Source organism: Streptomyces sp. NPDC000410, from assembly GCF_040300305.1.
Lineage (GTDB): Bacteria > Actinomycetota > Actinomycetes > Streptomycetales > Streptomycetaceae > Streptomyces.
This window is the reverse complement of the sequence record NZ_JBEPDM010000006.1, coordinates 1-54,779: the sequence shown is the minus strand read 5'-3', so window position 1 is coordinate 54,779 and position 54,779 is coordinate 1. Positions and strand designations below refer to the sequence as shown.

Annotated in this window: 58 protein-coding genes and 1 riboswitch (1 of these 59 running past the window's edge); of the genes, 36 read left to right on the top strand and 22 right to left on the bottom strand. The window is 71.1% G+C overall.

Annotated features, from left to right (window positions below):
- Both ABT342_RS10110 and ABT342_RS10105 read left to right on the top strand, forming a co-directional pair.
- On the top strand, window positions 1–1,496 hold the 3' portion of the coding sequence (locus tag ABT342_RS10110; RefSeq protein ID WP_351569814.1) for an ABC transporter transmembrane domain-containing protein. It extends 358 nt beyond the left edge of the window; only the last 1,496 of its 1,854 coding nucleotides appear in the window; its start codon lies off the left edge, out of view; the stop codon is at window positions 1,494–1,496.
- Window positions 1,493–3,274: an ABC transporter ATP-binding protein gene (locus ABT342_RS10105; protein ID WP_351569812.1), complete on the top strand. Its 1,782-nt coding sequence runs from the start codon at window positions 1,493–1,495 to the stop codon at window positions 3,272–3,274. The genes ABT342_RS10110 and ABT342_RS10105 overlap by 4 nt, the downstream gene beginning before the upstream one ends.
- A gap of 342 nt (window positions 3,275–3,616) precedes the next feature.
- Here ABT342_RS10105 and ABT342_RS10100 read toward each other — a convergent pair whose 3' ends face one another.
- Window positions 3,617–4,408, bottom strand: coding sequence for a metal-dependent hydrolase (locus ABT342_RS10100; protein ID WP_351569810.1), 792 nt, complete (start codon window positions 4,406–4,408; stop codon window positions 3,617–3,619).
- 142 nt (window positions 4,409–4,550) lie between these two features.
- Here ABT342_RS10100 and ABT342_RS10095 point away from each other — a divergent pair, with 142 nt between their 5' ends.
- From ABT342_RS10095 to ABT342_RS10085, 3 genes are all read left to right on the top strand, one after another.
- A complete protein-coding gene (locus ABT342_RS10095) occupies window positions 4,551–7,064 on the top strand; it encodes a DEAD/DEAH box helicase (protein ID WP_351569807.1) in 2,514 nt (837 codons plus the stop codon).
- 30 nt (window positions 7,065–7,094) lie between these two features.
- Window positions 7,095–7,964, top strand: coding sequence for an acyl-CoA thioesterase (locus ABT342_RS10090; protein WP_351569804.1), 870 nt, complete (start codon window positions 7,095–7,097; stop codon window positions 7,962–7,964).
- A 158-nt stretch (window positions 7,965–8,122) separates the two neighbouring features.
- Entirely contained in the window at window positions 8,123–8,608 is a 486-nt protein-coding gene (locus tag ABT342_RS10085; protein WP_351569801.1) for a glutathione peroxidase, read from the top strand.
- A gap of 31 nt (window positions 8,609–8,639) precedes the next feature.
- Here the strand turns inward: ABT342_RS10085 and ABT342_RS10080 are convergent, their stop codons facing one another.
- Both ABT342_RS10080 and ABT342_RS10075 read right to left on the bottom strand, forming a co-directional pair.
- Window positions 8,640–10,355 carry a pentapeptide repeat-containing protein gene (locus tag ABT342_RS10080; RefSeq protein WP_351569798.1) on the bottom strand — a complete coding sequence of 572 codons (1,716 nt, stop codon included), beginning with the start codon at window positions 10,353–10,355 and terminating at the stop codon, window positions 8,640–8,642.
- Between the two features lie 171 nt (window positions 10,356–10,526).
- Entirely contained in the window at window positions 10,527–11,783 is a 1,257-nt protein-coding gene (locus ABT342_RS10075; protein ID WP_351569795.1) for an acyl-CoA dehydrogenase family protein, read from the bottom strand.
- A 164-nt stretch (window positions 11,784–11,947) separates the two neighbouring features.
- Here ABT342_RS10075 and ABT342_RS10070 point away from each other — a divergent pair, with 164 nt between their 5' ends.
- On the top strand, window positions 11,948–12,601 hold the full coding sequence (locus ABT342_RS10070; protein ID WP_351569792.1) for a TetR/AcrR family transcriptional regulator: 654 nt from the start codon (window positions 11,948–11,950) through the stop codon (window positions 12,599–12,601).
- A 231-nt stretch (window positions 12,602–12,832) separates the two neighbouring features.
- On the opposite strand, the gene def is transcribed toward ABT342_RS10070, so the two are convergent.
- Window positions 12,833–13,414: a peptide deformylase gene (gene def, locus ABT342_RS10065; RefSeq protein WP_351569789.1), complete on the bottom strand. Its 582-nt coding sequence runs from the start codon at window positions 13,412–13,414 to the stop codon at window positions 12,833–12,835.
- An 82-nt stretch (window positions 13,415–13,496) separates the two neighbouring features.
- Here def and ABT342_RS10060 point away from each other — a divergent pair, with 82 nt between their 5' ends.
- From ABT342_RS10060 to ABT342_RS10030, 7 genes are all read left to right on the top strand, one after another.
- Window positions 13,497–14,735, top strand: coding sequence for a Mur ligase family protein (locus tag ABT342_RS10060; protein ID WP_351569786.1), 1,239 nt, complete (start codon window positions 13,497–13,499; stop codon window positions 14,733–14,735).
- An 18-nt stretch (window positions 14,736–14,753) separates the two neighbouring features.
- Window positions 14,754–15,482, top strand: a complete 729-nt coding sequence (locus ABT342_RS10055) for a type 1 glutamine amidotransferase (RefSeq protein ID WP_351569783.1) — start codon at window positions 14,754–14,756, stop codon at window positions 15,480–15,482.
- A 136-nt stretch (window positions 15,483–15,618) separates the two neighbouring features.
- Entirely contained in the window at window positions 15,619–16,644 is a 1,026-nt protein-coding gene (locus tag ABT342_RS10050) for a 6-phosphofructokinase (protein ID WP_351569780.1), read from the top strand.
- A 107-nt stretch (window positions 16,645–16,751) separates the two neighbouring features.
- The gene (locus ABT342_RS10045; protein ID WP_351569777.1) at window positions 16,752–17,702 is read left to right on the top strand and encodes a cytochrome c oxidase assembly protein; all 951 of its coding nucleotides are present in this window, start codon (window positions 16,752–16,754) and stop codon (window positions 17,700–17,702) included.
- Window positions 17,703–17,781: 79 nt separating this feature from the next.
- Complete coding sequence (locus ABT342_RS10040) at window positions 17,782–17,940, top strand: hypothetical protein (protein WP_351569774.1); 159 nt, start codon at window positions 17,782–17,784, stop codon at window positions 17,938–17,940.
- 141 nt (window positions 17,941–18,081) lie between these two features.
- Window positions 18,082–18,789, top strand: coding sequence for an SDR family NAD(P)-dependent oxidoreductase (locus ABT342_RS10035; RefSeq protein WP_351569772.1), 708 nt, complete (start codon window positions 18,082–18,084; stop codon window positions 18,787–18,789).
- Window positions 18,786–19,691 (top strand): NAD(P)-dependent oxidoreductase, encoded by a 906-nt coding sequence (locus ABT342_RS10030; protein WP_351569769.1) that lies wholly within the window; start codon window positions 18,786–18,788, stop codon window positions 19,689–19,691. Before ABT342_RS10035 ends, ABT342_RS10030 begins: the two co-directional genes overlap by 4 nt.
- Window positions 19,692–19,709: 18 nt before the next feature.
- Here the strand turns inward: ABT342_RS10030 and ABT342_RS10025 are convergent, their stop codons facing one another.
- Window positions 19,710–20,132, bottom strand: a complete 423-nt coding sequence (locus ABT342_RS10025) for a hypothetical protein (RefSeq protein WP_351569766.1) — start codon at window positions 20,130–20,132, stop codon at window positions 19,710–19,712.
- A 175-nt stretch (window positions 20,133–20,307) separates the two neighbouring features.
- Window positions 20,308–21,471, bottom strand: a complete 1,164-nt coding sequence (locus ABT342_RS10020) for an NAD-dependent formate dehydrogenase (RefSeq protein ID WP_351569763.1) — start codon at window positions 21,469–21,471, stop codon at window positions 20,308–20,310.
- Between the two features lie 178 nt (window positions 21,472–21,649).
- Between ABT342_RS10020 and ABT342_RS10015 the strand changes: the two genes are divergently transcribed.
- From ABT342_RS10015 to ABT342_RS10000, 4 genes are all read left to right on the top strand, one after another.
- On the top strand, window positions 21,650–21,928 hold the full coding sequence (locus ABT342_RS10015) for an FmdB family zinc ribbon protein (protein WP_351569760.1): 279 nt from the start codon (window positions 21,650–21,652) through the stop codon (window positions 21,926–21,928).
- Window positions 21,929–21,973: 45 nt separating this feature from the next.
- Entirely contained in the window at window positions 21,974–22,612 is a 639-nt protein-coding gene (locus ABT342_RS10010) for an AmiS/UreI family transporter (RefSeq protein ID WP_351569757.1), read from the top strand.
- A 24-nt stretch (window positions 22,613–22,636) separates the two neighbouring features.
- Window positions 22,637–23,887, top strand: a complete 1,251-nt coding sequence (gene fmdA / locus ABT342_RS10005) for a formamidase (protein WP_351569755.1) — start codon at window positions 22,637–22,639, stop codon at window positions 23,885–23,887.
- Window positions 23,888–24,111: 224 nt separating this feature from the next.
- On the top strand, window positions 24,112–24,831 hold the full coding sequence (locus tag ABT342_RS10000) for a lysophospholipid acyltransferase family protein (RefSeq protein WP_351569752.1): 720 nt from the start codon (window positions 24,112–24,114) through the stop codon (window positions 24,829–24,831).
- A 19-nt stretch (window positions 24,832–24,850) separates the two neighbouring features.
- Here the strand turns inward: ABT342_RS10000 and ABT342_RS09995 are convergent, their stop codons facing one another.
- The 7 genes from ABT342_RS09995 to ABT342_RS09965 form a co-directional block, all read right to left on the bottom strand.
- On the bottom strand, window positions 24,851–25,582 hold the full coding sequence (locus ABT342_RS09995) for an urease accessory protein UreD (RefSeq protein WP_351569750.1): 732 nt from the start codon (window positions 25,580–25,582) through the stop codon (window positions 24,851–24,853).
- Entirely contained in the window at window positions 25,579–26,265 is a 687-nt protein-coding gene (ureG, locus tag ABT342_RS09990; RefSeq protein WP_351569748.1) for an urease accessory protein UreG, read from the bottom strand. Before ureG ends, ABT342_RS09995 begins: the two co-directional genes overlap by 4 nt.
- A 103-nt stretch (window positions 26,266–26,368) precedes the next feature.
- Window positions 26,369–27,130, bottom strand: a complete 762-nt coding sequence (locus tag ABT342_RS09985) for an urease accessory protein UreF (protein ID WP_351569747.1) — start codon at window positions 27,128–27,130, stop codon at window positions 26,369–26,371.
- 2 nt (window positions 27,131–27,132) lie between these two features.
- The gene (locus ABT342_RS09980) at window positions 27,133–28,854 is read right to left on the bottom strand and encodes an urease subunit alpha (RefSeq protein WP_351569745.1); all 1,722 of its coding nucleotides are present in this window, start codon (window positions 28,852–28,854) and stop codon (window positions 27,133–27,135) included.
- Window positions 28,847–29,194, bottom strand: coding sequence for an urease subunit beta (locus ABT342_RS09975; protein WP_351569743.1), 348 nt, complete (start codon window positions 29,192–29,194; stop codon window positions 28,847–28,849). Before ABT342_RS09975 ends, ABT342_RS09980 begins: the two co-directional genes overlap by 8 nt.
- Window positions 29,195–29,207: 13 nt before the next feature.
- Window positions 29,208–29,510, bottom strand: coding sequence for an urease subunit gamma (locus ABT342_RS09970; protein ID WP_351569741.1), 303 nt, complete (start codon window positions 29,508–29,510; stop codon window positions 29,208–29,210).
- 199 nt (window positions 29,511–29,709) lie between these two features.
- Window positions 29,710–30,012 carry a type II toxin-antitoxin system Phd/YefM family antitoxin gene (locus ABT342_RS09965; protein WP_351569738.1) on the bottom strand — a complete coding sequence of 101 codons (303 nt, stop codon included), beginning with the start codon at window positions 30,010–30,012 and terminating at the stop codon, window positions 29,710–29,712.
- A 56-nt stretch (window positions 30,013–30,068) separates the two neighbouring features.
- Here ABT342_RS09965 and ABT342_RS09960 point away from each other — a divergent pair, with 56 nt between their 5' ends.
- The 4 genes from ABT342_RS09960 to ABT342_RS09945 all read left to right on the top strand — a co-directional run bounded on the left by ABT342_RS09960 (window position 30,069) and on the right by ABT342_RS09945 (window position 32,587).
- The gene (locus tag ABT342_RS09960) at window positions 30,069–30,704 is read left to right on the top strand and encodes an ATP-dependent Clp protease proteolytic subunit (protein WP_351569735.1); all 636 of its coding nucleotides are present in this window, start codon (window positions 30,069–30,071) and stop codon (window positions 30,702–30,704) included.
- A 7-nt stretch (window positions 30,705–30,711) separates the two neighbouring features.
- Window positions 30,712–31,020 (top strand): hypothetical protein, encoded by a 309-nt coding sequence (locus ABT342_RS09955; RefSeq protein ID WP_351569732.1) that lies wholly within the window; start codon window positions 30,712–30,714, stop codon window positions 31,018–31,020.
- Window positions 31,021–31,384: 364 nt separating this feature from the next.
- A riboswitch (cyclic di-AMP (ydaO/yuaA leader) is annotated at window positions 31,385–31,540 on the top strand.
- Between the two features lie 3 nt (window positions 31,541–31,543).
- Window positions 31,544–32,020, top strand: a complete 477-nt coding sequence (locus ABT342_RS09950) for a C40 family peptidase (RefSeq protein ID WP_351569729.1) — start codon at window positions 31,544–31,546, stop codon at window positions 32,018–32,020.
- A 63-nt stretch (window positions 32,021–32,083) separates the two neighbouring features.
- Window positions 32,084–32,587: a DUF6328 family protein gene (locus ABT342_RS09945; RefSeq protein WP_351569726.1), complete on the top strand. Its 504-nt coding sequence runs from the start codon at window positions 32,084–32,086 to the stop codon at window positions 32,585–32,587.
- A 15-nt stretch (window positions 32,588–32,602) separates the two neighbouring features.
- Here ABT342_RS09945 and ABT342_RS09940 read toward each other — a convergent pair whose 3' ends face one another.
- Entirely contained in the window at window positions 32,603–33,034 is a 432-nt protein-coding gene (locus ABT342_RS09940; RefSeq protein ID WP_351569723.1) for an ATP-binding protein, read from the bottom strand.
- A gap of 214 nt (window positions 33,035–33,248) precedes the next feature.
- Here ABT342_RS09940 and ABT342_RS09935 point away from each other — a divergent pair, with 214 nt between their 5' ends.
- A complete protein-coding gene (locus tag ABT342_RS09935; RefSeq protein ID WP_351569720.1) occupies window positions 33,249–34,106 on the top strand; it encodes a helix-turn-helix domain-containing protein in 858 nt (285 codons plus the stop codon).
- A 15-nt stretch (window positions 34,107–34,121) separates the two neighbouring features.
- The gene (locus ABT342_RS09930; RefSeq protein WP_351569717.1) at window positions 34,122–34,337 is read left to right on the top strand and encodes a DUF397 domain-containing protein; all 216 of its coding nucleotides are present in this window, start codon (window positions 34,122–34,124) and stop codon (window positions 34,335–34,337) included.
- Here ABT342_RS09930 and ABT342_RS09925 read toward each other — a convergent pair.
- Window positions 34,303–35,475 carry an 8-amino-7-oxononanoate synthase gene (locus ABT342_RS09925; RefSeq protein ID WP_351569715.1) on the bottom strand — a complete coding sequence of 391 codons (1,173 nt, stop codon included), beginning with the start codon at window positions 35,473–35,475 and terminating at the stop codon, window positions 34,303–34,305. The two genes, ABT342_RS09930 and ABT342_RS09925, sit on opposite strands and share 35 nt — an antisense overlap.
- Window positions 35,476–35,617: 142 nt before the next feature.
- On the opposite strand from ABT342_RS09925, the gene bioB reads away from it, so the two are divergent.
- From bioB to ABT342_RS09900, 5 genes are all read left to right on the top strand, one after another.
- Window positions 35,618–36,790, top strand: a complete 1,173-nt coding sequence (gene bioB, locus ABT342_RS09920) for a biotin synthase BioB (protein WP_351569714.1) — start codon at window positions 35,618–35,620, stop codon at window positions 36,788–36,790.
- A gap of 236 nt (window positions 36,791–37,026) precedes the next feature.
- Window positions 37,027–38,343, top strand: a complete 1,317-nt coding sequence (locus ABT342_RS09915; protein WP_351569712.1) for an adenosylmethionine--8-amino-7-oxononanoate transaminase — start codon at window positions 37,027–37,029, stop codon at window positions 38,341–38,343.
- A gap of 376 nt (window positions 38,344–38,719) precedes the next feature.
- Window positions 38,720–39,436 (top strand): dethiobiotin synthase, encoded by a 717-nt coding sequence (gene bioD, locus ABT342_RS09910; protein WP_351569709.1) that lies wholly within the window; start codon window positions 38,720–38,722, stop codon window positions 39,434–39,436.
- A gap of 5 nt (window positions 39,437–39,441) precedes the next feature.
- Window positions 39,442–39,780 carry a VOC family protein gene (locus ABT342_RS09905; RefSeq protein ID WP_351569707.1) on the top strand — a complete coding sequence of 113 codons (339 nt, stop codon included), beginning with the start codon at window positions 39,442–39,444 and terminating at the stop codon, window positions 39,778–39,780.
- A 73-nt stretch (window positions 39,781–39,853) separates the two neighbouring features.
- Entirely contained in the window at window positions 39,854–40,546 is a 693-nt protein-coding gene (locus ABT342_RS09900) for a class I SAM-dependent methyltransferase (protein WP_351569704.1), read from the top strand.
- Window positions 40,547–40,634: 88 nt separating this feature from the next.
- On the opposite strand, the gene ABT342_RS09895 is transcribed toward ABT342_RS09900, so the two are convergent.
- From ABT342_RS09895 to ABT342_RS09885, 3 genes are all read right to left on the bottom strand, one after another.
- The gene (locus tag ABT342_RS09895) at window positions 40,635–41,144 is read right to left on the bottom strand and encodes a hypothetical protein (protein ID WP_351569701.1); all 510 of its coding nucleotides are present in this window, start codon (window positions 41,142–41,144) and stop codon (window positions 40,635–40,637) included.
- Window positions 41,145–41,209: 65 nt separating this feature from the next.
- The gene (locus ABT342_RS09890) at window positions 41,210–41,581 is read right to left on the bottom strand and encodes a fic family toxin-antitoxin system, toxin component (protein ID WP_351569699.1); all 372 of its coding nucleotides are present in this window, start codon (window positions 41,579–41,581) and stop codon (window positions 41,210–41,212) included.
- Window positions 41,578–41,850, bottom strand: coding sequence for a toxin-antitoxin system HicB family antitoxin (locus ABT342_RS09885; protein ID WP_351569696.1), 273 nt, complete (start codon window positions 41,848–41,850; stop codon window positions 41,578–41,580). The genes ABT342_RS09890 and ABT342_RS09885 overlap by 4 nt, the downstream gene beginning before the upstream one ends.
- Before the next feature lie 107 nt (window positions 41,851–41,957).
- Between ABT342_RS09885 and ABT342_RS09880 the strand changes: the two genes are divergently transcribed.
- Complete coding sequence (locus ABT342_RS09880) at window positions 41,958–42,842, top strand: TIGR03621 family F420-dependent LLM class oxidoreductase (protein WP_351569693.1); 885 nt, start codon at window positions 41,958–41,960, stop codon at window positions 42,840–42,842.
- Window positions 42,843–43,079: 237 nt separating this feature from the next.
- On the top strand, window positions 43,080–44,546 hold the full coding sequence (locus tag ABT342_RS09875) for an amidohydrolase family protein (protein ID WP_351569690.1): 1,467 nt from the start codon (window positions 43,080–43,082) through the stop codon (window positions 44,544–44,546).
- A gap of 231 nt (window positions 44,547–44,777) precedes the next feature.
- On the opposite strand, the gene ABT342_RS09870 is transcribed toward ABT342_RS09875, so the two are convergent.
- Window positions 44,778–46,061, bottom strand: coding sequence for an outer membrane protein assembly factor BamB family protein (locus ABT342_RS09870; RefSeq protein WP_351569687.1), 1,284 nt, complete (start codon window positions 46,059–46,061; stop codon window positions 44,778–44,780).
- A gap of 167 nt (window positions 46,062–46,228) precedes the next feature.
- On the opposite strand from ABT342_RS09870, the gene ABT342_RS09865 reads away from it, so the two are divergent.
- The 6 genes from ABT342_RS09865 to mug all read left to right on the top strand — a co-directional run bounded on the left by ABT342_RS09865 (window position 46,229) and on the right by mug (window position 52,359).
- Window positions 46,229–46,654, top strand: coding sequence for a GNAT family N-acetyltransferase (locus tag ABT342_RS09865; RefSeq protein ID WP_351569684.1), 426 nt, complete (start codon window positions 46,229–46,231; stop codon window positions 46,652–46,654).
- A gap of 194 nt (window positions 46,655–46,848) precedes the next feature.
- Window positions 46,849–48,261: a hemolysin family protein gene (locus tag ABT342_RS09860; RefSeq protein ID WP_351569681.1), complete on the top strand. Its 1,413-nt coding sequence runs from the start codon at window positions 46,849–46,851 to the stop codon at window positions 48,259–48,261.
- Window positions 48,258–49,283: a hemolysin family protein gene (locus ABT342_RS09855; protein ID WP_351569678.1), complete on the top strand. Its 1,026-nt coding sequence runs from the start codon at window positions 48,258–48,260 to the stop codon at window positions 49,281–49,283. The genes ABT342_RS09860 and ABT342_RS09855 overlap by 4 nt, the downstream gene beginning before the upstream one ends.
- Window positions 49,284–49,408: 125 nt before the next feature.
- A complete protein-coding gene (locus tag ABT342_RS09850; protein WP_351569676.1) occupies window positions 49,409–50,212 on the top strand; it encodes an SGNH/GDSL hydrolase family protein in 804 nt (267 codons plus the stop codon).
- 59 nt (window positions 50,213–50,271) lie between these two features.
- Window positions 50,272–51,705, top strand: a complete 1,434-nt coding sequence (gene purB, locus ABT342_RS09845; RefSeq protein ID WP_351569673.1) for an adenylosuccinate lyase — start codon at window positions 50,272–50,274, stop codon at window positions 51,703–51,705.
- A 69-nt stretch (window positions 51,706–51,774) separates the two neighbouring features.
- Window positions 51,775–52,359, top strand: coding sequence for a G/U mismatch-specific DNA glycosylase (gene mug, locus ABT342_RS09840; protein WP_351569670.1), 585 nt, complete (start codon window positions 51,775–51,777; stop codon window positions 52,357–52,359).
- Between the two features lie 45 nt (window positions 52,360–52,404).
- Here the strand turns inward: mug and ABT342_RS09835 are convergent, their stop codons facing one another.
- From ABT342_RS09835 to ABT342_RS09825, 3 genes are read right to left on the bottom strand one after another with little or no spacing between them, the layout of a single operon-like run.
- Entirely contained in the window at window positions 52,405–52,839 is a 435-nt protein-coding gene (locus ABT342_RS09835) for a hypothetical protein (protein ID WP_351569667.1), read from the bottom strand.
- Between the two features lie 41 nt (window positions 52,840–52,880).
- Complete coding sequence (locus ABT342_RS09830) at window positions 52,881–53,618, bottom strand: ABC-2 transporter permease family protein (RefSeq protein WP_351569664.1); 738 nt, start codon at window positions 53,616–53,618, stop codon at window positions 52,881–52,883.
- A gap of 2 nt (window positions 53,619–53,620) precedes the next feature.
- Entirely contained in the window at window positions 53,621–54,568 is a 948-nt protein-coding gene (locus tag ABT342_RS09825) for an ATP-binding cassette domain-containing protein (protein WP_351570330.1), read from the bottom strand.
- Window positions 54,569–54,779 lie beyond the last annotated feature (211 nt).

Genomic DNA, 54,779 nt, shown 5'->3' with positions numbered 1-54,779 from the left:
CGCTCACGCGGCGGGTCGCCGCCGGTGAGGTCGTCGCGGTCTCCACCGCGGACGTCGAGAAGATCGGCTGGTTCGTCGAGGCCGTCTCGCGGTTCCTCGCGGCCGCCCTCACGGTCGTGCTGGTCTGTGTGGCGCTGCTGGTCTACCAGCCGGCCCTCGGCGTCGTCATCGCGATCGGCGTCCCGGTGCTGGCGCTCGGCGTACTGCCGCTGCTGCCCCGGGCCACCCGCCTCGCGGACGTCCAGCGCGAGAAGGCGGGCAAGGCCACGGAGCTCGCCTCCGACACGGTCGCCGGCCTTCGGGTGCTGCGCGGCATCGGCGGCGAGGAGCTGTTCCTCACCCGCTACCGCCGCGCCTCGCAGGAGGTCCGCGAGGCGGCCGTGCGCAGCGCCCGTATGTGGTCACTGATCACCGCGGTGCAGGTGCTGCTGCCCGGTCTGCTGCTGATCGCCGTGGTCTGGTACGGCCTCGGACTGGTCGCCGACGGACGGATCTCGGTCGGTGAACTGGTCACCGTGTACAGCGCGGTGATGCTGCTGACGTATCCGCTACGGCACTTCGAGGAGATCGCGATGGCGTACTCCTTCTCGCGGCCCTCCGCGCGCCGCGCGGCACGCGTGCTGTCCCTGGAGCGCGCCTCCGGTGTCTCCGGCGGCTCCGGCGTCTCTGGTGGCTCCGGCAGCTCCAGGGCCGCGACGGCCACCGCACCCACCACGCCCACCACGCCCACCGGCGACCTGTACGACCCGGCCAGCGGGCTGCTCGCCCCGGCCGGGACGCTGACCGCCGTCGTCTGCGGCGACCCGGACGCGGCGGGGCGGCTGGGGGAACGGCTCGGGGGGCATCCGGCCGAGCCGGATGGCCTGCCGTCCGTGCTGCTCGGCGGTGTCGCCCTGGACGACCTGCCGCGCGAGGCCGCCCGGACAGCGGTGCTGGTACAGGACAAGGACCCGGTGCTGCTGTCGGGAAGTCTCACCGAGCTGCTCGACGTGCCCGCTTCCGGCGCGGTGTCGCCACAGGCGGCGCTGGCCGCGGCCGAGTGCGGCGACGTCCTCGACGCACTGGCGCAGGCCGGTCTCGACGGCGACCCGATGGGCGCGCCGATCACCGAGCGCGGCCGTTCGCTGTCGGGCGGCCAGCGCCAGCGCCTGGCGCTGGCCCGGTCGCTGGTGACCGACCCCGAGGTGTTGGTGCTCGACGAGCCGACCTCGGCCGTCGACTCGCACACGGAGGCACGGATCGCCGAGGGAGTGCGGGCGCTGCGTGCGGGACGTACGACCGTCGTCCTCACGTCCTCGCCGCTGCTGCTCGACCGGGCCGACCGGGTCGTGCTCGTCCACGACGGCGAGGTCACGGCCGTCGGCGTCCACCGCGAGCTCCTGCACAAGGAGCCCCGCTACCGGGCGGTCGTGACCCGCGAGACGGACGAGGAACAGCTCACCGCAGCCGACCGCGTCGATGAGCACATCGCCGACCAGATCGAGGAGACGGCATGATCGGCGTCGCGCCACCGGCATACGATCCGGCGGCCCCGAGGACGGCGACCACCCTGCCGGTGGGCACACCCGCGACCGTCCGGTCGTACGTACGCGAGCTGCTGCGGCGCCACCGCCGCGCGTTCGTGCTGCTCGTGGCCGTCAACACGGTGGCCGTCGTGGCGTCGATGGCCGGTCCGTGGCTGCTCGGCGATCTGGTGGAGAAGGCGGCGGACGGGGCGCGCGAGCTCCATCTGGAGCGCACGGCCGCACTGTTCGCGGTGGCGCTGGTCGTCCAGGCGGTGTTCGTACGGCTGGTGCGGCTGCGCGGAGCGGTCCTCGGCGAGCGGATGCTGGCGGATCTGCGCGAGGACTTCCTCGTACGGTCCGTCGGGCTGCCCCCGGGGGTGCTGGAGCGGGCCGGTACGGGCGATCTGCTGTCCCGGATCACCACCGACATCGACCGGCTGGCGAACGCGATGCGCGAGGCGGTGCCGCAGCTGACGATCGGCGTGTTCTGGATCGTGCTGCTCGTGGGCGGGCTGACGGTGACCGCGCCGCCGCTGGTGCCAGCGGTGCTGGTGGCGGTGCCGGTGCTGGTGATCGGCTGCCGCTGGTACTTCAAGCGGGCGCCGTCGGCGTACCGTTCGGAGGCCGCCGGGTACGCGGCGGTGGCCGCCGTGCTCGCCGAGACCGTCGACGCGGGGCGGACCGTGGAGGCGCACCGGCTCGGGGCGCGCCGCGTGGCGCTCTCCGACCGCCGGATCAAGGAGTGGACCGCCTGGGAGCGGTACACACTGTGGCTGCGGTCGGTGCTCTTCCCGGTCATCAACGTGACGCACGCGACCGTGCTCGGATCGGTGCTGATGATCGGCGGCGTGTTCGTGCTGCGGGGCTGGATCGGGATCGGGCAGCTGACCACGGGCGCGCTGATCGCGCAGATGATGGTCGACCCGGTCAACCTGATCCTGCGCTGGTACGACGAGCTCCAGGTCGCCCAGGTGTCGCTGGCGCGGCTGGTCGGCGTGCGGGAGATCGAGCCGGCCGCGGGTGACGGGCAGGTGCGGCCCGAGGGGCGCGCGGTCCGCGCGGACGAGGTGCACTTCGGGTACCGCGAGGGCGTCGACGTGCTCCACCGGGTGTCGATGGACGTGCCGCCCGGCACCCGGCTGGCACTGGTCGGACCGTCCGGCGCGGGCAAGTCCACGCTCGGCCGGCTGCTCGCGGGCATCTACGCCCCGCGGACCGGCCGGGTCACGCTGGGCTCGGCCGAGCTGTCCCGGATGCCCGCCGAGCGGGTGCGCGAGCATGTGGCGCTGGTCAACCAGGAGCACCACGTCTTCGTGGGCTCGCTGCGCGACAACCTGCTGCTGGCCCGGGCGGGCGCGGAGGACGCGGAGCTGTGGGCCGCTCTCGGCGCGGTGGACGCGGACGGGTGGGCGCGGGCGCTGGACGAGGGCCTCGACACCGAGGTCGGCTCGGGTGGGCTGACCCTGACACCGGCCCAGGCCCAGCAGATCGCCCTGGCCCGGCTGGTCCTCGCGGATCCGCACACCCTGGTCCTCGACGAGGCGACATCCCTGCTGGACCCGCGCGCGGCGCGGCATCTGGAGCGCTCCCTCGCCCGGGTCCTCGACGGCCGCACGGTCGTGGCGATCGCGCACCGGCTGCACACCGCGCACGACGCGGACGTGATCGCGGTCGTGGAGAACGGCCGGATCAGCGAGCTGGGGAGCCACGGGGAACTGGTGGCGGCGGACGGGGCGTACGCGGCGCTGTGGCGCTCGTGGCACGGGTAGCTCCACGGGCGTCGCGGCACGGGTGGCTTCACGGGCGTCGTGGCACGGGTGGCTCCACGGGCGTCGTGGCATGGGTAGCTTCACGGAGGTCTCTGACCCGGCGGGAGCCGTGGCACGGGTAGCTGCGCAGAGGATTCCCGCCCCGGCGGGAGCGCACGCCCGCTGTGTTGCTCGCGGCACTCGCGGCACCGGATAGTGCCACGGGGCCCGGCCGGGGCGTACACGCCGCCGTGGCCCTCGTGGCACAGCGCCCTGCCGCCGGGGCCTCGGCGGGGGCGAAGTCCCGGCGGCCCCGGGCCCCGCCCCAGCAGCCCGGGGCCCTGCCGGTCCTGCGACCCCGCCCTATATGACGTTCAGCGCCGCGGCGCCGCCCACTCCCCCGAGCAGCATGAACGCCGGCATCAGCACCTTCAGCTCCACCCAGCTGCCCGCCCTGAAGCGCATCCCCTTCGGCGGACCGACCGGGTACCAGCGCTTGCCGCCGAGCGGGATCGGCCAGAGGATCGGGCAGCCCGAGACGGTGAGCGCGTCGCCGATGTCGTGGACGAGCGCGCCCAGCACGATCGGCAGGCCGAGCCACAGGTACTCCTGGCCGGGGCCGCTGAACAGCCAGTCCGCACCGCCGCCCGGCTTGTCCAGAACGCCCGCGAGGATCCACGCGCTGGTCGCGCCGAGCAGCCAGACCAGCACATCGCTGGAGACCCGCGCGGCCCGCCACAGCAGCCCTTCCACCGCCAGCACCAGGTGCACGAAGAGGATGAACAGGACCGCCCAGCGGCCCCCGGTCACCGCCAGCACCGAGGCGCCCGCGCCGATCAGCACGGCCCACAGCCACGTGTGCGTAAGGGTGCGGTGGCCTCCGGTCCTGCGCTTGTCGCCCTGCTTCTTCGTCGCCTTGTAGACCGCGTACGAGAGCTTGTCGACCACCTCGCACAGGCCCCGCGACACCGGCCCGAACGCCCGCGAGATCGTCGCCGCCTTGTGGTCGAGGTCCGGCGCGAGCGCCGCGCCCGCGCAGATCAGCGCCCCGACGACGAGGACGGGCCAGGGCATCGGATGGCCCGCGGCAGCCGTCGCCGCGCCCACCCCCAGCCAGGCCGCCGCCCCGGACAGGGAGTGCGCCGGTCCCATCATGGTCGTTCCCGCCCCATTTGTATGCCAGTTGTGTGCCAGAAGTCTTCTGGTGAAGCCCAGTTGACGGGACAGCGTATCGGGAGCGATCTTCGCAGCGGTGGCCGGTTCCCTCATCCGGCCCGATGCCAGGCAAGATGGGGGCGTGACCCTTATCGATCAGCTGCCGCCGGACGCCGACCCCGATGCCCTCTTCGAGGCCTTTTCCACCTGGGCCGAGGACCGGGGCATCACGCTCTATCCGGCTCAGGAGGAGGCCCTGATCGAGGTCGTCTCCGGGGCCAACGTGATCCTTTCCACCCCCACCGGCTCCGGCAAGAGCCTGGTCGCGGCGGGTGCGCACTTCGCGGCGCTGGCCCGTGACGAGGTCACCTTCTACACCGCGCCGATCAAGGCACTCGTCTCGGAGAAGTTCTTCGACCTGTGCAAGCTCTTCGGCACCGAGAACGTCGGCATGCTCACGGGCGACGCCTCCGTGAACGCCGACGCCCCCGTGATCTGCTGCACCGCCGAGGTGCTGGCCTCCATCGCGCTGCGCGACGGCAGGCACGCCGACATCGGCCAGGTCGTGATGGACGAGTTCCACTTCTACGCCGAGCCGGACCGGGGCTGGGCCTGGCAGATCCCCCTCCTCGAACTCCCCCAGGCCCAGTTCGTGCTGATGTCGGCGACGCTCGGCGACGTCTCGATGTTCGAGAAGGACCTGACCCGCCGCACCGGCCGGGACACCGCCGTCGTGCGCTCCGCGACCCGCCCGGTCCCGCTCTCGTACGAGTACGTCACGACGCCCATCACCGAGACGCTGACCGAGCTCCTGGAGACCAGGCAGGCGCCCGTCTACATCGTGCACTTCACGCAGGCCCAGGCCGTCGAGCGGGCGCAGTCGCTGATGAGCATCAACATGTGCTCGCGTGAGGAGAAGGACCAGATCGCCGAGCTGATCGGCAATTTCCGGTTCACCACCAAGTTCGGCCGCAATCTGTCCCGGTACGTACGGCACGGGATCGGCGTGCACCACGCGGGCATGCTGCCCAAGTACCGGCGCCTCGTCGAGAAGCTCGCCCAGGCCGGTCTGCTGAAGGTCATCTGCGGTACGGACACGCTCGGCGTCGGCGTCAACGTCCCCATCCGCACCGTGCTGTTCACGGCGCTCACCAAGTACGACGGCAGCCGTGTCCGTACGCTCCGCTCCCGCGAGTTCCACCAGATCGCCGGCCGCGCCGGGCGGGCCGGATTCGACACCGCCGGATTCGTCGTCGCGCAGGCGCCCGAGCACGTCATCGAGAACGAGAAGGCACTGGCCAAGGCCGGCGACGACCCGAAGAAGAAGCGCAAGGTGGTCCGCAAGAAGGCCCCCGAGGGCTTCGTCGCGTGGTCCCAGAACTCCTTCGAGAAGCTCATCGGCTCCGATCCCGAGCCGCTGACCTCACGCTTCAAGGTCACCCACGCCATGCTGCTGTCGGTGATCGCCCGCCCCGGCAACGCCTTCGACGCCATGCGCAAGCTGCTGGAGGACAACCACGAGCCGCGCAGGCAGCAGCTCAGGCACATCCGCCGGGCCATCGCGATCTACCGCTCCCTCCTCGACGGCGGCATCGTCGAGCGCCTGGACTCCCCCGACGCCCAGGGCCGCATCGTCCGGCTGACCGTCGACTTCCAGCAGGACTTCGCCCTGAACCAGGCGCTGTCCACGTTCGCGCTCGCGGCCTTCGACCTGCTGGACCCCGAGTCGCCGTCGTACGCCCTCGACATGGTCTCCGTGGTCGAGTCGACGCTGGACGACCCGCGCCAGATCCTCGCCGCCCAGCAGAACAAGGCGCGCGGCGAGGCGGTCGGCGCCATGAAGGCCGACGGCATCGAGTACGAGGAGCGGATGGAGCGGCTCCAGGACATCTCGTACCCGAAGCCGCTGGAAGAGCTGCTGTGGCACGCGTACAACCTCTACCGGAAGTCGCACCCCTGGGTCGGCGACCACCCGGTCTCGCCGAAGTCCGTCATCCGTGACATGTACGAACGGGCGCTCTCCTTCACGGAGTTCACGTCCTTCTACGAGCTCGCACGCACCGAGGGCATCGTGCTGCGCTATCTCGCGAGCGCGTACAAGGCCCTGGACCACACCATCCCGGACGATCTCAAGACCGAGGACCTCGAAGACCTGATCGCCTGGCTGGGCGAGATGGTCCGGCAGGTCGACTCCAGCCTGCTGGACGAGTGGGAGCAGCTGGCCAACCCCGACGTGGAGACCGCGGAGGAGGCCCAGGAGAAGGCCGACCAGGTCAGGCCGGTCACGGCGAACGCCCGTGCTTTCCGGGTCCTCGTGCGCAACGCCATGTTCCGTCGCGTGGAGCTGGCGGCGCTGGACCAGGTGGCCGAGCTGGGCGACCTGGACGCCGAGTCGGGCTGGGACGAGGACGCCTGGGGCGAGGCGATGGACGCGTACTGGGACGAGTACGACGACCTGGGCACCGGCCCCGACGCGCGCGGCCCGAAGCTGCTGTCCATCGAGGAGGATCCCGGCCACGGCCTGTGGCGGGTCCGGCAGACCTTCGCCGACCCGAACGGCGATCATGACTGGGGCATCAGCGCGGAGGTCGATCTGGCGGCCTCCGACGAGGAGGGCCGGGCCGTGGTCCGGGTCACCTCCGTCGGCCAGCTGTGAACGTCGGCCAGCTCTGAAAGGATCGTGTCCATGACCAATCCCGCCGAGAGACTCGTCGATCTGCTCGACCTGGAGCAGATCGAGGTCAACATCTTCCGCGGGCTCAGCCCGAACGAGTCCCTCCAGCGGGTCTTCGGCGGCCAGGTCGCCGGCCAGGCCCTGGTCGCGGCGGGCCGGACCACCGACGGCGCACGCCCGGTCCACTCGCTGCACGCGTACTTCCTGCGACCCGGCCGCCCCGGTGTGCCGATCGTCTACCAGGTCGAACGGGTCAGGGACGGCCGCTCCTTCACCACCCGCCGGGTCACCGCGGTCCAGCAGGGCCGCACGATCTTCAACCTCACCGCCTCCTTCCACCGGCCGGAGGAGGCGGGCTTCGAGCACCAGCTCCCGCCGCGGCACCTCCCGGACCCCGAGACGCTGCCGAGGGTCGTGGACGAGATCCGCGAGCACCTGGGAACGCTGCCGGAGTCGCTGGAGCGGATGGCCCGCCGTCAGCCGTTCGACATCCGGTACGTCGACCGGCTGCGCTGGACTCCCGAGGACGTCAAGGGCGCGGAGCCGCGCAGCGCGGTGTGGATGCGCGCGGTGGGGCCGCTGGGCGACGACCCGCTGGTGCACACCTGCGCGCTGACGTACGCCTCCGACATGACGTTGCTGGACGCGGTCCGCATCCCGGTGGAGCCGCTGTGGGGGCCGCGCGGCTTCGACATGGCGTCGCTGGACCACGCGATGTGGTTCCACCGGCCCTTCCGTACCGACGAATGGTTTCTCTACGACCAGGAGTCCCCGATCGCGACGGGCGGGCGCGGGCTCGCGCGCGGGCGGATCTACGACCGCGAGGGACGGCTGCTGGTGTCGGTGGTGCAGGAGGGGTTGTTCCGCCCGATCGCCACCTGACCACCGCTGCTCGCCACCTGACCACCGCTGCTCGCCACCTGACCACCGCTGCTCGCCACCTGATCACCGCCTGATCACCGCCTGATCACCGACCGATCGCCGCTCGGTGACCGCGATCGGTGACAATGAGCGGCGAGACCGTCCACCGAGGAGACCCGATGACTCTGTACGACATCCCGCTGCGCACCCTCACCGGCGAGCCCACGTCCCTCGCGGCCTACGCGAACCAGACGATCCTGCTGGTCAACGTGGCCTCGAAGTGTGGTCTGACCCCGCAGTACGAGGGGCTCGAGCGGCTGCAGAAGCAGTACGCGGACCGCGGCTTCACCGTGCTGGGCGTGCCGTGCAACCAGTTCGCCGGGCAGGAGCCGGGCAGCGCGGACGAGATCCAGACGTTCTGCTCGACGACGTACGGTGTGACCTTCCCGCTGCTGGAGAAGGTGGACGTGAACGGCGAGGGCCGTCACCCGCTCTTCGCCGAGCTGACGAAGACCGCCGACGCGGACGGCGAGGCGGGCGACGTGCAGTGGAACTTCGAGAAGTTCCTGATCTCCCCGCAGGGCGAGGTCACCCGCTTCCGCCCGCGTACGGAGCCCGATGCGCCGGAGGTCACCGCGGCGATCGAGGCGCACCTGGCCTCCTGACCGCCGTGGACGGGGCCGGGCTCCGGCGGCGTCACCTCTTGACCCGGCCCCTGACCGCGAGCACCGCGAGACCGAGCAGCACGGGCTCGGTGATGCGGGAGATCATCTCGATGTAGGCGCCGGCCGTCGTCAGGTCCTGCCCGCTGGAGCGGAACACGACGGAGTTGAGGGTGACCGTGACCGCCTTGTCCAGGCGTTTGCCGGTGAAGCGGTCGCCGGTCGGGTTCTTCGGGTCGGGCTTGTCGATGACGGTCTTCCAGCGGCCGTCTGCGTACACACGTGTCACCTCCTGCTTGGTCGAGTCCTGCGGGATGCCGAAGCCCATCATGAGCATGACGGTGGCCATCATCGCGAGGAGCAGCCAGGCCAGCGCCCTGGAGGCGCGCAGTCCGTATCCGGAGAGCAGCCAGTACGCCTGGAGCAGCCAGCGTTCCGCCTGGCGCGGGCGATGGCTGTGGCGGCGCATCTCCATCTCGCCGTAGTAGAAGTCGGCCGCTCCCGGCTCGTCCTTGGCGTCCTCCCGCGCCTTGCGCAGCTGCCGGTAGACGATCGTCAGGGTGGCGAGACCGGGCACCTCGTGCGGGCTCGCGGGCGGATCTCCCCAGCCGCGGCGCAGCGCCCTCGGACGGGTCGGCAGCGCCCGCCACTGCCGCTCCTCTTCGAGGACCTGCCGCTGGGTCCACGAGTACGGGATGCCCCACCGCCATATTCGGTGCGGGGGCGGGCTGTTGAAGGTCCAGCGGCCTTCGAGCCGGAGCTGGTCGAGGTGGAAGGCACCGGCGAAGCGACAGGTCGTCAGGTCGACGTCCGCCAGGGTGAGCATGGCGCAGTCCACGCCCCGCAGTGACGCGACGCTCACCCCGGGGGACTGTGCGGGGTGGGCGGTCACGGCGACGGGCTGCACGAGGACGGCGTCGGTGAGGTCGAGCGTGGCGCCGCGCAGCCGCAGCGTCGCGGTCGACTCCCAGCGGGTGCGTTCGCAGATGACGCGGGCGGCTGCGGCCTCGATGGTGACCGGCTCGGTGAATCCGGCGTGGGACAGGTCCACGGTGCCGTCGCAGGTGAAGCTGCCCAGCGAGTGCGTGGCGCGGAACGAGGCGCGGGCGAAGTCCGCCTTCCCCGCGAAGCGGGCCTCGGCGAACCCGGCGGTTCCGCCGAAGACCGCGTCGCCGAATCCGGCCTCCGCCTCGAAGGTGGTGAACGCGAACCACGCGTTCTCGTCGAACGTGGCCCAGTTGAAATAGGCGCTCTGCGCGAAGGACGCCCGGCTGAACATGGCCCTCTTGGCGAATGCGGCCCCGTGGAACGTGAGGCTGTCACCGAACGAGGCGCCGTCGAAGTCGGCGTCCTGCTCGAAGCGGGCCTGGATGAAGTCCGCGGGCCGCGCGAACTCGGCCCCTTTGAAGGCGACGTCCTGCGTGAACGTCGCCCCGCGAAAATGGGCCTCGCCTGCCACGGCGGCTCTCTCGAAGCTCGCCTTTCCGGTGAACGTCGCCTCGTCGAACCGGGCCGTGCCGATACGTATCCGACCCTCGGCCGGGTCCAGCAGCGCGGCGAGGAGCCGCTCCAGCAGGTCCGCGTCGATCACCGTGCCCCGGAGATCGATGTCGTCCCCGGGGCGCAGCGAGCCCATGTACGCGTCCTGCTGCGGGCGTTCGAGATGGGCGAGGCAGGAGGCCCGTCCGGCCGCTCGAACGCCCCGGCAGTCTCCGCAGTGTGCCCAGTCGGGCGGGGTGGTCGCATTCACCGACTGATCATCCACGCTGAAGCCCGGCGCGTGCCGGGCTTCAGCGCGAACTCAGGCGCTTCGGCGCGGAGTCAGGGGCTCCGGCGCGGACTCAGGCGCTTCGGCGCTGACTCAGGGGCTCCGGCGCGGACTCAGGCGCTTCGGCGCTGACTCAGGGGCTCCGGCGCGGAGTCAGCGGATCGGCATGCCCGAGAGCGTGCGCGCGATCACCAGTCGCTGGATCTCGCTGGTCCCCTCGAAGATCGTGTAGATCGCGCTGTCCCGGTGCATGCGCTCGACCGGGTACTCGCGGGTGAAGCCGTTGCCGCCGAGGATCTGGACGGCCTGGGCGGTGACCTTCTTGGCGACCTCACTGGCGTACAGCTTGGACATCGAGCCCTCGGCCGAGGTGAACGGCTTGCCGGTCACCGCCATCCACGAGGCGCGCCACACCAGCAGCCGGGCCGCGTCGATCTGCGTACGCATGTCGGCGAGCTGGAAGGCGACGCCCTGGTTGTCGATGATCGGGCGGCCGAACTGCTCGCGGGTCTTCGCGTAGTCGAGCGCGACCTCGTACGCGGCGCGGGCGGTGCCGACCGCCATGGCACCGACGGCGGGCCGGGAGGCCTCGAAGGTCGCCATGGCGGCGTTCTTGACCCTCCCCCAGCCTTCGGCCGGGGGGACCCCCACGCCGCCGCCCGCCTTCGCGCGCTCGCGGGCGCGGGCGAGGCGCTCGTCGAGCTTCTCCTTGCCGCCGAGCAGGCAGTGTCCGGGGACGCGTACGTTCTCGAGGACGACCTCGGCGGTGTGCGAGGCGCGGATGCCGTGCTTCTTGAACTTCTGCCCCTGGGTCAGGCCGGGGGTGTTCGGCGGCACGATGAAGGAGGCGTGGCCCTTGCTGCCGAGCTCGGGGTCGACGACGGCGACGACGACGTGGACGTTGGCGATGCCGCCGTTGGTCGCCCAGGTCTTGGTGCCGTTCAGCACCCATTCGTCCTTGGCCTCGTCGTAGACGGCGCGGGTGCGCATCGAGCCGACGTCGGAGCCGGCGTCGGGCTCGGAGGAGCAGAAGGCGGCGACCTTGACGTCGTCGACGTCGCCGTACATCTGCGGGATCCAGGTGCCGATCTGCTCCTCGGTGCCGTTGGCGAGGACGCCGACGGCGGCGAGGCCGGTGCCGACGATGGAGAGGGCGATGCCGGCGTCCCCCCAGAAGAGCTCCTCCATCGCCATCGGGATGCCGAGGCCGGTGGGGTCGAAGAACTGCTGGGCGTAGAAGTCGAGGGAGTAGATACCGACCTTGGCGGCCTCCTGAATCACCGGCCAGGGGGTCTCCTCACGCTCGTCCCACTCGGCGGCGGCCGGGCGGATCACGTCCTTGGCGAAGCCGTGCAGCCAGTCACGGACCTGCTTCTGGTCGTCGTTGAGATCGAGCGTGAACTCGGTCATGTTCCCCTCCTGATGTGCGTCAACCACAAGTGTTACTAGCGGTAACCAAAGTCTGTTACCGGCAAGTAGTGGCTGTCAACCGGCAACGATGCGATCAGCGGGGAGGCCGGGCAGGGTGTTACGTTGCCCGGGCCTCACGGATATCGCACGGGCGGGGAGACACCATGGAGACCACGACTCACCAGACAGACCAGCAGCGGTCGGCCGATCAGCGGCGCCGCGAGCTGCTCGAGGCCGCGGACCGAGTGGTGCTCCGGGAGGGGCCGAAGGCCTCCATGAACGCGATCGCGGCGGAGGCCGGGATCACGAAGCCGATCCTCTACCGGCACTTCGGCGACAAGGGCGGGCTGTACCGGGCCCTCGCCAAGCGCCACACCGACGCGCTGCTGGACGCCCTGCGGACGGCGCTGGACGCGACGGCCGACCGGCGCGAGCGGGTCGAGCACACGCTGGACACGTATCTGGCCGCGATCGAGGCACGGCCGCAGGTCTACCGCTTCCTGATGCATCCGACCGAGGACCTCTCCTCCCACCAGGCCGAGCAGGGCTTCGACGTCGGCCGCCACTCCGCTCCGCTACTGCGCCGCCTCGGCGAGGAACTCGGCAAGGTCATCGCCGACCGGGTCGAGCTCGGGGACGGCGGGGAGGAGCTGGCCCGGATCTGGGGCCACGGCATCGTGGGCATGATGCACGCGGCGGGCGACTGGTGGCTGGGCGAGCGCCCGTGCTCGCGCGCCCAGCTGGTCACGAGCCTCACCGACCTGCTGTGGGGCAGCCTGGCGATCACCGCGGACCGCGAGGGGGGCCCGGGCTTCTAGGGCGGGCCCCGCCCGGGGCGCCTGCGGCGGGGTTCTGGCGCGGGCCCCGCCCGAGGGCGCCTGCAGCGGGCTTCTTTCCCCGCCCCACCCAGGGCGCCTGCAGCGGGCTTCTTTCCCCGCCCCACCCAGGGCGCCTGCAGCGGGCTTCGCCCCCCTCCCCGCCCCTTCCCGAGACTGGGGCTCCGCCCCAGCCCCCCCGGTACGGCCTTCGGCCGTGTCCTCAATCTCCCCCTACGCCCTGGCGGGCGTGGGGGGACCCCCAGACGGGCTTCCTGGGCGCCCCCACTCCGCCCGCCGTACCGCCCGTAGCGCGCGGGCGCGGCGCCAGCCCGTGACGTGGTCGAGGTAGACGCCGCCCGACAGGTGGTCGCACTCGTGCTGGAGGCAGCGCGCGAAGAACCCCGTGCCCTCCACCCGCACCGGCTCCCCCCGCGACGTGACCCCCTCCACCACAGCGCGGTCGAAGCGCGGCGTCCCCGCCTCCAGGCCCGGGAGCGACAGACAGCCCTCCGGGCCGCGTACGACGATCCCGTCGGCGGCGACGAGGCGGGGGTTGATCACATGGCCGAGGTGGCGGACGTCCTCGTCGTCGGGGCAGTCGTAGACGAAGACCTGCAGCGGGACGCCTATCTGGTTGGCCGCGAGGCCGACCCCCTGGGCCGCGTACATTGTCGCGTACATGTCCTCGATGAGGCGGGCGAGCGACGGACCGAAGTCCGTGACGGGCTCGCAGGGGGCGTGCAGGACGGGATCTCCGAGCAGGCTCATGGCCCGTACGAGTCCGGAACTGCCGGGGATGGGCCGGTTTCGCATGCGGGCAAGCGTACGGCGGTTCGGGCCCCAGGTCAGAGGTCGATAGGCTGAGCCCCGACCGACGCAAGGAGGATCAAGGACGATGGCAGGCAACTCGGAGCCGCTGTCGCCGCGGGCCAAGCTGGCCGTGACGGCAGGCAAGGCCGCAGCGGCGGTGTCGCGCGCCGCGGGACGCGGCAGCGGATCGGTGATCGGCGGCCGGGTGGCGCTCAAACTCGACCCGGATCTGCTGAGCCGGCTGGCACAGCATCTCGACGTCATTCTGGTGTCGGCGACGAACGGCAAGACCACCACGACCCGGCTCATCGCCGAGGCCCTGCGCGCCAGCGGCCCGGTCGTCTCGAACGCCCTGGGCGCGAACATGCCCGCGGGCATCACCTCCGCCCTGGCCGGCGGCTCGGACGCCAAGTTCGGCGTGATCGAGGTGGACGAGAAGTACCTCGCCGGTGTGGCCCGCGACACCACGCCCAAGGCGATCGCGCTGCTCAACCTCTCCCGCGACCAGCTCGACCGCGCGGCCGAGACCCGGATGCTCGCCGAGAAGTGGCGCGAGGGCCTCGCCGGTACGAAGGCCGTGGTCATCGCGAACGCCGACGACCCGCTGATCGTCTGGGCCGCGTCCTCCTCCGCCAACGTGGTGTGGGTGGCCGCCGGGCAGGAGTGGAAGGACGACGCCTGGTCGTGCCCCGCCTGCGGCGGTGTGATGCAGCGCCCCGGCGACGACTGGTTCTGCGGCGACTGCGGCTTCCGCCGCCCCCAGGTGAGCTGGGCGCTGCACGGCGACCACGTCCTCGACCCGCACGGTTCGGCCTGGCCGATCCACCTCCAGCTGCCGGGCCGCGCCAACAAGGCGAACGCCGCCACCTCCGCCGCGGTCGCCGCGGTCTTCGGGGTGCCGCCGCAGGTCGCCCTGGAGCGCATGTACCAGGTGCAGGCCGTCGCCGGACGCTACGACGTCGTCTCGTTCCTCGGCCGCGACCTGCGGCTGCTGCTGGCGAAGAACCCGGCGGGCTGGCTGGAGACGTTCTCGCTCATCGACCCGCCGCCGACCCCGGTGATCCTCTCCGTCAACGCCCGCGGCGCGGACGGCACCGACACCTCCTGGCTCTGGGACGTCGACTACACGCGCCTCGCAGGCCACCCGATCTTCGTGATCGGCGACCGCAGGCTGGACCTGGCCGTGCGGCTGGAGGTCGCCGGTCTGGACTTCCGGGTCTGCGACACCGTGGACGAGGCCGTGCAGCTCGCCCCGCCCGGACGGATCGAGCTCATCGCCAACTACACGGCGTTCCAGGACGTACGCCGCCGCGTCGGCAACTGACCCAGAGGAGACGAGAGCATGAGTGACAGCAGCCTGCGGCTTGTCTGGGTCTACCCGGACCTGCTCAGCACGTACGGGGACCAGGGCAACGCCCTGGTCGTGGAGCGCCGGGCCCGCCAGCGCGGACTCGGCGTGACGCGCGTGGACGTCCGCAGCGACCAGCCGGTCCCGACCTCGGGCGACATCTATCTGATCGGCGGCGGTGAGGACCGGCCGCAGCGCCTCGCGGCCGAGCGGCTGCGCCGCGACGGCGGCCTCAGCCGGGCCGCGGAGAACGGCGCGATCATCTTCTCGGTCTGCGCCGGGTACCAGATCCTGGGGCACGAGTTCATCAACGACCTGGGCGAGCGCGAGCCCGGCCTCGGCCTGCTCGACGTGATCTCCACCCGTGGCGAGGGCGAGCGGTGCGTCGGTGACGTACTGGCCGATATCGACCCCCGGCTCGGCCTGCCGCAGCTGACGGGCTTCGAGAACCACCAGGGCATCACCCACCTCGGCCCGTCGGCCCGCCCGTTCGCCCGCACCGTGCTCGGCAAGGGCAACGGCACAAGCGACGGCACCGAGGGCGCGTACAACGAAACTGTCTTCGGTACGTACATGCACGGCCCCGTCATGGCCCGCAACCCGCAGATCGCGGACCTGCTGCTGAAGCTGGCCCTCGATGTCAACGCGCTGCCGCCGACGGACGACCGGTGGTACGAGGCGCTGCGGAACGAGCGCATCGCGGCCGCGACGCAGCCGGCCTGACGGTTCGTACGAAAATACGGAATCCATTGTGCGGACGTCCGGTTCGGTTCCCGCCACCCCCCGCCGGTAGGGTGGCGGGGATCCAACCGGACGACGTGGTCCGGGTGTCGGCCCACGTTGTAAAGGTATTCGGGCTATGCGTATTGGTGTCCTCACCTCCGGCGGCGACTGCCCCGGTCTGAACGCCGTCATCCGCTCCGTCGTCCACCGCGCCGTCGTCGACCACGGCGACGAGGTCATCGGCTTCCACGACGGCTGGAAGGGCCTCCTGGAGTGCGACTACCGCAAGCTCGACCTTGACTCGGTGGCCGGCATCCTCGCCCGCGGCGGCACGATCCTCGGCTCCTCCCGGGTGCAGCCCGCGCATCTCGTCGACGGCGTCGAGCGGGCGAAGGGACACGTCGCCGAGCTCGGCCTTGACGCGATCATCCCGATCGGCGGCGAGGGCACACTGAAGGCCGCCAACCTGCTCTCCCAGGCGGGCCTGCCGATCGTCGGCGTACCGAAGACCATCGACAACGACATCGCGTCGACCGACGTCACCTTCGGTTTCGACACCGCCGTCGGGGTCGCGACGGAGGCGCTGGACCGGCTGAAGACCACCGCCGAGTCGCACCAGCGGGTGCTGATCGTCGAGGTCATGGGCCGCCACACGGGCTGGATCGCGCTCCACTCGGGCATGGCGGCGGGCGCGCACGCCATCGTCGTACCCGAGCGCCCCTTCGACATCGACGAGCTGACCAGGCGGGTCGGCGCGCGCTTCGAGGCGGGCAAGCGGTTCGCGATCGTCGTGGTCGCGGAGGGCGCCAAGCCGCGCGAGGGGTCCATGGAGTTCGACGAGGGCGGCAAGGACATCTACGGCCACGAGCGCTTCGCCGGTGTCGCCCGCCAGCTCTCCATCGAGCTGGAGCAGCGGCTCGGCAAGGAGGCCCGCCCGGTGATCCTCGGTCATGTGCAGCGCGGCGGTACGCCGACCGCGTACGACCGGGTCCTCGCGACCCGCTTCGGCTGGCACGCGGTGGAGGCGGCGCACCGCGGCGAGTTCGGCATGCTGACGGCGCTGCGCGGCACGGACATCGTCATGGTGCCGCTGGCGCAGGCCGTCCAGACGCTGAAGACGGTGCCCGAGGAGCGCTACAACGAGGCCGAGACGGTCCTCTGATCCGGTTGCGTTCGTGACGAACCGCCCCCGGTCGCAGCCGCGACCGGGGGCGGTTCTAGTCTTGTCCGGACAACAAGCGCGAATCAGGACGCTCCAGGAGTGCAAAGATGGATCACAGCGAGCACGGCACGTCGATGGACCTGCCGCCGTTCACGCTGGGGCGGGGCCTGGAGCTCTCCGCCGACCCCTTTTTCCTGATCGGCTGCCTCGTCGCGCTCGGTCTGTACGGCTGGGGCGTCGTCCGGCTGCGCAGGCGCGGCGACGCCTGGCCGGTGGGCCGCACGGTCTTCTTCACCATCGGCGTGCTGAGCATCGCGCTGGTGATGTGCACCAAGCTGAACGACTACGGAATGGTCATGTTCAGCGTGCACATGGTGCAGCACATGGTGATCAGCATGCTCTCGCCGATCCTGCTGCTGCTCGGCGCTCCGGTGACGCTCGCGCTGCGCGCGCTGCCGGTCGCCGGACGGGGCCGCAAGGGCCCGCGCGAGCTGCTGCTGGCGCTGCTGCACAGCCGCTACATGAAGATCGTCACGCATCCCGCGTTCACGATCCCGATGTTCATCGCGAGCCTCTACGGGCTCTACTTCACGCCCCTCTTCGACTTCCTCATGGGGTCCAGGGCCGGGCACATCGGGATGATGGTGCACTTCCTCGCCGTCGGCCTGATCTTCTTCTGGCCGATCATGGGCGTGGACCCGGGCCCGCACCGGCCCGGCTATGTGATGCGGATGCTGGAGCTCTTCGCGGGCATGCCGTTCCACGCGTTCTTCGGGATCGCGCTGATGATGGCGAGCGAGCCGATGGTGAAGGCGTACGCGAACCCGCCGGCGTCCCTCGGGATCAGCGCGCTGTCCGACCAGAACGCGGCGGGTGGGATCGCCTGGGCGTTCAGCGAGATCCCGTCGGTCCTGGTGCTCATCGCACTGGTGTTCCAGTGGTATCGCTCCGAGCAGCGTCAGGCCGTCCGCTCCGACCGGGCCGCCGACCGGGACGGCGACAAGGAGCTGGAGGCGTACAACGCCTACCTGGCCTCGCTCCAGGCACGCGGACGGTAGCCCCCGGCGGTAGCGCGAAGGACCTACCCTGGGTCACGATGGCTCCACGGCCCACGCACCGGCCCGGAGGAGGACGCGCATGTCCGGTTCCACGAAGACCATGGGTGTGCTCACCATCACGGCTCTGGTGGTCGTGACGGGCTACACCGTGGCGCTCGGCAGCAACGGCTGGCTCTGGTTCGGCTGGATCGTGCTGGGGCTGGTGACACTCGGACTGATGACGTCGAAGTCGACGTGAGGACCCCGGCCGCCCTTTTCCTTTGAGGTTCGTCCGGTACGGATGAGCTCCATGACCCTTGCAGCCCCCCTGCGGGCGCGCCACGCGTACCCGTACGCCCACAAACTGGGATGATCCGGGCGAGACGCTGGGAAGGAAGTCATGAGCTCTACGTCCCGCAGGGTCGTCGTCGTCGGCGGCACATCCGGAATCGGCCGCGAGGTCGCCCGTCACTACGCGGGGCTCGGCCAAGAGGTCGTGGTCACCGGCCGCGACGCGGGACGGGCCGCCGCGGTGGCCGAGGGGATCGGCGGCCGCAGCAGCGGGATCGGCTTCGACCTCGCACGACCGCAGGAGATCGGGCCCGCGCTGTCGGGCCTCGACCGGGTGGACGACCTCGTCCTCACGGCCATCTCCCGGGACCACAACCCCCTCGCCGACTACGACTTCGACGCGGCGCTCCACCTCGTCACGCTCAAGCTCGTCGGCTACACCGAGGTGGTGCACTCCCTCGTCCCCCGCCTCGGCGACGAGAGCGCCGTCGTCATCTTCGGCGGCCAGGCCAAGGAGCGTCCCTATCCGGGTGCGGCGACCATCGCGACGGTGAACGCGGGCGTGACGGGTCTGGTGCGCGCGTTCGCGAGCGAGCTCGCTCCGGTACGGGTCAACGCGATCCACCCGGGGATCGTCGGTGACAGCCCGTTCTGGGCGGACCGGCCGGACGAGGTGATGGACGGCTTCCGCGCGACGACGCCGACCGGGCGGCTGGCGACGATGCGGGACGTGGTGGACGCCGTGGACTTCCTGCTGCGCAACCGTTCGGTCAACGGCGTCAACCTCAATGTCGACGGAGGGTGGGTGCTGCGATGAGCGCCACAACGGAAACCAACAGGGTGGCCGTCATCGGCACCGGCCGGATGGGCGGCGCCATGGCGGTCCGGCTGCGGGGTGCGGGCTTCGATGTGACCGCGTACAACCGTTCGCGCGAGAAGGCCGAGGCGGTGGCGGCCCGCTCGGGGGCGGCCGTCGCCGCGACGGCCCGCGAGGCGGCCGCGTCCGCCGATGTCGTACTCGTCTCGCTCGCCGGGGACGCGGCCGTCACCGCGGCCTACGGCGGGGACGACGGGCTGGCCGCCGGGCTGCGGCCGGGCAGCGTCGTGCTGGAGACGAGCACGATCGCCCCGGAGACGGTGGCCTTCCTGCGGTCCATGGCCGACGGGCAGGGTGCCGATCTGCTCGACGCACCCGTGTCGGGCAGCGTCTCCTTCGCCGAGGAGGGCAGGCTGACGGTCATGGCGGGCGGCTCCGGCGAGGCGCTGGAGCGCGCACGGCCGGTGCTCGACGCACTCGCCTCGCGGGTCTTCCACATGGGCGCCGGCGGTACGGGCGCGGCGATGAAGCTCGCCGTGAACTGTGTCCTGCACGCGCTCAACCAGGGTCTCTCCGAGGCGCTCGTGCTCGCCGAGCGGGCGGGCGTGCTGCGCGAGTCCGCCTATGAGGTCTTCGCGGAGAGCGCTGTCGCGGCGCCGTTCGTGCAGTACAAGCGCGAGGCCTTCCTGCACCCGGACGGCGCCCCCGCCGCCTTCACGGTCGGGCTCGCCGCCAAGGACCTGGATCTGATCCTGGACCTCGCCGACCGCGTCGGAGCACCGATGGGGCAGGCCGCCGCGAATCTGAACATCGCCCGGGCCGCGGCCGAAGCGGACATGGTCGACCGCGACCTGAGCGCCATCGCCGTGTTCCTCAGGGAGTGGGCGAACCGGACCGAGTGAGGAGGCGGCCGGGGCCGATCAGAGCTTCCCGCCGATTTCGCACGCCTGGCACGGCGGACGGCCGCAGGTACACTGCATGATCGCTTCCAGGACGTCGCGGTCGTGGTAGAGGCACTCGTCCTTGCAGGTGTGGCGCGGGATGAATCCGGCCGGGATCTCGCCGGGCCACGGCTCGTGGCCGTCGCGACAGCGGCCGAACCTGTCGGGGTCGGTGGCGTGCAGGTCGTGCATGCTCGACCGCGCCTCGTCCTCCAGCTCCCGCACCCGCTCCACCAGGGCCTTGAGCTCGGCGGCGAGGCCGACGTACCGGTCGGCGCCGGTCCGTACGTGGGCGGCCCGCAGCGCCATCGCCGCGTTGCCCAAGAACCGGCCGGCGTCCTGCAGGTCGGTCACGTGATGCATCTGAATGCCGTTCACGCCCCGGACCCATACGGCGTCCATGCTCACTGATCCACCTTCCGCCGTTCGCCTCGGTTTCCGGCGAAACAAAACAGTAATACCGTCGCATTCATACAATGAATACAATTACGGACATTAAGGCTTGCGGCGGCACCCCGTCCAGCAAAATCCGGGTGAATCGGCTCACAGGAGACAGTTCACATATTTCCCTCGGCCGTTATCCGGCGACCGTGTAGGAACGCGCGCCCGTCCCGGCCAGCCCGCCGCCGTCGACGATCAGGTACTCCGAACGGATGGGGCGCCGGTCGAACCAGCATTCAAGGATCTCCCGGACGCCGGCCGCATAGCGGGCCTGTGCGGACAGGGTCGACCCGGACACATGCGGCGTCATCGCCTCGTACGGCATCGTGCGCCAGGGATGGTCGGGCGGTGGCGGCTGCGGGTACCAGACGTCACCGGCGTAACCGGCCAGTTGGCCGCTGTTCAGCGCCCGCACCACGGCGTCCCGGTCGACGATGAGGGCGCGCGCGGTGTTCACGATGTACGAACCGCGCTTCATGGCCCCGATCAGCTCGTCGTCGAAGAGGTTCTGCGTCTGCGGATGCAGGGGTGTGTGGATCGACAGCACGTCGACCGCGGCGGCCAGGGACCGGGCATCGGGATGCCAGGTCAGCCCGAGCCCCTCCTCCACCTCCGGCGGCAGGCGGTGCACATCGCAGTAGTGCAGGGTGACGTCGAACGCCTTGAGGCGGCGCAGCACCGCCTGGCCGATCCGGCCCGAGCCGAGGACGCCCACATGCATGCCCTCGAGGTCGTAGGCGCGCGAGACACTGTCGGCGATGTTCCAGCCCCGCTTGGCGGTCACCCAGTCATGGGCCGGCATGTAGTTGTGCACCAGGGTGAGGATCTGCATGACCGCGTGCTCGGACACACTGATGCTGTTGCTGTACGTCACCTCCGCCACCGTCATGCCGTGGGCGATGGCGCTCGGCAGGTCCACGTGATCGGAGCCGATGCCCGCCGTGATCGCCAGTTTGAGCTGCGGGGCCCCGGCGATCCGTTCGGACGTCAGATAGGCGGGCCAGAACGGCTGCGAGATCACCACGTCGGCGTCGGGCAACTCCCGGTCCAGAACGGAGTCCGGCCCCTCCTTGTCCGAGGTGACGACATAGGTGTGGCCCCGATCCTCCAGGAACCGGCGCAGCCCGAGTTCTCCCGAGACACTGCCGAGCAGCTGCCCCGGAGTGAAATCGAGCCCCTCCGGGGTCGGTGCGGTCTGTCCCCCCGGATAGCCGGTGATGGTGGGAATCTCGTCGCGGGCGTAGGCGGGCGGATAACCGTCCACGGGGTCCGGATAGAGCACCGAAAGAATCTTGGCCATGGCAGTCCTCCAGCAATCTCCAGCATACGTCCCGGGGGCGTCCGGTGAAGCTTGACAAACACTTGACAAAGGACTGGAGCGGACGTCTCCTTGAAATGGAGCGTGATGCGGTGCGCTCATCAAGGCATGCCGTATACGCCGAGGTTGGCCAGCGTGCACCGGCACCCGGAGGCGGCTGATGGCAACCTATGAATATCTTTGCAGTCGCTGTGGCTCGTTCGATGTGAGGTTGGCGATCGGTACGGCGCCCACGGCTTATGACTGCCCCGCGTGCGCGGGCATCGCGAGACGCGTGTACTCCTCGCCCGGTCTCACCCGGACCCCGAGCGGCATCGCCTCCCTCCATGAACGGGAGGCACAGTCCCGGGAGGCCCCGGCAGTGGTAGGTGAAGTGCCCCCGCGCAGTACCGCGCCACGGCGCCCGCACCCCGCGCTCTCGCGGTTGCCGCGACCCTGAGTGCGATGGTCGACAGGACCAGAGAGCCTTAGGAGGTGCGTCCCCGTGGCAAACGTGGGACTGCTCTTCGTCGGTGCGGTGCTCTTCATCAACGGGCTGTTGCTCCTCGGGAAGGTCGATGCCCGGTCGGGAGCGGTGTTCAACCTGTTCATCGGAGCATTGCAGGTGCTGACGCCGACGTATCTCATCTTCACCGCCGATGGTGACCCCACCAAGATCCTGGCGGCATCCGGAATTTATTTGTTCGGCTTCACCTACCTGTACGTAGGTATCGGCCTGCTCGCCGGCCTCGACAGCACCGGCGTCGGCTATTACTCGCTCTTTGTGGCAATTGCGGCCCTGGGGTATTCGTTCGTCAGTTTCCGGCTCTTCAAGGACTACGCCTTCGGGGTCATCTGGCTCTACTGGGCGTTCCTGTGGCTCCTGTTCTTCCTGCTGCTCGGTCTCAAGATGGACAGCCTCACCATCTATACGGGCTGGGTCACCGCGATCCAGGGCTGGGTCACCGGCGTGATTCCCGCGGCGCTGCTGCTCTCCGGCTACTGGAAGCACACCACCGAGATCGCCATCGCACTGGCGGTCTTCGGCGTGGTGGTGTTCGCGGCCCTGTGGCCGCTCACCCGGAAGTCCCGGCAGCCTGCTCCAGCCGCCCCGGCGGCCGGAAGCGCGGGCGCACCCACGTGACCGGATCAGAAATAAGGAACTGCTATGCCCGAAATTCTCTTCAACGTGGACCACAGCAAGTCGATGCGTGACCAGGCTGTCCCCGGACACAACCGGTGGCACCCGGACGTCCCCACCGTCGCCATGGTGAAGCCCGGAGCCGAGTTCCGCATGGAGTGCCGTGACTGGACCGACTGCCAGGTCGGCAACAACGACTCCGCCAACGACGTACGAGACATCGACCTGACCATCCCTCACATGCTCAGCGGCCCGATAGGCGTGGAGGGGGCCGAGCCCGGCGACCTGCTCGTCGTGGACATACTCGACCTCGGCCCCGTTCCGCAGCAGACCGGGGACGCGGCGGGCCAGGGCTGGGGCTACACCGGCATCTTCGCCAAGGCCAACGGCGGCGGCTTCCTGACCGACTATTTCCCGGACGCCTACAAGGCGATCTGGGACTTCCACGGACAGCAGGCCGTCTCCCGGCACCTTCCGGGGATCCGGTTCACCGGAATCACCCATCCGGGGCTGTTCGGAACCGCCCCGTCCACCGAGATGCTCGCCCGGTGGAACGCCCGTGAGAAGGCGCTGATCGACACCGACCCGAACCGGGTCCCCCCGCTCGCCGTACCGCCGGACGCCACCAACGCGCTCGCCGGCATGGCCACCGGGGACCTCGCCAAGAAGATCGCCGCGGAAGGCGCACGTACGGTGCCGGCCCGCGAGAACGGAGGCAACCACGACATCAAGAACTTCACCCGGGGCTCGCGGGTGTTCTACCCCGTGCACGTCAAGGACGCCAAGCTCTCCGGTGGCGACCTGCACTTCAGCCAGGGTGACGGAGAGATCACTTTCTGCGGCGCCATCGAGATGGGCGGCTTCATCGACTTCCACGTCGACCTGATCAAGGGCGGCATGGAGACGTACGGCATCTCGACCAACCCCGTGTTCATTCCGGGCAATGTCGAGCCGAGGTACACGGAGTTCATGACGTTCATCGGGATCTCCGTCGACCACGACACGGACACGAACTACTACCTGGACGCGACACTGGCCTACCGCCGCGCCTGCCTCAACGCCGTCGAGTACTTCAAGAAGTTCGGCTACAGCGGTGAGCAGGCCTACCTGCTGCTCGGGTCTTCACCCATCGAGGGACGTATCAGCGGCATCGTCGACATCCCCAACGCCTGCTGCTCGCTGTACGTACCCACCGCCATGTTCGACTTCGACGTCCGCCCGAGCGCGGCCGGCCCGATGAAGGCCGACCGCGGCGAGTGCGCGCTGACCTCGGCCTGACCGGACAACAAGCCCTGGGCGCCCCTCATCGGGCCCCGGGGCTTGCCCGTGCCCGAGCGTGGCGTACTTCAGCGGGACAGCGCGGAGAGGGGCGGCCCGGACACATGCCGCAGCGAAGTGGTTACGGGCGGCGAGGCCCGCGCATACACTGACTCTCTCCGACCCACCCCATGACCTGGCAGAACGCTGCCCGGAGCCGAGCCGGAACCGTTGGGAGCGACCACGTGTTCTACTACGTCCTCAAATACGTCGTTCTGGGGCCACTGCTGCGGCTGCTGTTCCGGCCCCGGATCGAGGGGCTGGAGCACATTCCGGCGGACGGGGCGGCGATCGTCGCGGGGAATCATCTGTCGTTCTCCGACCACTTCCTGATGCCCGCGATCCTCAAGCGGCGCATCACCTTCCTCGCCAAGGCCGAGTACTTCACCGGTCCCGGGCTCAAGGGCCGGCTGACCGCCTCGTTCTTCCGCAGCGCCGGTCAGATCCCGGTGGACCGGTCCGGCAAGGACGCCGGGCAGGCCGCGATCCGCGAGGGGCTCGGGGTGCTGGAGAAGGGCGAGTTGCTCGGCATCTACCCCGAGGGCACGCGCTCGCACGACGGGCGGCTCTACAAGGGCAAGGTCGGGGTCGCGGTGATGGCCATCAAGGCGGGGGTGCCCGTGGTGCCGTGTGCGATGGTCGGCACGTTCGAGATCCAGCCGCCCGGTCAGGTCATTCCGAGCATCAGGCGCGTGACCATCCGCTTCGGGAAACCGCTGGACTTCTCGCGGTTCGCCGGCATGGAGAACGAGAAGGCGGTGCTGCGCGCCGCGACCGACGAGATCATGTACGAGATCCTCACGCTGTCCGGCCAGGAGTACGTGGACGAGTACGCCGCCAAGGTGAAGGCCGGGCACGCAGGGCAGCAGCCGCCCGGGAAGTTCCGGCGGCTGCGCCGCCACTGAGCGTGCGGGGCGCCCCCGGTCAGGTGGCGAGGACCTCGTCGAACAGACGGCGCAGGGAGAGCGCGTCCCGGGCGATCGCGGTGACCAGCACGGCGGGGCCGGCGAGCGGGGTGAGGACCGCCGTGTCGCCGAGTCGCCGCGGCTCGGCGGGCTTGTCCGTGAACTCCGGGTCCACCACGAGGAGTTGACCCACCGCACGGTGTCCGGCGAGCACCGCTCCGCCGTCCCAGCCGCCGGGCGCGCCGGGGCCGTACGCCAGTTCCTGGTCGAGCAGGGGGCGGCCGGCGCGGTGGACGGTGAGGCGGGTGGTGAGGGTGCCGGTGTCCTCGCCGGACCGCCCGAGGATCTGCTCCTCGCGCAGCACCAGCCGTGCGGTGGCGGCGAGTTCGACGCGGGTGTGCGTGCGCAGTTCGCTGCCGCGTGCGGTGATGAGCTGCTCGGGCAGCCAGCGCAGCTCGGCCTCCTCCCCCACCTTGAGCGTGATGTCGTAGGTGGCCTCGCCCGGGGTACGGCCGGGCAGGGCGACCGTCGCGGCGGCCGAGTCGACGTGCAGCCTGGCGCCGTCGCGTACGTCGGCCTCGATGGCGAGCCGGTCGCCGCCGAGCGGTGCGCTCATGGCGCCGACGACGGTGACCCGGGTGTACGGGCCCGCCGCCCGGGTACGGCGCAGGGCGAACGGCCCGGCGCTCTCCAGGACGGGCAGGGCGCCGTCGCGGGTGGCGGCGATGCGGGCGGTGGCCTGGACGCTCACGCGGCGGCGGTCCAGGCGGCGAGCTGTCCGCGGACCCAGTCGGCGACGGGGCCGACGCCGTCCGCGCCGGTGAGCGAGGTGAAGGCGACGGGGAGTTCGCCGCGCTGCTGCTTGGCGTCGCGGGCCATGCGCGCCAGGTCGGAGCCGACGTACGGGGCGAGGTCGGTCTTGTTGACGACGAGCAGGTCGGCGGTGGTGACGCCGGGGCCGCCCTTGCGGGGGATGTCGTCGCCGCCCGCCACGTCGATGACGAAGATCTGCGCGTCGACGAGGCCCTTGGAGAAGGTGGCGGTGAGGTTGTCGCCGCCGGACTCGACGAGGATCAGATCGAGCGGCCCGACCGTGTCCTCCAGGTCCTCGACGGCTTCGAGGTTGGCGGAGATGTCGTCGCGGATCGCGGTGTGCGGGCAGGCGCCGGTCTCGACGGCCTGGATGCGCTCGGGCGGCAGGACGGCGTTGCGCAGCAGGAACTCGGCGTCTTCTCGGGTGTAGATGTCGTTGGTGACGACGGCGATGGAGAGCGTGTCGCGCAGGGCGCGGCAGAGTGCGGCGACCGTCGCGGTCTTGCCGGATCCGACGGGGCCCCCGAGGCCGATGCGCAGCGCACGGCGGACGCCGTCGGGTCGTACGGCGTCGGCGCTGACGGCCGGGCCGGTGGTGTCGTGGCCGTGGTCGAGATGCATGGTGCGGCTCCTTGGGACTGACGAGGCGGATGGCTGACGAACCGGCTCGAACGGCTTGTGCAGCGGCGTGCGAGGCGGACGGGTGGACGGGTGGACGGGCGGCCTACGAGGCGAAGAGGCGTACGGACCAGGCCGCGTGCTGCTCCGCGGTGATGTCGAGCAGGGGGGCGGAGGCGGCGGGCAGGGCGTCGACACCGAGCTCGGCCGCCCGCAGGGCGGCGGCGACGGCGCGGTCCACGACCTGGTCCATGTCGGGCGCGAGGCGAGCGAGGACGGCGGTGGCTTCGAAGGGATCGAGACTGAGCAGGCGCACCGCGGCGGTGGCGGGCCCGCTCACCGTCTCGTACGCGGCGCAATGGGCGGCGTCCTGCGGGTCCAGGCCCGCGGCCCGGGCGGCCAGCCCGAGCACGACCGGCTGGTGCGCCCCCTTGGGCAACTGTCCTGCGAGCGCGTCCAGTTCGGGCGACGGCCAGGTGGCGCGGGCGGCCCGCATCAGCTGCCGACCGAGTTTGCGGCCGGTGCCGCGCAGGGCGGGCGAGGGGGTCCGCGCGTCGGCGGCCGCGTCCAGCAGGAGCGGGTCGAGCCCGAGCGCCGCGGCCGCGGCGAGGGCGGCGGCGGTCAGCCCCGTGGTGTGCAGCCGCCCGCGACAGAATCCGGCGAGCCCCGCGGCGTCCTGGATGCGCCCTGCGCGTACCGCCGCTTCCGCCCCGCCGGAGTGCGCGTGCCCTCCGGCGGGGAACCGGCCGTCGGCGAGGACGAGCAGCGCGGCACGCGCGCCCGGCCGTCGGCCCGGCGAACCGGTCAGCGCGTCGGGTGTCCTGTCCACCGTGGACGGGGCGGACCGTGTGGAGGTGTGGTCGTCCATGGTCAGAACAGGAAGTAGCGCTGGGCCATGGGCAGTTCCTCCGCCGGAGCTGGCTCCACGGGCTCCCCGTCGATGGTCACCGTGAACGTGTCGGCGTCGACCTCGACGCGCGGCATGGCGTCGTTCTCCCGCATGTCGGCCTTGGTGACACCGCGCGTGCTCCGGATCGGCGCGAACCGCTTGCCGAGTCCGAGCCGTTCGCCCAGTCCGCCCTCGATCGCCGCCGCGGTGGCGAAGTTGACGGAGTTGGCGGCGGGGGCCCGGCCGATGGCGCCGAACATGGGCCGGGGCAGCACGGGCTGCGGGGTCGGGATGGAGGCGTTGGCGTCGCCCATCTGCGCGTACGCGATCTGGCCGCCCTTGAGGACGAGCTGCGGCTTGACGCCGAAGAAGGCGGGGTCCCACAGCACCAGGTCGGCGAGCTTGCCCGTCTCGACCGAGCCGATCTCGTGGTCCATGCCCTGGGCGACGGCCGGGTTGATCGTGTACTTGGCGACGTAGCGCCGGGCCCGCAGGTTGTCGGCGCGGCCGTCACCCGGCAGCGCGCCCCGGCGCTCCTTCATGACGTGAGCGGTCTGCCAGGTCCGCAGGATCACTTCGCCGACCCGTCCCATGGCCTGGGAGTCCGAGGAGATGATGGAGATGGCGCCGAGGTCGTGCAGGACGTCCTCCGCGGCGATGGTGGACGGCCTGATCCTCGACTCGGCGAAGGCCAGGTCCTCCGGGACCGCGGGGTTGAGGTGATGGCAGACCATCAGCATGTCGAGATGCTCGTCGATGGTGTTGAGCGTGTGCGGGCGGGTCGGGTTGGTGGAGCTGGGCAGGACGTACGGCTCGGAGACCGCCGTGATGATGTCCGGCGCGTGCCCGCCGCCCGCACCCTCGGTGTGGTACGCGTGGATCGTGCGCCCGGCGATCGCCGCGAGCGTGTCACCGACGAACCCGGCCTCGTTCAACGTGTCCGTGTGGACGGCGAGCTGGGCTCCGGTCTCCTCGCAGACGCCGAGGCAGGCGTCGAGGACCGCCGGTGTGGCCCCCCAGTCCTCGTGGATCTTGAAGCCGATGGCGCCGCCGCCCAGCTGGGCGTGCATCGCCTCGCGCGACATGGTGTTGCCCTTGCCGAGCAGCCCGATGTTGATGGGGTAGTGCTCCAACGCCTCGAACATCCGGGCGAGGTGCCAGGAACCCGGGGTGATGGTCGTGGCCTTGGAGCCCTCGGCCGGGCCGGTGCCGCCGCCCACGAGCGTGGTGATGCCGGACGCCAGGGCCTCGTCGACGACGGTCGGCGAGATGAAGTGGACGTGGGCGTCGATGGCACCGGCGGTGACGATCTTCCCGTTGCCCGCGATGACCTCGGTCTCCGGGCCGATGACCAGCTCCGGGTGGACGCCGTCCATGGTGTCGGGGTTACCGGCCTTGCCGATACCGGTGATCCGGCCGTCACGGATGCCGATGTCGGCCTTGACCACGCCCCAGTGGTCGATGATCAGCGCGCCGGTGATGACCGTGTCCGGGGCGCCCTCGGCCCGGGTGGTCCGGGACTGGCCCATCGACTCCCGGATCACCTTGCCGCCGCCGAACACCGCCTCGTCGCCCGCGCGTCCGGGCCCGCCGGAGAGGTCCTCCTCGATCTCGACGAGCAGCGCGGTGTCCGCGAGCCGTACCCGGTCACCGGTCGTCGGCCCGAAGAGGTCGGCGTACGCGGCACGTGTGAGCTCAGGCATCTTCTTCTCCGCTCGCGTCGAGTTCTCCGCGCTCGTCGAGAGCGCCCCCGGTCTCTCCCCGCAGTCCCGGCACGACCCGAAGGCCCGCCAGCGGTACGAGTTCGACCTCGACCGGGATGCCGGGCTCGAAGCGCACGGCGGTGCCCGCGGCGATGTTCAGGCGCCGGCCCCTGGCAGCGGCGCGGTCGAAGTCGAGGCCCGGGTTGACCTCGGCGAAGTGGTAGTGCGAGCCGACCTGGACGGGCCGGTCCGCGGCGTTGAGCACGGTCACACGGATGACCTCGCGGCCCTCGTTCAGTCTGACCGGCTCGTCGGCGTACAGGATCTCTCCGGGAATCACGCGTCCGCCCCCGTCACACGATCGGGTCATGGACGGTGACGAGCTTCGTGCCGTCCGGGAAGGTCGCCTCCACCTGGACGTCGTGGAGCATCTCGGGGATTCCCGCCATGACGTCGTCCCGGGTGAGCACCTTACGGCCGGTGCGCATGAGCTCGGCGACGGTGCGTCCGTCGCGTGCGCCCTCCAGGATGTGCGAGGTGATGAGGGCGACCGCCTCGGGGTGGTTGAGCTTCACCCCGCGGGCCCTGCGCTTCTCCGCCACGTCGGCGGCGACATGGATCAGGAGCCTTTCCTGTTCATGCGGAGTCAGTTGCACGCTTCCACCTCACGTCGTCCAGCCCGGGTGATCACCAAGGCGCAGCCGGAACCTAGTTCAAGCCAACGCCGTCATAACGTGACTACGGGTATCCCGTTGCCATGGTTTGACGTTAGGGCGGAAGTTTTTCCGCCGCGTTAACTGATCTTTGGCAGATGCGTGGACATCGGCACGCCGCCACGTGAGGCCGGAGATCGTTCTACGCGCCGCGCCCGTCCGGGCCCGGAGCGCGATGCTCCGCCGCGATGCCGAAGCGGCCGCGTTCGCCGGGAGCGGACGGCGACGCCGTGCCGAGTCGCGAGACAGACGTGATCACGGGCTCCTCGGCCGGCTCCGCGGCCGACGCCAGACCTTCGAGTCTCTCCAGGTCAGCAGCGGAGACCAGGGCGACGAGCGGCTTCCCGTGGCGGGTGACGACCACGCGCTCCCCGCCGTACACCACGCGGTTGATCAGTTCGGCGAGCTCCGCCCTTGCTTGCGTCACCGGAATCTCATAGGCCATGCTCCCATCATAACGGCCTGTACGTCCTGTACATTTTTTACAGAGAGAGGTACGCCATGAACCGGCCTTCCGCCCGCTACGTCCTGCCCGAGTTCACCGAGCGCACGAGCACCGGCATCCGCTCCCTCGACCCGTACTCGAAGCTGCTGGAGGAGCGGATCATCTTCCTCGGCGCACCGGTCGACGACACCTCGGCCAACGACGTCATCGCGCAGTTCCTGCACCTCGAGTACGCCGCCCCCGACCAGGACATCAACCTCTACATCAACTCCCCCGGCGGACCCATCACCGCGATGTCCGCCATCTACGACACCATGCAGGTCGTCACCTGCGACGTGGCGACGACCTGCCTGGGCCAGGCCGCCTCCACCGCCGCCGTCCTGCTCGCGGCCGGCGCGCCCGGCAAACGCATGGCCCTGCCCGGCGCCCGTATCGTCGTCCAGCAGCCCGCACTGGACGAACCGATGCGGGGCATGCCGAGCGATCTGGACATCCAGGCACGGGAATTGCTGCGGCTGCGCGAGCAGATGGCCGCGATGCTGGTGCGCCACACCGGACGGAGCGCCGACCGCGTCGCCGCCGACATCGAGCGCGACACCGTCTTCGACGCCGGCGCGGCCAAGGAGTACGGCCTCGTGGACCACATCATCAAGAACCGCAAGACGTCAGCCGCTTCGCTCGGCGCGCGGTGAGCCCGCCGTGCTGCCGCCTGAACTGCCGCCACTGCCCGCACTGACGCGCGCCGAAAGTGAGCTCATCGACCGCTATCTCGACGTCGTCGACCTGCTGGGACGGATCAATCCGGCCCGGGGCACCCACACCTACGGAGCCCTGCGCGCCGCTCAGGCGCTGGCCGGACAGGCGGCGGCCCTGCGCGACGCGCTCGCACTGATGCACGCACGCGGCGAGAGCGAGCTGCACACGCCCACCCTGGCCCGCGCGCTGCGGGTGCTGGACGGGGAACGGCGCGCGGCCCGGATCACCGTTCCGCCCGAGTCGGCGAGTTGACGGCGAGGAACCTGAAGGGGCATCGGATGGCCGACTCGCGGTCCGGAGGCGTACGAGTGGGTGTCGCCCAACCGGAGTAGTCGCCCCTTCAACTTTAGTACCGGGCGAGTTGCGCCTCGCGATGAGGCATTCGGCGCAATCGACCGTTCCGTTGCTGGTACGAGGCTCGTTATGCAGCGGCTCATAGTCAGCCAAACGGCTCTGCCCACCCAAATGGATCAGTGGTGAGGAGACTCACAAAACGTCGTTTCGGCTCGGAAATCCGGCAGGTCGTGAGTCAAGATCCCTGGGACGACAAGCCCCCGCCACCGCGGCGGGGCGGTCCGGGCGGACGCCGAGTCCTGCCGCCGCACCGGATGACTGGTCGACAGGAGTGCTTCGGCAGGAGTGGAGGACCCGAGCAGTACGGTCCGGCAGCGCACCATCGCCGGTCCTTGGGGTGAAGCCGTTCACGCGGCCGGGCATCTTCGCAGGTCCGAACCCGACAGGTCATCCTTCACAGGCGGCTGACGAAGGGTTGCGCATGACTGCGCAGAAACATCTCCCGGCCGTGCTCTCTCGGACGGGCGCCGTCTCGGCTCTCACCATCGCCGCCGTCGGCGGCTCCCTGCTCCTGCCGGGCGGCACGTCCGAGGCCCACGCCGCCTCGGCCCACGCGACGAAGGCGCTCGACATCGCCGCGTCGAAGAGGGGAGCACCGTACAAGTACGGGGCGACAGGCCCCTCCCGCTTCGACTGCTCGGGGCTCACGCTCTACTCGTACAAGAAGGCCGGCAAGAGCCTGCCACGCACGGCACAGCAGCAGTACAACCGCACCCGGCACATCTCGGCGTCCGAGCGGAAGGCCGGTGACCTGGTGTTCTTCCACTCCGGCCAGTACGTGTACCACGTCGGCATCTACGCCGGTGAAAACAAGATCTGGCACTCCCCGAAGACCGGCTCCGTGGTGAAGCTGGACAAGATCTGGTCGCGGAGCGTCTGGTACGGCCGTGTGAACTGACCGGACCGACCCGATCGGCTCAGTGCGTGGCATGTTCCGCTCGGTTCGGGCTACTCGTCAACCATGCCTGACGACAAGGCCCGCTCCGAGCGGGACGAGACACCGGCGGAGCGCGCCGACCGCAACTTCGCCGAGCTCCTCCAGGAGCTGCGCGTGATCCAGACCGGCGTACAGATCCTGTTCGCCTTTCTGCTGACCCTCGCCTTCACCGCGGGGTTCCCCTCGCTGGACTCCTTCCAGCGCGGTACGTACGTCACGACACTGATGCTCGCGATGCTGTCCGCGGCGCTCTTCATGGCGCCGGCGGCGCTCCACCGGGGCCTGTTCCGCAGGGGCGCCAAGAAGGAGATCGTCTCGGTCTCCTCGCGGCTCGCCGCGATCGGCATGGGCGTGCTGGCTCTGGCGCTGACCGGTTCGGTGCTGCTCGTGGTCGATGTCGTGCACGGCACACCCGAGGGGATCATCGCCGCCGCCGCGACCCTGCTCACCTGCACCGGGTTGTGGGCCGTACTGCCCTGGGCCGTGGGGCGCAGGCCCGGCGTGCGGGACGAGCCACAGCCGGACTGAGGCCGGGTCGGCGGTTCAGTTCTGGACGGGAGCCGTCCACGGCAGGGCGATCCAGACGGTCTTGCCGCCCTCCGGTGTGGGGGTGACGGAGAGCCGGCCCCCGCATTCGGCGGTGAGCCAGCGGATGATCACCATGCCGCGCCCGTTGTCCTGCTGGACCGCCGCGGGGAGCCGCTGCGGCCAGCGCGGATGGCTGTCGGTGACGCCGATGCGCAGCTGTTCGTCGCGCTCGAGCCGTACGTCGACCGTGAAGGTCGGCGACTGGCCGAAGGTGTGCTGCACGGCGTTGGTGGCGAGTTCGGAGACGATCAGCCGGACGGTGTCGGCCGCTTCGGCCTCCCCGGGCAGCCCCCATTCGGTGAGTACGCCGGAGACGTATCTCCGCGCGGCCGAGACCGAGGCGGGATCGCTCGGCAGAGTGACGGATGATTCCTGGTGGTCTGCCATGGCGAGCTGTCCCTTTCCCACCGGGGCCGGATGACCTGAATGGCCTCGGATTGCGCTTCGCGCCAGAGTGCCACTGTTGGTGCCGTCGTTGGTGGCGATCCCCCAAGATATGCATATATCTGTCGCTCGAAGCGGTGAACTCTGCGACGCGAGACCCTATTTGGGCGCAGTATGGATGGCTGCCCCGAAGCTGGGCCGGAAGGAGGCGGCAGCCATGCGGCATGGTCCCGCGGTGCGTCGGCGCAAGCTCGGTGAGGAACTGCGCGGGCTGCGGGTCGACGTGGGCCTCACCAGCCGGGAGGCCGCGCGGCTCGTGGGATGGCACCAGTCGAAGGTGAGCCGGATCGAGACCGGTGCGAGCGGGGTGCGCCCCGACGATGTGGTCCGGCTGCTCGACGCGTACGGGGTGCGCGACCTCCGGCTGCGGGAGCTGCTGGAGGCCCTGGCGGGCTCGGCCGGCGGTGGGGGCACGGGCTGGTGGCACGCCTATCGCGGGGTGATCCCGCCCCAGTACCGGGACTTCATCAGCCTGGAGTCGCAGGCCTGTGCGGCGCGCACGCTGGAGACGTCGGTGGTGCCGGGCCTGTTGCAGACGCCGGACTACGCGCGGGCGGTGACCCGTTCGGCGCTCGGCGGGGTGTCCGCGGCGACGGTGGACTCGCTGGTGGAGGTGCGGCTCGCCCGCCAGGAGGTGCTGCGGGCGTCCCGCCCGCTGACCCTCTGCGCCGTGCTGGACGAGGCGGTGCTGCGGCGGCAGGTGGGCGGCCCCCGGGTGATGCGCGCACAGCTGCGCCGGGTGCTGGAGGTGGCCCAACTCCCGCATGTGCGGCTCCAGGTGCTTCCCTTCTCGACGGGTGGTTATGCGGGCCTCACCGGACCGTTCGTTATCTTCTCCTTTCCGAACACTTCTGATCTGGATGTGGTCGTTCTTGACCACTTGACGAGTAGCCTCTATCTGGAACGGAAAGAAGACCTTGAGGCGTACGGCGCCGCTTTCCGCACGATGCAGGCGCATGCGCTCCCGCTCCACGACTCGTTGGATCTCATCGCCGGGATCAATGACGGCGCGTAGGGAAGGCAACCCCCCATGTCCCAGGTCTGCACCCCATGGCAGCGCAGCAGCCGCAGTGTCGGAATGAACAACTGTGTCGAGACGGCCTGTTACGCCGACGGCGCGCTGGCCGTGCGCGATTCCAAGCACACCGAGCGGCCGCACCTGCGCTTCTCCCCGGAGGCGTGGAGCAGCTTCGTGCGGCACTCGGCGGAGTTCAGCGCGGCGGCGCGGTCCGCAGGAGCGCGCTGACCGCCGCCTCGATCTGCTGATCCGTGAGGTCGGCGCGGGCCGTGAGCCGGATCCGCGAGATCCCGTCCGGCACGGACGGCGGCCGGAAACAGCCGACAGCCAGCCCTTCGGCGCGGCAGTCCGCCGCCCACCGTACGGCCGACTCCGGCGACGGAGCCTGTACGGAGACGACGGCCGCGTCCGGGCGGGCGGCGGTCAGGCCCGCGCCCGTCAGCCGCTCGTGCAGCGTGGCGGCGACCGCGCGGGCGCGGTCCGCGAGGCCCGGGTCGCGGCGCAGCAGCCGCAGGCTCGCGAGCGCCGCGCCCACGGCGGCCGGGGCGAGTCCGGTGTCGAAGATGAACGTCCGGGCCGCGTTGACCAGGTGGTCGATGACCCGCGCCGGGCCGAGGACGGCACCGCCCTGGCTGCCCAGGGACTTGGACAGGGTGAGCGTGGTGACGACGCCGGGCGCGCCCGCGAGCCCCGCGGCGTGCGGCGCTCCCCGGCCGCCCGCGCCGACGACGCCGAAGCCGTGCGCGTCGTCGACGACCAGGGCCGCCGGGCCGTGCGTACGGCAGGCGTCCGCGAACTCGCGCAGGGGCGCGGCGTCGCCGTCGACCGAGAAGACCGAGTCGCTGACCAGGAGGGCGCGGCGGCCGGGATGCGCGTCGAGGGTCTTGCGTACGGCCTCCGGATCGGCGTGCGCCACGACCGCGGTCTCGGCGCGGGAGAGCCGGCAGCCGTCGACGATCGAGGCGTGGTTGCCCGCGTCCGAGACGATCAGGGACCCGTGCGCGCTGAGCGCGGTGAGCGCGGCGAGGTTGGCCGCGTATCCGGAGGAGAACACGAGAGCGGCTTCGAACCCGCAGAACTCGGCCAGCTCCCGCTCCAGTTCCGCGTGCAGCTCGGTGCTGCCGGTGACCAGCCGGGAGCCGGTGGCACCCGCCCCCCAGCGCCGGGCCGCCTCGGCCGCGGCCGCCGTGATCTCCGGCCGCCTGGTGAGGCCGAGGTAGTCGTTGCTCGCGAGATCGAGCAGGGTGGCGTCGGCGGGGCGCGGCCGGAGCGTGCGCACGAGTCCGGCGTCCGCGCGGCGGCGCGCCGCGTCGTCCGTCCAGTCGAAGGGAGTCCACTCGAAAGGATCGTGGGGCACCTGAGGCATGGTCCGGTCCTTTTGTAGGCTGCGTACAGACCCTAGCTGGGGACGTGCGAGGTCAGAGTGTGGCCATACACACACCTCGTTCAGCGTGTGTTGTGGGGTTCCTCCTTGGAAACGGGGTGTCCGGTAGGCAAGGATCTGCGCCATGGACCTCCTGAACACGCTGGTGGACAAGGGCCTGCGGCGCGAGCTGCCGACCCGCGAAGAAGCGCTCGCCGTGCTGGCGACCTCCGACGACGAACTGCTCGAAGTGGTGGCCGCGGCCGGAAAGGTGCGCCGTCAGTGGTTCGGGCGGCGGGTGAAGCTGAACTATCTGGTCAATCTGAAGTCCGGGCTGTGTCCCGAGGACTGCTCGTACTGCTCCCAGCGGCTCGGCTCCAAGGCGGAGATCCTCAAGTACACGTGGCTGAAGCCTGACGAGGCGTCCGAGGCCGCGGCCGCCGGCGTCGCGGGCGGCGCGAAGCGGGTGTGCCTGGTCGCCAGCGGCCGGGGTCCGACCGACCGGGACGTGGACCGGGTCTCACAGACCATCGAGGCGATCAAGTCCCAGAACGAGGACGTCGAGGTGTGCGCCTGCCTCGGGCTGCTCTCCGACGGCCAGGCGGAGCGGCTGCGGGCCGCGGGCGCGGACGCGTACAACCACAACCTGAACACGTCCGAGGGGACGTACGGGGACATCACGACCACCCACACGTACGCCGACCGGGTGGACACGGTCCAGAAGGCGCACGCGGCCGGTCTTTCGGCCTGCTCGGGGCTGATCGCGGGCATGGGCGAGAGCGACGAGGACCTGGTCGACGTCGTGTTCGCGCTGCGCGAGCTGGACCCGGACTCGGTTCCGGTGAACTTCCTGATCCCGTTCGAGGGCACGCCGCTCGCCAAGGAGTGGAACCTCACCCCGCAGCGTGCGCTGCGGATCCTTGCGATGGTGCGGTTCGTCTGCCCGGACGTGGAAGTACGGCTGGCGGGCGGCCGCGAGGTCCATCTGCGGACCCTCCAGCCGCTGGCGCTGCACCTCGCCAACTCGATCTTCCTCGGCGACTACCTGACCAGCGAGGGCCAGGCCGGCAAGGCCGACCTGGAGATGATCGCGGACGCGGGCTTCGAGGTGGAGGGCGCGGACACGACGACGCTGCCGGAGCACCGCGCGGGCGGCGGCTGCGGCTCGGCGTGCGGCGGCGACGGCGGTTCGGTGTGCGGCGACGGCGGTTCCGCCGAGGCGCCCACCGAGGTCCCCTCGGCCGCGGCGGAGGCCCGTACGGACCTGGTGGCGGTGCGCCGCCGGGGCGCCGGCACCGACCTCGCGCCCAATGCCTAGGGGGTGTCCGGTGGATCAGGCTGGATCAGCGAGCTGGGGGCACCTCCCGGCCCCCCAGGGCCCAGGGGGAGTCATGCGGCTTCGGATCCGCGGAGGAAGGAGTCATGGTGGTGGGGGTACCTCCCGTGCCCGAAGGGCTACGGGGGACCATGCCTACTGACGACAATGCTGGGGGTACCTCCCAGGCCGACAGGCCTAGGGGGAGAGACGGAGTCGCAGGGCGTCGCGAGCCCAGCATGATCCGCCGGACACCCCCTGAGTCACTGGGGGCCCGCGAACTGGTGGCCCTGGACCGGGCCCACGTCTGGCACCCGTACGGCCCCATGCCGGGGCGCACCGACCCGCTGGTCGTGGAGTCGGCGTCCGGGGTACGGCTCCGGCTCGCCGAACCGGCGTACGGGCAGCGTGAGTTGGTCGACGGGATGTCGTCGTGGTGGTCGGCGATCCACGGCTACAACCACCCGGTGCTCAACGAGGCGGCGCGTGGCCAGCTGGACCGGATGAGCCATGTGATGTTCGGCGGCCTCACCCATGAACCGGCCGTCCGGCTGGCGGCGACGCTCGTGGAGATCACACCGGAGCCGCTCCAGCACGTGTTCCTCTGCGACTCGGGGTCGGTGTCCGTCGAGGTCGCCGTCAAGATGTGCCTGCAGTACTGGCGCTCGGTCGGGCGGCCGCGCAAGCAGCGGCTGCTGACCTGGCGCGGTGGGTACCACGGGGACACCTGGCAGCCGATGTCGGTGTGCGACCCCGAGGGCGGGATGCACGAGCTGTGGTCGGGGGTGCTGCCGCGGCAGATCTTCGCGGACGCGCCGCCGGCCGGGTACGAGGAGTACGACGCGTCGTACGCGTCCCATCTGCGCTCGCTCGTCGCACGGCACGCGGACGAGCTGGCGGCGGTGATCGTGGAGCCGGTGGTGCAGGGCGCGGGCGGGATGCGGTTCCACTCCCCCGCGTATCTGAGGGTGCTGCGGGAGGCCTGCGACGAGCATGACGTGCTCCTCGTGTTCGACGAGATCGCGACCGGGTTCGGGCGCACGGGCGCCCTCTTCGCGGCGGAGCACGCGGGGGTCTCGCCCGATGTGATGTGCCTCGGCAAGGCGCTCACCGGTGGCTATCTGACGATGGCGGCGACGCTGTGCGCCTCGCGGGTCGCGGAGGGCATCTCGCAGGGCGAGGTCCCCGTGCTGGCCCACGGGCCGACGTTCATGGCCAACCCGCTGGCCTCCGCCGTGGCCTGCGCCTCGATCGACCTGTTGCTCTCCCAGGACTGGTCCTTGGAGGTCAAACGCCTGGAGGCGGGCCTGCGCGACGGCCTCTCGGAGGCGCGGTCGCTACCGGGCGTCAAGGACGTCCGCGTCCTCGGCGGCATCGGCGTCGTCCAGCTCGACCACCCCGTCGACATGCCCGCGGCGACGGCAGCGGCGGTCCGCGAGGGCGTCTGGCTGCGGCCGTTCCGCGACCTGGTGTACACGATGCCGCCGTACGTGACGGGCGACGAGGACATCGCCCGCATCACCCGGGGGGTGTGCGCGGCTGCGCGAGCGGGGTGAGGCGGGGGGCGGGAACCGCCGGGGGGCCTGCGGCGGGCTTTGTCCCCTACCCGCCCCTTCCCGCAGTGTCGATGTGCGGCTCCGCCGCGTGCGGGGGCTCCGCCCCCGGACCCCGCGCCTCAATCGCCGGCGGAGCTGGAAGATCCAGCCCGTCTGGGGGTCCCCCCACGCCCGCCAGGGCGTAGGGGGAGATTGAGGACACGGCCGAAGGCCGAACGGGGGCCTGGGGGCTTGCCCCCCCCACGCGGCGGAGCCGCAAATCGACACTGCGGGAAGGGGCGGGTAGGGGAAAGGCCCGCCGCAGGCGCCCCATCACTCGCACCCCACCCCCACGCACCACCCACCCCCCCCCAACCCCCACCACAAGGAGCCGCACATGCCCATCACCATCGTCACCGGAACCGGCACCGAGATCGGGAAGACCGTCGTCACCGCCGCCGTCGCCACCGCAGCCGCCCGGCAGGGGCGGAAGGTGGCCGTGCTGAAGCCCGCGCAGACCGGGGTCCGGGCCGGAGAGCCCGGAGACGCCCAGGAGGCCGTGCGGCTCGCCGGGGCGGACGTCACCGGGGTGGAACTCGCGCGGTTTCCTGAGCCGTTGGCCCCGGACACGGCCGCGCGCCGCGCCGGCCTGCCCCAGGTGACGCCGCACGACGTGGCGGAGGCCGCCGAGAAGCTCGCGGCCGAGTACGACCTCGTCCTGGTCGAAGGCGCCGGCGGCCTCCTCGTACGGCTGGACGACGCGGGCGGCACGCTCGCCGACGCCGCCCGGCTGCTGCGCGCCCCCGTGCTGGTCGTCGCGCCCGCCGGGCTCGGCACCCTGAACATGACCACGCTCACGACCGAGGCGCTGCGTGCCCGCGGCCTGCACCCGCTCGGTGTCGTGATCGGCAGCTGGCCCGCCGCACCCGATCTCGCCGCGCGCTGCAATCTCGCGGACCTGCCCGCCTCGGCGGGCGCGCCCTTGCTCGGCGCCGTACCGGAGGGCTCGGGCGCGCTGGCTCCGCAGACGTTCCGCGCCCAGGCCCCCGGCTGGCTCGCGCCGTTGCTCGGCGGCACCTGGGACGAGGCCGCCTTCGCCTCGGCCGTACGATGACGATCATGCGAGCACGAGTCTACGAAGTCGTCTTCGACTGCGCGGAGCCCGCCGCTCTCGCCCAGTTCTGGTCCGCGCTGCTCGGCGGCGAGCCGGTCGTGCGCAGCGACGACTGGGCGTACATCGAGCCGCCTGAGTTCGTACGTGTCGCCTTCCAGCGCGTCCCCGAGGGCAAGGCGGCCAAGAACAGGCTCCATCTGGACCTGGACGCGGGCGATGTCGACGCGGCCGCCGAGGAGGCGGTCCGCCTCGGTGCGACCCGAGTCGGCGACCCGGTCACGGATGCTCAAGGGCGTTTCCAGGTGCTGCTGGATCCCGAGGGGAACGAGTTCTGCTTCGTGTGAGCGTGTGGCAGGCGGGCTGACCGGGGCCGGTACGGGGGAGAATCCTCCTATCGCCAGTCGAAGGAGGCCCAGGATGCCGCTTCGCCGTCCGAAAGTCCCCCGGGACGCCGTGTACCACCCCGTCTTCGCCCGCTTCTACGCACGGATCAGTGTGACCGCCGACGAGAAGCACGGCGTGGCCGCCCATCGCGAGGAACTGCTCGCCGGCCTGTCCGGCCGGGTGATCGAGATCGGCGCGGGCAACGGGCTGAACTTCCCGCATTACCCCACCGCCGTCTCCGAGGTCGTCGCCATCGAACCCGAGCGCACCCTGCGCCGGTTGGCGGTGACCGCGGCACTGCGCGCCGACGTGCCCGTCGATGTGGTGCCGGGCGCGGCCGAGGCGCTGCCGGTCAAGAGCGAGGCGTTCGACGCCGCCGTCGTGTCCTTGGTGCTGTGCTCCGTACGGGACGTGCCGCGCACCCTCTCGGAGATCCGGCGGGTGCTGCGTCCCGGCGGGGAGATGCGCTTCTTCGAGCACGGGATCGCCCCGGGCCGGGCGATGGCCACGGCCCAGCGCGCCCTGGACCGTACGGTGTGGCCGCGCCTGCTCGGCGGCTGCCACACGGCGCGCGATCCGATCGCCGCGGTCAGGGCCGCCGGATTCGAGCTGGGACCGTACCGCCGGGTGCGCGTTCCGGAGAAGGGGCCGCAACTGCCCACGTCCTTCGCCGTGCTGGGAGTGGCGCGCCGACCGTACGTGGCCGACGCGCCGAGGGTTCCCTAGCGGCCTTGCTCACGCCTTGGGCGGCACCCTTGCCTCAGCTCCTGACCTTGCCCTTGCCCATGCAGCGTCCCCGGCCCTAGCGCCCGCCCTAGCCCTTGGCGGCGCCCTCGCCTTCGTTCTTGTCCAGCTCGTCGGCGAACGCCCGGAGCGCGTCGGCCAGTTCCTTCTTCGTCGGCAGCTGGTCGACCTTGGTGTTCAGCTCGTCGATGCGCTTGGACAGGTCGTCGAGGTCGGCGGGATCGGTGGGCGCCGGGTCGCCCGGGTCCGACGGACCCGGATCCGGGTCCGGGGGTACGGTCGGCTGCGGGGACGAGGTCGGGTTGTCGCCGCCACCTTCGCTCCCGCCGACGCTCCCGCTGCCGCCGGTCGTACCGCCGCCGTCGACCGAACCGCCCACGGACGCTCCGGAGGTCCCGCCGCCGTCGGCCGAGCCACCGGTGTCCGGGGGCGGAGTCTCGTTGCTGACGCCGACACCACTCGGTCCGTCCGGCGCACCCGCTGCGATCGCCCCGCCGATGCCGAACAACGCGATCGCCGCCGTCGCTCCCGCCAACGCGAGGGCTATTCGTCTCGTACGTGCGTTCTGTTTCTGTGCCATGCGCCGCAATGTAGCCAGACGTCACGCCCGGACGGGCGTCTTCCGGCGGTCTTCCCAGCATCCGGTCACCGGGTCCATTGCCGCAGCTCACCGGCGATGGTCCGGACGTCCGCCTTTCCCTCCTTCACCAGCCGGGCCAGATCCCGGACCTGCTCGGGCGAGGTGACCACCTTCAACCCGGAGGCGACGAGATAGCCGTACGCGACGGCCGAGGCGAACATCGCGTTGGAGTGCTCGAGCGCGGGAACGTGCAGCAGCAGCTGCAACAGCGACGCGGCGCGCGTGTGGGGATCGCTGTATACCGGGGTGCCGAAGATCTCCGCCTCATGGCGGCTGACGGCGGCGACGAGCGCGCCCCAGTCGGTGACCTGCGGATCGCCGGGCGTCTTGTGCTCGGCGACCATGAGGAGCCAGGGAAGGTCGATGGAGAGGTTCAACGCTTTCCTGCACGCCCCGCGCCGGAGCCGTCCGAGCCGAGCCCTTCCGAGCCGAGGCCCTCCGCGCCGAACTCCTCCGCGAACACCGACTCGTACTGCTTCATGAAGTCGGCGGCGGCCTCGACGAAGGTGCGCCCCACCTCGCCCGCGTCCTGCTGGACGAGCTCTTCGATGTAGCGGTTCACGCTCACCCCCCGCTGCTGCGCCCGCCGACGTGCGGCCTCGGCGGTGGTCTCGTCCACGCGTACGTTCAGCTGAGTCTTGGCCACATCATCAAGCTAGCGCGCCCGCGCTAGCACCGGCAAGAGCGGAGCTACCCCTCCACCCCGGGCCGTCGTAGGGTCGGTGTGAACTACCGCCGAGCTGAGGAGACTTCATGGTCAGGCCGTTTCGCTTCGGGGTAAACATGCTGACGCCCGCACAGGGCGACGAATGGCGCAAGCGGTGCCGCCGGGCGGAGGAACTCGGCTACGACGTGATCCACGTGCCGGACCATCTGGGCATGATGGCACCGTTCCCCGCCCTGGTCGCCGCCGCGGAGGCGACGGAACGGCCCCGGGTCGGGACGTTCGTCCTCAACGCCGGTCTCTGGAATCCCACGCTGCTCGCGCGGGAGGTCGCCACCACCGACGCGCTCACGGGGGGACGGCTGGAGCTGGGGCTCGGCACCGGCTACGTGAAGGAGGAACACGACCTCGCGGGGCTGGAGTTCCCGTCGGCGGGCAAGCGGGTCGACCATCTGGTGCGTACGGTCGAAGAGGTCGAGCGGCTCCTCGCCGACGAGGAGCACGTACCGCCGGTGCCGCAGCGCCCCCGGCCGCCGCTGCTGATCGGCGGGAACGGCGACCGGGTGCTGCGACTGGCCGCCGAGCGCGCCGACATCATGGCCTTCACCGGGGGCCGCACCACGGGCGGCCGGGTGACGGTCCTCACCGCCGAGGAGCTGGACGACCGCGTGGCGGCGTACCGCGCCCTGGAGGCCGAGGCCGGGCGGGAGACGCCCGCCGAGCTGAACCTGCTCGTCCAGATCGTCCGGATCGCCGACGACCGCCGGGCGGCCGTTCGGGACGTGCTGCCCCGCCTCCCGAACCTCACCGAGGAGCAGGCACTGGAGCTGCCGCTGCTCACCGCCGGGACCGTCCGGCAGATCGCCGACCAGCTGCGGGAGCAGCGCGAGCGCTACGGGTTCTCGTATCTGACCGTGCTCGATCCGAACATGGAGGCGTTCGGCCAGGTGATCGAGGAGCTGCGGGGCAGCTGAACCACGACTCGGTCGCGGAGGGCACGGGCCCGGTCACGTCGACCGGGGCGGCCCTCCCGGCCGAGCCGCTCCAGCGAGTCAACATATCTCGCCCACCGGAAAGTTTTTTCCGCCAACGTCTATCAAAGCGCTACCCGCTGGGAATGATGCGTGTAACCTCCCGCCTTTGCCTGACGCTCCGTCATCACGTCGCCCAGGGCGGGCCTTCCGTAACTTCCCGTCGGGAGGGAACACGCCATGGAGTTACGTCCCAGCGCACCGTCGGCCCCCGGCTCACCATCGGCCCCCGGCTCACCGTCGACCCCCAGCCGCCGTGGCCTCCTCGCCGGCCTCGGCGTGGCCGTGGCCGCTCCGCTCGTCCTCGGCTCCACCGCCCGCACCGCCGCTCGAAGCGGCCCCGCGCAGCCGTTCGACCCGGTCGGCCGTACGACCCTGCTCCGGGGCGCGTCCCTGGTGCTCACCATGGACCCCGCCCTGGGTGACGGCCCCCTCGGTGCCGTCCGGAACGCCGACGTGCTGATGCGGGACGGCGCCATCGCCGCCGTCGGGTCCGGGCTCCCAGTGCCGTCCGGCGCCCGGGTCGTGGACACGTCCGGCAAGGTGGTCATGCCGGGCTTCGTGGACGTCCACACCCACCTGTGGCAGACCTCGATCCGCGGCGGCTGCGCCGACCGCGACCTGTTCGGCTGGCTCGAAAGATGCAACGCTCCAGGCCGCAACCGGCTCACTCCCGCCACCGTGTACAGCTTCGTCCGGCTCGCCGCTCTCGACGCCGCGCAGTCCGGTGTGACCACGCTCGTCGACTGGGTGGACATCTTCGCCTACGACACCATCGAGAGTTACGTGCGGGCCCTGGCCGACACCGGGGTGCGGTTCACCTACGCGATGTTCCCGCCCCGGCCCGACGCGACGCTGGTCACCAAGGTGAAGAAGGAACTCGTCGACCCGGCGCCACTCGGCTCCTTCCAGGTCGCCACCCATGCGACACGGGCCAACCAGCACCTCAACCACGCGCACTGGGAGGCCGCCCAGGAGCTGGGCGTCATGCTCAACAGCCATGTCCTCGAACGCCCCGGCCAGCGCGACGAGGACCCGATCGGGGTCCTCACCGACATCGGCGCGCTGGGCCCTCGGCTGCTGATCAACCACGCGATCCACCTGACCGACGCCGAGATCGCCGCCGTCGCCGCCCACGACACGCGCGCGGCCCACTGTCCGCTGAGCAATATGCGGCTGGCCTCCGGAATCATGCGGCTGCCCGACTTCGCACGGCGAGGCGTCAAGGTCGGCCTCGGGCTGGACGGCGGCACCAACGACACGTCGGACTTCCACGCCCTGATGAAGACGGCCATCGGCCTGCAACGGGCCCGCTCGACGGACGCCGGAGTCTTCCCCCAGGTGCACGACGTCCTGCGGATGGCCACGCTGGGCGGCGCCGAGGCCATCGGCGTCGACAGCCAGGTGGGCTCGCTGACACCCGGCAAGCGGGCCGACGTGGTCGTGATCAACCCGGCCGCGCTGAACTTCGCACCGCGGGTCGACTGGATCAACCAGACCGTCTTCAACGGACGGCCGGAGAACGTCCACGCGGTGTTCGTCGACGGCCGGCCGCTGAAACTGGACGGGCGGCTCGTCGACGTCGACACCGACCGTGTCGTACGGGAGGCCGAAGCGGCGGCCACCCGGCTGCGCGAGGCCGCGTAGGCGCGCGGGGCGACCAGGCACGAGCGCGGCGCACACCGGCGCCCCGAGAAGCTGCGCCGCGCCGCCGAACCCCGGGGCCGCAGCGTCGGCGACGCCGGATGTCGCCGGGCGATGGCCGACATCAGCGCGCCTGGCCGGGCGGGCTTCCCGGGCCTCGGGGTCGGGGCCTGCCCCCCGCCGCCTCCGACGTCGTAGTCGCAGGGGGGCGCGGAGGAGTCATTCCGCCCGGTGTCACCAGGTCCGGTAGGCCGAGAAGGGCTGCAGGTCTCCGTCGCCCCAGCGGACGGCGATGAACAGGTCCTCGTGCCGGAACAGGTCCGCGAGCTCGGTGTTGTTGCCGTTGTCCGTGTCGCGGGAGAACGTACGCTCGTCCACCGTGTCGCCCGTGGCCGAGTCGTAGACGTACAGCTCGTCGAGGCCCTTCCGGGAGTGGGTGAAGACCGTCACACGGCCGTTGCCGACGTGCATCGCCGTGATCTCCCGCCAGGCGCCGTAGTCCTCCGAGGTCCACACCTCGTTCCCGCTCGCCAGGTCGAAGGCGACGACGCCGCCGGAAACGACGAAGAGCTTTCCGCCGGCGACGGCCGCGTCGCGGCCGATGACGTCGATCTGCCCCTGCCGGCTGCCGTCCTGCCCGAAGGCGAGGTAGGCGTGCACGCCGTGCTCCACCGGCTCCTGGACCTTCAGCACCGCCGGTTCGGCGGACACGAAGGACATGAAGGAGTCCGCGGCGACGGGTCGCCGGTCGCCGAGCGGAACGGTCCATCGAGCCTTGCCGTCGGCCGGGTCGAAGGCGGCGAGCTTCGCTTCGGTGTCGCACTCCAGGGCGGCGAGCACCTGCTTCGGCGCGACGGCGACCTGGCGCGGGAGGCAGCCCTTCGGTACGGCGGCCTTCCAGCGCGGAGCGCCGGTCCGCAGGTCGAAGGCGCGCAGCGCCTGGTCGCCGGCGAGCACGGGCGGTGCGCCCGCCTCCGGTTCCTCGCCCCAGCGCTCGTCCTCGTCGCGGAGCACGGCGAGACCGGCTCCGGTGGCGACGACGTCGGACTCGTCCTTCGGGTCACCGGAGCCCGGCCTGCGGTCGGTGCGCCACAGCTCGCGGCCGTCCTTCAGGTCGATCGCGGCGACGGTGGCACAGCCCTTGCCCTCCATGAGGCCGATCAGCGCGACGGAGTCGGCGGCGGCGGTGCTGGTGGCGCAGATCTCGGCCCGGCCGGGCACGGCGTACTGCCAGCGGCGCTTCCCCGTCCCGGCGTCGAAGGCGGTGACGGCGTCGAACCGGCTGCGGACGACGGTGTCGCCGACGGCCCAGGCCGCGTTGCCGTACTCGGCGGCCCGCCGGTCGAGCGGGGCATCCCAGACGCGCTCCATCGAGTCACCCGGCAGGTTGCCCGTCTCGGAGGCGACGCAGGAGGCGATGCCTCCGACGAGGGCGAGCGGAACACCGATCAGGACCAGCACGGCGGCCGCCCAACGGAATGGCCCCGGTGGTGTGCTGTCGGTCGTGCGCGTTGCCATACGGATCCCCACCCCTGGCTCGAAAACGTCGAAGCCTCGTCAGGGTAGAGGACTCAAGATCATCCGCGCCGCTCGGTCGGGACGAGGCGCGGCATCAGGTTCGGCGGCCCGACCCCCGGCGCACAAACCGTTCGCCGCGCGGACCGGCGTTCTGCTTGGCTCAGCCCATGGACGATCTCCACATCCGCCCCGCCACCCTCTCCGACATCGACGCCGTGCTGTGGTTCTGGCGCGAAGCCGCGGAAGGAACGAGCATCAGCGACGACCACGACGGAGTGGCCCGACTCCTCTCGCGGGACCCCGAAGCCCTGCTCCTCGCGGAGCGCGACGGCGTCCTGACGGGCACCGTGATAGCGGGCTTCGACGGGTGGCGATGCTCCGCCTACCGGCTGGCCGTACGCCCGGACCGCCGTCGGCAAGGAATCGCCACCGCCCTGATGGAAGCGGCGGAGAAACGATTCGCGGCCCTGGGCGGGCGGCGGGTCGACGCCATGGTCCTGGAAGTCAACGAACGGGCACACCACACGTGGGCCGCGGCCGGCTACCGGCGCGAGGACCACTGGCGGCGCTGGGTCAAGCCGCTCACCGGCTGAGCACCACGCCACGCCCCACGCGTTGCCGATCGCCCCGGGCTTTGCCGGTCCTTTACCATGGATGATTCAGTCGTCACTGAGTGAACTGAGTGAAGGGTGTGAGCGTCGCCCATGGGCGAACCTCCCCGTAGCAGTCGTCACGGCCGTCGCGCGGTCCCCCTCCCCCTGACCGATCATGGAATGGGGGTGACCCGATGACCGAAGTGCTGCTCCTGTTCGTGGCGGTACTGCTCGCCCTCGCCTGCGGCGGCTTCGTCGCGGCGGAGTTCTCGCTCACGACGGTCGAGCGCGCCGACCTCGAAGAGGCCGTGAAGCGCGGCGAGCGGGGCGCGGCGAGCGCGCTCAAGGCCGTCCGCGGACTCACCTTCCAGCTCTCCGGCGCGCAGCTCGGCATCACCGTCACCAATCTGGTGGTCGGCATGCTCGCCGAGCCGTCGATCGCCAAGCTGATCAGCGGCCCCCTGCAGGCCCTCGGGATGTCGCCGTCCGTCGCGTCCTCGGTGGCCCTGGTCATCGGCACGGGTCTGTCCACCATCGTGCTGATGGTCGTCGGGGAACTCGTTCCGAAGAACTGGGCGATCTCCTCGCCGCTCGCGGTCGCCAAGGTCGTCGCCACCCCGCAGCGGATCTTCTCGGCGTCCTTCCGGCCGCTGATCGGTCACCTCAACAACACGGCCAACCGCATCGTGCGCCGGCTCGGCCTGGAGCCGACGGAGGAGCTGGCGTCCGCGCGCAGCCCCCAGGAGCTCGTCGCCCTGGCCCGGCACTCCGCCAAGGAGGGCGCGCTGGAGGCGGACACCGCCGAGCTGTTCGTACGGACCCTCAATCTGGCCGAGCTGACCGCGGAGAACGTGATGACGCCGCGCGTCCAGGTCACCGCCCTCGATGTGCAGGCGACCGCCGAGGACGTAGCCAACGCCACACGGGCCACCGGGCTGTCGCGCTTCCCGGTCTACCGGGGCAGCCTCGACACCGTCGTCGGGATCGCGCACATCAAGGACGTCCTGGCCGTTCCGGCCGAGCTCAGGCCCCGCCATTCGGTCGCCGAGCTGCTGCGCGAGCCGCTGCTGGTTCCCGAGACCCTGACGGTGGACCGGCTGCTGGACCGGCTCTACGGAAAGCTGACGATGGCGGTCGTCATCGACGAGTACGGCGGTACGGCCGGGGTCGTGACGCTGGAGGACATCGTCGAGGAGGTCGTCGGCGAGGTCCGCGACGAGCACGATCCGCACGAGACGCCGGATCTCGCCAGGGCGGGTGAGGACGCCGACGGCCGGGCGCTGTGGTCGGCCGACGGCGCGGCCCGTACCGACCAGCTCGAAGCGATCGGGCTGCGGGTGCCGGAGGGGCCCTACGAGACGCTCGCCGGGCTGATCGCCACCGAGGTGGGCCGGATACCTGCCGTCGGCGACGGCATCGAGCTGGCCGGCTGGCGCCTCGATGTCGTGGACGCCTCGGGGCGGCGGGCGGCGCGGGTGCTGATGCACGCGCCGCTGCCGTCGGACGAGGAGGAGGAAGAGGGCGAAGGCAGAGCGAGAGGCAGGGGGAAGGGGAGGCGGAAGGGCAGGGGCCAGGACGGCGCGCGTGAGGGGAGGTTCCGGCGATGACCGCGATCCAGCTCTTCATCGGTTTTCTGACGCTGGTCGTCAACGCGTTCTTCGTCGGCGCGGAATTCGCCCTGATCTCCGTGCGGCGCAGCCAGATCGAGCCGATGGCACAGGCCGGGGACCGGCGAGCCCGCAGTGTCATCTGGGGTCTGGAGCATGTCGCGGCGCTGCTCGCCGCGGCCCAGCTCGGCATCACCCTGTGCACGCTGGTGCTCGGTGTGGTCGCGGAACCGGCCATCGCCCATCTGCTGGAGCCGGTGTTCGATGCCTTCGGGGTGCCGCACGGTCTGGTGCATCCGATCTCGTTCGTGATCGCTCTGGCCGCAGCGACGTATCTGCACATGCTGCTGGGCGAGATGGTGCCGAAGAACATCGCGCTGGCCGAGCCGACGCGGACGGCGCTGATGCTCGGCCCGCCGCTGGTGGCCCTGGCCCGGGCGCTGCGCCCGGTGATCTTCGCGATCAACGCCTTCGCGAACGCGCTGCTGAAGCTGTTGCGGGTGGAGGCGAAGAGCGAGGTCGCCGCGACCTTCACGGACGACGAGCTGGCCCGGATGGTGCGGGACTCCGGCGACGCCGGGCTGCTGGACGACCGGGCGGCCGAGCGGCTGCACGACGCGCTGGAGCTGGGGCGCCGCCCGGTGGCCGATGTGGTCATGCCGGTGGAGCGGGTGGTGTACGCGCAGGTGGGGACGACCCCGGAGGAGCTGGAGCGGCTCTCGGCGGCGTCGGGCTTCTCCCGTTTCCCCGTCGTCGACAGCACCCGCCACATCCTCGGCTATCTCCATGTGAAGGACGCGCTGGACGAGATGCCGCGCGACAGCCCGTTCCCGGTGACGGCGTTGCGGCCGATCGCCCGGGTACGGGCCTCCACGCCGCTCGACGACGTACTGAGCGCGATGCGCCGCAGCCGTACCCACCTCGCGGCGGTGATCGACGAGAGCGGCCGGCCGGCCGGTCTGGTCACGCTGGAGGACGTCCTGCGCGAGCTGGTCGGGCCGCCGACTGAGCGTTCGGGCTGACGTCGCCCGGTGGAGACCGGGGCCGCTACGGCTCGGCTCTGGGCGCTTGTGGCCGAGATCGACTCTGTGGACGAGCTCCGTTGCGGACGAGGCGCCGCGTTACCGCGCGGTAGGATCACCCCGCCATGGAGATGAATGCCACGTACACCAGTTTCGTCGCGGTCGGGGACTCGTTCACCGAAGGAATGTCCGATCTGCTGCCCGACGGCTCGTACCGTGGCTGGGCCGACCTCCTCGCCGCGCGGCTCGCGGCCCGTACGCCCGGATTCCGGTACGCCAACCTCGCCGTACGCGGAAAGCTCATCGGCCAGATCGTGGCGGAGCAGGTGGACGCGGCGGCCGCGATGAACGCGGATGTGGTGACGCTCGTGGGCGGCCTCAACGACACCCTGCGCCCCAAGTGCGACATGGGCCGGGTGCTGGGGCTGCTGGAGGAGGCCGTGGAACGGCTGGCTCCGGCGTGCGGGCAGCTCGTGCTGATGCGCAGCCCGGGGCGCCGCGGCCCGGTCATGGAGCGGTTCCGGCCGCGCATGGAGGAGCTGTTCGGCCATATCGACGGCCTGGCGGCGCGGCACGGCGCGCTGGTCGTGGATCTGTACGGGGCCGAGGTGCTCGGGGACCAGCGGCTGTGGGACGTGGACCGGCTGCATCTGACCGGTGAGGGGCACCGCAGGGTCGCGGAGGCGGTGTGGCAGATGCTGGGCCTGACCGCGCAGGGCGACTGGCGCGAGCCGCTGCCCCCGGCGGTGCGCCCGCGCTGGACGGACCGGCGGACGGCGGACGTCCGTTTCGCCCGGCAGCATCTGGCGCCCTGGATCGGGCGGCGGCTGACCGGGCGTTCGTCGGGTGACGGCCGTCCGGCGAAGCGACCCGAGCTGCTGCCGTACGACGTGCCGTACGAGATCCCCGAGGACCCCCGGGTCTCGTAGCAAGCCACAAACCAGGGCGGAGCGCCGACCTGCGCAAACCGCCAGTAGAATCCCTGCACGTGACTGCAAAGCCTCGCATCCCCAATGTCCTGGCCGGCCGCTACGCCTCCGCGGAGCTCGCCGTCCTCTGGTCCCCCGAGCAGAAGGTGAAGCTGGAGCGGCAGCTCTGGCTGGCCGTGCTGCGTGCCCAGAAGGACCTCGGGATCGAGGTGCCGGACGCCGCGCTCGCCGACTACGAGCGCGTGCTCGACCAGGTCGACCTCGGCTCCATCGCGGAGCGCGAGAAGGTCACCCGGCACGATGTGAAGGCGCGGATCGAGGAGTTCAACGCCCTCGCCGGCCACGAGCACGTCCACAAGGGCATGACCTCGCGTGATCTGACCGAGAACGTCGAGCAGCTGCAGATCCGGCTCTCGCTGGAGCTGATGCGGGACCGCACGGTCGCCGTGCTGGCGCGTCTGGGCAAGCTCGCCGGTGAGTACGCGGAGCTGGTCATGGCGGGCCGCTCGCACAATGTCGCGGCCCAGGCCACGACGCTCGGCAAGCGCTTCGCGACGGCCGCCGACGAGCTGCTGGCGGCGTACGGACGGCTGGAGGAGCTGCTCGGCCGCTACCCGCTGCGCGGGATCAAGGGCCCGGTCGGCACCGCCCAGGACATGCTGGACCTGCTCGGCGGTGACGCCGCGAAGCTGGCCGACCTGGAGCAGCGGATCGCGGGCCACCTCGGCTTCGCCCAGGCCTTCACCTCCGTCGGTCAGGTCTACCCGCGCTCGCTCGACTACGACGTCGTGACGGCCCTGGTGCAGCTGGCCGCCGCGCCGTCCTCGCTGGCGAAGACGATCCGGCTGATGGCCGGGCACGAGCTGGTCACGGAGGGCTTCAAGCCCGGCCAGGTCGGCTCGTCCGCGATGCCGCACAAGATGAACACCCGCTCCTGCGAGCGCGTCAACGGCCTGATGGTGATCCTGCGCGGCTACGCCTCGATGACCGGTGAGCTGGCGGGCGACCAGTGGAACGAGGGCGACGTGTCCTGCTCGGTGGTGCGCCGGGTCGCGCTGCCGGACGCGTTCTTCGCGTTCGACGGTCTGCTGGAGACCTTCCTGACGGTGCTCGACGAGTTCGGCGCCTTCCCGGCGGTCGTCGCCCGGGAGCTGGACCGGTACCTCCCCTTCCTCGCGACCACCAAGGTCCTGATGGGCGCGGTGCGTGGCGGCGTCGGCCGCGAGGTCGCCCACGAAGCCATCAAGGAGCACGCGGTCGCCTCCGCCCTGGCGATGCGCGAGCAGGGCGCCGAGCGCAACGAGCTGCTGGACAAGCTCGCCGCCGACGACCGCATCCCGCTGGACCGGGACCAGCTCGACGCGCTCATGGCGGACAAGCTGTCCTTCACGGGCGCGGCGGGCGACCAGGTCGCTGCCGTGGTCTCCCGGATCGAGGAGATCGCCAAGCAGCACCCGGAGGCCGCCGGATACGCTCCGGGATCGATCCTCTGACCGGGAGGTCCCGATGACGCGGATGAACCCGACGGCGTCGCGTGCGCGTCGGACGACCGGGGCGGGCGGATGACCCGGTTCACGCCCGCCGAGCTGGAGGCCGCCCGCGATCGCCTCGTCCCTGACGTGATCGCGGACGGCCTGTCCGTCCTGTTCTGCGGGATCAACCCCGGTCTGATGACGGCCGCGACGGGACACCACTTCGCCCGGCCCGGGAACCGCTTCTGGCCGGTGCTCCATCTGTCGGGCTTCACGCCGCGCCGGCTGATGCCGTCCGAGCAGGACGAGCTGCTGACGTACGGGCTCGGCATCACCAATGTCGCGGCGCGGGCCACCGCCCGGGCCGACGAGCTCAGCGACGAGGAGTTCCGCGAGGGCGGCCGGATCCTCACCGAGAAGGTGGAGCGGCTGCGGCCGCGCTGGCTCGCGGTCGCCGGGGTCACGGCCTACCGCACGGCCTTCGGCGACCGCAAGGCGCGCATCGGACCGCAGGAGCGGACGATCGGCGAGACCCGGATCTGGGCGCTGCCCAATCCGAGCGGCCTCAACGCCCATTGGACGGCACAGACCATGGCGGAGGAGTACGCCAGGCTACGGGCGGCGGCCACTGCGGACATCCCCGCCCTGTCGGACGGGCCGCTGGACACCCTCTAGGGCCTGTCTTGGGGATCGAGCCCGGCACGATCCGAACGGCAGGCCCTAGGGCGGATCGGTCTCCGTGACGACGGCCAGCAGCTGGTACGGGAGCTCGGTGTCCCATTTCGAGACGCCGAGCAGCACCCACCGGCCGTCCACGCGCCACAGATGCACATCGGGCACGCAGGCGCTGAGGAAGTCCCACGGCTGCGGTATCTCCTCCCCCTCGGACGATCTGGTGAACAGCGAGCTCAGGCTGACGGTCTGAGGCTCTCCCCAGCGCCCGGTCAGCAGCGCCGCGAGTGCCTCGCGCTCCGCCTCGTACTGCTCCTCGACCAGATCCATGTGCGACCGGTCCTCCCAGAAGTCCTCGCTCGTGCTCAGCTCGGCGGTGTGGAAGCCGGGACCGCTGTCGCCCACGTCGGATCTGCCGGACCGCGCCGGGAAGGCGCGGGAGCGCAGCAGATCGATGGTCGCCAGATGCCGTGCGAGGGTCATGGGGTTCAGTAAAGCGGTGCCCACTGACAACTGGCGGTCCGTCAGGCGTCCCGGCGCCGCAGCGCCCACCATCCGGCCAGCACCGCGACGGCGGTCCAGGCGGCGGTCACCGCGAGGCCGGTCCAGGGACCGAGATCGCCCTCGGGGTGCTGGTGCACGACCAACTGCCCCGCCCGGTCGGGAAGATACTGGGCGATGCCGCCGGATACGTCCCCGACGACGAACGACACGATCAGGACCAGGGGGACGAGGATGCCGAGCACGGCCACCCCACTGCGCAACAGCGCGGCGAGCCCCGCGGCGAACAAGGCCATCAACGCCAGGTAGATCCCGCTGCCGACGACGGATCGCAGGCCGCCCGGGTCGCCGAGGCCGATGCCCGGGTCGCCCATCAGCTCCTGGCCCGTCAGGAACGTGACGAGGCCGGTCACGAGGCCCACGGCCAGTGCCAGAGCCCCGGTCACCGCCAGCTTCGCCGTGTAGAACAGCCCTCGGCGCGGCACGGCGGCCAGCGAGATCCGCAGGGCACCAGTGTGGTACTCGGACGAGAACGCCAGGGCCCCGAAGGAGATCGCCGCGACCTGGCCGAAGAGGAGTCCGTAGAAGGAGAGGAAGACGGGGTCGAAAGGTCCGTCGCCCCGCTCCGGCTCCCCCAGGGCCCCGCAGGCCAGCGCGGTGAAGGCCACCGACGCCGCGAAGACCGCGAGGAGCGACCCGGTGCCGGACCTGAGGGACCTGATCTTGATCCACTCGGAGTGGAGTGCTGCGGAGAACGGCATGGTCAGACCTCCTGCCGGGTCGTGGGCGCCGCCGCCGCCCGCGGCGCGGCCGCGTGCGAGGTCTCGGTGGCGGTGAGATCGAGATAGGCCTGCTCCAGGGAGGCCTGCTGGTCGGACAGTTCGAGAATCGCGATCCCCTCGCGGGCGGCGATCGTGCCGATGTCCTCCGCGCGCGCTCCGTCGACGGTCCAGCGGCCGTCGTCCGCCGGCCGGGCGGCGTACCCCAGGCGGGCCAGCACCGCGCTCAGCCGGTCCGGATCCGTGGTGCGCAGCCTGACCTGCGGCGTGCCGCTCGCGTCGATGAACTCCCGCATCGAGGTGTCGGCGAGCAGCCGTCCCCTGCCGAGGACGACGAGATGATCGGCGGTGGCCGCGGTCTCGGCCATCAGATGGCTGGACACCAGGACGGTACGGCCCTCGTCGGCGAGGGAGCGCATCAGCTCCCGGATCCAGATGATCCCTTCGGGATCGAGACCGTTGGTGGGCTCGTCGAGCATCAGCACGGCCGGGTCGCCCAGCAGGGCGGCGGCGATACCGAGGCGCTGCCGCATGCCCAGCGAGTACGTCCGGATCCGCCGCCGGGCGACGTTCGCGAGCCCCACCTCGTCCAGGACTTCGCCGACCCGCCGCGCGGGGATGCGGTTGCTCGCGGCGAGCGCGAGCAGATGGCTTCTCGCGGTGCGGGAGCCGTGCGCGGCCTGGGGGTCGAGCAGGGCGCCCACGTGGCGCAGCGGCCGGTCCAGTTCCGCGTAGCCGCGTCCTGCGACCTGCGCCGTGCCCGAAGTGGGGCGGTCCAGGCCGAGGACCAGGCGCATGGTCGTGGACTTTCCCGACCCGTTGGGGCCGAGGAATCCGGTGACCCGGCCGGGCCGCACGCTGAAGGTGAGCCCGTCCACGGCGCGAACACCGCCGTACTCCTTGCTGAGTTCACGTACCTCGATGGCTGTCATGCCGTCGAGACTGCCCGAACGGCCGGAAGCGGTGCTTCCCCCGACGGTGCCGATCTTCTCCCCCATCCGGGGGAGTTGGTTGTCGGAGGCGGCTGTCACGATGGGCACATGCGGCTGCCCTACCTTTCAGTGGTGGGTTTGAACTGATCATTCGTAAGATCGGTGGACCCAGGGGCTCTGGGTATGGCTGCATGCGGTGCGCCGTAGATGG

Coding starts and splice junctions, on each gene's coding strand:
- ABT342_RS10105 (WP_351569812.1), top strand. CDS start 1,493: ATGATCGGCGTCGCGCCACCGGCATACGATCCGGCGGCCCCGAGGACG.
- ABT342_RS10100 (WP_351569810.1), bottom strand. CDS start 4,408: ATGATGGGACCGGCGCACTCCCTGTCCGGGGCGGCGGCCTGGCTGGGG.
- ABT342_RS10090 (WP_351569804.1), top strand. CDS start 7,095: ATGACCAATCCCGCCGAGAGACTCGTCGATCTGCTCGACCTGGAGCAG.
- ABT342_RS10085 (WP_351569801.1), top strand. CDS start 8,123: ATGACTCTGTACGACATCCCGCTGCGCACCCTCACCGGCGAGCCCACG.
- ABT342_RS10075 (WP_351569795.1), bottom strand. CDS start 11,783: ATGACCGAGTTCACGCTCGATCTCAACGACGACCAGAAGCAGGTCCGT.
- ABT342_RS10070 (WP_351569792.1), top strand. CDS start 11,948: ATGGAGACCACGACTCACCAGACAGACCAGCAGCGGTCGGCCGATCAG.
- def (WP_351569789.1), bottom strand. CDS start 13,414: ATGCGAAACCGGCCCATCCCCGGCAGTTCCGGACTCGTACGGGCCATG.
- ABT342_RS10060 (WP_351569786.1), top strand. CDS start 13,497: ATGGCAGGCAACTCGGAGCCGCTGTCGCCGCGGGCCAAGCTGGCCGTG.
- ABT342_RS10055 (WP_351569783.1), top strand. CDS start 14,754: ATGAGTGACAGCAGCCTGCGGCTTGTCTGGGTCTACCCGGACCTGCTC.
- ABT342_RS10050 (WP_351569780.1), top strand. CDS start 15,619: ATGCGTATTGGTGTCCTCACCTCCGGCGGCGACTGCCCCGGTCTGAAC.
- ABT342_RS10045 (WP_351569777.1), top strand. CDS start 16,752: ATGGATCACAGCGAGCACGGCACGTCGATGGACCTGCCGCCGTTCACG.
- ABT342_RS10040 (WP_351569774.1), top strand. CDS start 17,782: ATGTCCGGTTCCACGAAGACCATGGGTGTGCTCACCATCACGGCTCTG.
- ABT342_RS10035 (WP_351569772.1), top strand. CDS start 18,082: ATGAGCTCTACGTCCCGCAGGGTCGTCGTCGTCGGCGGCACATCCGGA.
- ABT342_RS10030 (WP_351569769.1), top strand. CDS start 18,786: ATGAGCGCCACAACGGAAACCAACAGGGTGGCCGTCATCGGCACCGGC.
- ABT342_RS10025 (WP_351569766.1), bottom strand. CDS start 20,132: ATGGACGCCGTATGGGTCCGGGGCGTGAACGGCATTCAGATGCATCAC.
- ABT342_RS10020 (WP_351569763.1), bottom strand. CDS start 21,471: ATGGCCAAGATTCTTTCGGTGCTCTATCCGGACCCCGTGGACGGTTAT.
- ABT342_RS10015 (WP_351569760.1), top strand. CDS start 21,650: ATGGCAACCTATGAATATCTTTGCAGTCGCTGTGGCTCGTTCGATGTG.
- fmdA (WP_351569755.1), top strand. CDS start 22,637: ATGCCCGAAATTCTCTTCAACGTGGACCACAGCAAGTCGATGCGTGAC.
- ureG (WP_351569748.1), bottom strand. CDS start 26,265: ATGCATCTCGACCACGGCCACGACACCACCGGCCCGGCCGTCAGCGCC.
- ABT342_RS09985 (WP_351569747.1), bottom strand. CDS start 27,130: ATGGACGACCACACCTCCACACGGTCCGCCCCGTCCACGGTGGACAGG.
- ABT342_RS09980 (WP_351569745.1), bottom strand. CDS start 28,854: ATGCCTGAGCTCACACGTGCCGCGTACGCCGACCTCTTCGGGCCGACG.
- ABT342_RS09965 (WP_351569738.1), bottom strand. CDS start 30,012: ATGGCCTATGAGATTCCGGTGACGCAAGCAAGGGCGGAGCTCGCCGAA.
- ABT342_RS09960 (WP_351569735.1), top strand. CDS start 30,069: ATGAACCGGCCTTCCGCCCGCTACGTCCTGCCCGAGTTCACCGAGCGC.
- ABT342_RS09950 (WP_351569729.1), top strand. CDS start 31,544: ATGACTGCGCAGAAACATCTCCCGGCCGTGCTCTCTCGGACGGGCGCC.
- ABT342_RS09945 (WP_351569726.1), top strand. CDS start 32,084: ATGCCTGACGACAAGGCCCGCTCCGAGCGGGACGAGACACCGGCGGAG.
- ABT342_RS09940 (WP_351569723.1), bottom strand. CDS start 33,034: ATGGCAGACCACCAGGAATCATCCGTCACTCTGCCGAGCGATCCCGCC.
- ABT342_RS09935 (WP_351569720.1), top strand. CDS start 33,249: ATGCGGCATGGTCCCGCGGTGCGTCGGCGCAAGCTCGGTGAGGAACTG.
- ABT342_RS09930 (WP_351569717.1), top strand. CDS start 34,122: ATGTCCCAGGTCTGCACCCCATGGCAGCGCAGCAGCCGCAGTGTCGGA.
- ABT342_RS09925 (WP_351569715.1), bottom strand. CDS start 35,475: ATGCCTCAGGTGCCCCACGATCCTTTCGAGTGGACTCCCTTCGACTGG.
- bioB (WP_351569714.1), top strand. CDS start 35,618: ATGGACCTCCTGAACACGCTGGTGGACAAGGGCCTGCGGCGCGAGCTG.
- ABT342_RS09915 (WP_351569712.1), top strand. CDS start 37,027: ATGATCCGCCGGACACCCCCTGAGTCACTGGGGGCCCGCGAACTGGTG.
- bioD (WP_351569709.1), top strand. CDS start 38,720: ATGCCCATCACCATCGTCACCGGAACCGGCACCGAGATCGGGAAGACC.
- ABT342_RS09905 (WP_351569707.1), top strand. CDS start 39,442: ATGCGAGCACGAGTCTACGAAGTCGTCTTCGACTGCGCGGAGCCCGCC.
- ABT342_RS09900 (WP_351569704.1), top strand. CDS start 39,854: ATGCCGCTTCGCCGTCCGAAAGTCCCCCGGGACGCCGTGTACCACCCC.
- ABT342_RS09895 (WP_351569701.1), bottom strand. CDS start 41,144: ATGGCACAGAAACAGAACGCACGTACGAGACGAATAGCCCTCGCGTTG.
- ABT342_RS09880 (WP_351569693.1), top strand. CDS start 41,958: ATGGTCAGGCCGTTTCGCTTCGGGGTAAACATGCTGACGCCCGCACAG.
- ABT342_RS09875 (WP_351569690.1), top strand. CDS start 43,080: ATGGAGTTACGTCCCAGCGCACCGTCGGCCCCCGGCTCACCATCGGCC.
- ABT342_RS09870 (WP_351569687.1), bottom strand. CDS start 46,061: ATGGCAACGCGCACGACCGACAGCACACCACCGGGGCCATTCCGTTGG.
- ABT342_RS09865 (WP_351569684.1), top strand. CDS start 46,229: ATGGACGATCTCCACATCCGCCCCGCCACCCTCTCCGACATCGACGCC.
- ABT342_RS09860 (WP_351569681.1), top strand. CDS start 46,849: ATGACCGAAGTGCTGCTCCTGTTCGTGGCGGTACTGCTCGCCCTCGCC.
- ABT342_RS09855 (WP_351569678.1), top strand. CDS start 48,258: ATGACCGCGATCCAGCTCTTCATCGGTTTTCTGACGCTGGTCGTCAAC.
- ABT342_RS09850 (WP_351569676.1), top strand. CDS start 49,409: ATGGAGATGAATGCCACGTACACCAGTTTCGTCGCGGTCGGGGACTCG.
- mug (WP_351569670.1), top strand. CDS start 51,775: ATGACCCGGTTCACGCCCGCCGAGCTGGAGGCCGCCCGCGATCGCCTC.
- ABT342_RS09835 (WP_351569667.1), bottom strand. CDS start 52,839: ATGACCCTCGCACGGCATCTGGCGACCATCGATCTGCTGCGCTCCCGC.
- ABT342_RS09830 (WP_351569664.1), bottom strand. CDS start 53,618: ATGCCGTTCTCCGCAGCACTCCACTCCGAGTGGATCAAGATCAGGTCC.
- ABT342_RS09825 (WP_351570330.1), bottom strand. CDS start 54,568: ATGACAGCCATCGAGGTACGTGAACTCAGCAAGGAGTACGGCGGTGTT.